This is a genomic window from Corynebacterium sp. HMSC034E11, assembly GCF_001835905.1.
GTDB lineage: Bacteria > Actinomycetota > Actinomycetes > Mycobacteriales > Mycobacteriaceae > Corynebacterium > Corynebacterium coyleae.
Window position 1 is genome coordinate 1 of sequence record NZ_KV826410.1, and the last position, 47,696, is coordinate 47,696.

38 protein-coding genes and 1 pseudogene are annotated in these 47,696 nt (G+C 62.3%); 17 read left to right on the top strand and 22 right to left on the bottom strand.

Going from position 1 to position 47,696, the window contains the following annotated elements:
- Both HMPREF2690_RS07935 and HMPREF2690_RS11960 read left to right on the top strand, forming a co-directional pair.
- Positions 1–713, top strand: a 713-nt coding sequence (locus HMPREF2690_RS07935; RefSeq protein ID WP_210401389.1) for an ATP-binding protein, incomplete at its 5' end; no start/stop codon positions are given.
- Between the two features lie 79 nt (positions 714–792).
- The gene (locus HMPREF2690_RS11960; protein ID WP_186806821.1) at positions 793–939 is read left to right on the top strand and encodes a hypothetical protein; all 147 of its coding nucleotides are present in this window, start codon (positions 793–795) and stop codon (positions 937–939) included.
- A 175-nt stretch (positions 940–1,114) separates the two neighbouring features.
- Here HMPREF2690_RS11960 and HMPREF2690_RS07940 read toward each other — a convergent pair whose 3' ends face one another.
- The 8 genes from HMPREF2690_RS07940 to groL form a co-directional block, all read right to left on the bottom strand.
- Entirely contained in the window at positions 1,115–4,774 is a 3,660-nt protein-coding gene (locus tag HMPREF2690_RS07940) for a DUF6923 family protein (RefSeq protein ID WP_070422458.1), read from the bottom strand.
- Between the two features lie 106 nt (positions 4,775–4,880).
- A complete protein-coding gene (locus tag HMPREF2690_RS07945) occupies positions 4,881–5,780 on the bottom strand; it encodes a prealbumin-like fold domain-containing protein (RefSeq protein ID WP_070422457.1) in 900 nt (299 codons plus the stop codon).
- Positions 5,780–6,688 carry a class C sortase gene (locus tag HMPREF2690_RS07950; protein WP_070422528.1) on the bottom strand — a complete coding sequence of 303 codons (909 nt, stop codon included), beginning with the start codon at positions 6,686–6,688 and terminating at the stop codon, positions 5,780–5,782. The genes HMPREF2690_RS07945 and HMPREF2690_RS07950 overlap by 1 nt, the downstream gene beginning before the upstream one ends.
- A 204-nt stretch (positions 6,689–6,892) precedes the next feature.
- Complete coding sequence (locus tag HMPREF2690_RS07955; RefSeq protein WP_070422456.1) at positions 6,893–8,545, bottom strand: SpaH/EbpB family LPXTG-anchored major pilin; 1,653 nt, start codon at positions 8,543–8,545, stop codon at positions 6,893–6,895.
- Between the two features lie 466 nt (positions 8,546–9,011).
- Positions 9,012–9,911: a polyphosphate kinase 2 gene (gene ppk2 / locus HMPREF2690_RS07960; protein ID WP_070422455.1), complete on the bottom strand. Its 900-nt coding sequence runs from the start codon at positions 9,909–9,911 to the stop codon at positions 9,012–9,014.
- 103 nt (positions 9,912–10,014) lie between these two features.
- Positions 10,015–10,182, bottom strand: coding sequence for a hypothetical protein (locus HMPREF2690_RS12195; RefSeq protein ID WP_167594467.1), 168 nt, complete (start codon positions 10,180–10,182; stop codon positions 10,015–10,017).
- A gap of 29 nt (positions 10,183–10,211) precedes the next feature.
- The gene (locus HMPREF2690_RS12200) at positions 10,212–10,376 is read right to left on the bottom strand and encodes a hypothetical protein (RefSeq protein WP_167617019.1); all 165 of its coding nucleotides are present in this window, start codon (positions 10,374–10,376) and stop codon (positions 10,212–10,214) included.
- Positions 10,377–10,776: 400 nt separating this feature from the next.
- A complete protein-coding gene (gene groL / locus HMPREF2690_RS07965; protein ID WP_070422454.1) occupies positions 10,777–12,414 on the bottom strand; it encodes a chaperonin GroEL in 1,638 nt (545 codons plus the stop codon).
- 225 nt (positions 12,415–12,639) lie between these two features.
- Between groL and HMPREF2690_RS07970 the strand changes: the two genes are divergently transcribed.
- From HMPREF2690_RS07970 to HMPREF2690_RS08000, 7 genes are all read left to right on the top strand, one after another.
- Positions 12,640–14,010 carry a dipeptidase gene (locus HMPREF2690_RS07970; RefSeq protein ID WP_070820609.1) on the top strand — a complete coding sequence of 457 codons (1,371 nt, stop codon included), beginning with the start codon at positions 12,640–12,642 and terminating at the stop codon, positions 14,008–14,010.
- Positions 14,011–14,170: 160 nt separating this feature from the next.
- Complete coding sequence (locus tag HMPREF2690_RS07975) at positions 14,171–17,149, top strand: Na+/H+ antiporter subunit A (RefSeq protein ID WP_070820610.1); 2,979 nt, start codon at positions 14,171–14,173, stop codon at positions 17,147–17,149.
- Positions 17,150–17,611 (top strand): Na(+)/H(+) antiporter subunit C, encoded by a 462-nt coding sequence (locus HMPREF2690_RS07980; protein ID WP_070816011.1) that lies wholly within the window; start codon positions 17,150–17,152, stop codon positions 17,609–17,611. It abuts the gene before it with no gap.
- 1 nt (position 17,612) lies between these two features.
- Positions 17,613–19,313 (top strand): Na+/H+ antiporter subunit D, encoded by a 1,701-nt coding sequence (locus HMPREF2690_RS07985; RefSeq protein WP_083320349.1) that lies wholly within the window; start codon positions 17,613–17,615, stop codon positions 19,311–19,313.
- Positions 19,313–19,834, top strand: a complete 522-nt coding sequence (locus tag HMPREF2690_RS07990; RefSeq protein WP_244268639.1) for a Na+/H+ antiporter subunit E — start codon at positions 19,313–19,315, stop codon at positions 19,832–19,834. Before HMPREF2690_RS07985 ends, HMPREF2690_RS07990 begins: the two co-directional genes overlap by 1 nt.
- A complete protein-coding gene (locus HMPREF2690_RS07995; RefSeq protein WP_070422450.1) occupies positions 19,831–20,109 on the top strand; it encodes a monovalent cation/H+ antiporter complex subunit F in 279 nt (92 codons plus the stop codon). Before HMPREF2690_RS07990 ends, HMPREF2690_RS07995 begins: the two co-directional genes overlap by 4 nt.
- On the top strand, positions 20,106–20,513 hold the full coding sequence (locus HMPREF2690_RS08000) for a monovalent cation/H(+) antiporter subunit G (protein WP_070820611.1): 408 nt from the start codon (positions 20,106–20,108) through the stop codon (positions 20,511–20,513). Before HMPREF2690_RS07995 ends, HMPREF2690_RS08000 begins: the two co-directional genes overlap by 4 nt.
- 26 nt (positions 20,514–20,539) lie before the next feature.
- Here the strand turns inward: HMPREF2690_RS08000 and HMPREF2690_RS08005 are convergent, their stop codons facing one another.
- The 3 genes from HMPREF2690_RS08005 to HMPREF2690_RS08015 form a co-directional block, all read right to left on the bottom strand.
- On the bottom strand, positions 20,540–21,670 hold the full coding sequence (locus HMPREF2690_RS08005) for a glutamate--cysteine ligase (RefSeq protein ID WP_070820612.1): 1,131 nt from the start codon (positions 21,668–21,670) through the stop codon (positions 20,540–20,542).
- 276 nt (positions 21,671–21,946) lie between these two features.
- Entirely contained in the window at positions 21,947–22,903 is a 957-nt protein-coding gene (locus tag HMPREF2690_RS08010; protein ID WP_168167294.1) for a LytR C-terminal domain-containing protein, read from the bottom strand.
- Positions 22,904–22,953: 50 nt separating this feature from the next.
- Entirely contained in the window at positions 22,954–23,160 is a 207-nt protein-coding gene (locus tag HMPREF2690_RS08015; RefSeq protein ID WP_070422446.1) for a DUF3263 domain-containing protein, read from the bottom strand.
- A gap of 15 nt (positions 23,161–23,175) precedes the next feature.
- Between HMPREF2690_RS08015 and HMPREF2690_RS08020 the strand changes: the two genes are divergently transcribed.
- The 5 genes from HMPREF2690_RS08020 to cls are packed head-to-tail and all read left to right on the top strand — an operon-like array spanning position 23,176 to position 27,707.
- A complete protein-coding gene (locus HMPREF2690_RS08020) occupies positions 23,176–23,748 on the top strand; it encodes a peptide deformylase (RefSeq protein WP_070452812.1) in 573 nt (190 codons plus the stop codon).
- A 43-nt stretch (positions 23,749–23,791) separates the two neighbouring features.
- On the top strand, positions 23,792–24,853 hold the full coding sequence (locus tag HMPREF2690_RS08025) for a hypothetical protein (RefSeq protein WP_070820614.1): 1,062 nt from the start codon (positions 23,792–23,794) through the stop codon (positions 24,851–24,853).
- A 4-nt stretch (positions 24,854–24,857) separates the two neighbouring features.
- On the top strand, positions 24,858–25,454 hold the full coding sequence (locus HMPREF2690_RS08030; protein WP_070820615.1) for a GNAT family N-acetyltransferase, cg3035/Rv0428c family: 597 nt from the start codon (positions 24,858–24,860) through the stop codon (positions 25,452–25,454).
- A gap of 4 nt (positions 25,455–25,458) precedes the next feature.
- Positions 25,459–26,250, top strand: a complete 792-nt coding sequence (locus tag HMPREF2690_RS08035) for an exodeoxyribonuclease III (protein WP_070820616.1) — start codon at positions 25,459–25,461, stop codon at positions 26,248–26,250.
- Positions 26,247–27,707, top strand: a complete 1,461-nt coding sequence (gene cls / locus HMPREF2690_RS08040) for a cardiolipin synthase (protein WP_070820617.1) — start codon at positions 26,247–26,249, stop codon at positions 27,705–27,707. Before HMPREF2690_RS08035 ends, cls begins: the two co-directional genes overlap by 4 nt.
- 156 nt (positions 27,708–27,863) lie before the next feature.
- Here the strand turns inward: cls and HMPREF2690_RS11715 are convergent, their stop codons facing one another.
- The 4 genes from HMPREF2690_RS11715 to HMPREF2690_RS08060 all read right to left on the bottom strand — a co-directional run bounded on the left by HMPREF2690_RS11715 (position 27,864) and on the right by HMPREF2690_RS08060 (position 31,135).
- The gene (locus HMPREF2690_RS11715) at positions 27,864–28,775 is read right to left on the bottom strand and encodes an endonuclease domain-containing protein (RefSeq protein ID WP_167594470.1); all 912 of its coding nucleotides are present in this window, start codon (positions 28,773–28,775) and stop codon (positions 27,864–27,866) included.
- A 240-nt stretch (positions 28,776–29,015) separates the two neighbouring features.
- Entirely contained in the window at positions 29,016–29,747 is a 732-nt protein-coding gene (locus HMPREF2690_RS08050; protein ID WP_070451094.1) for an ABC transporter permease, read from the bottom strand.
- Complete coding sequence (locus tag HMPREF2690_RS08055) at positions 29,740–30,663, bottom strand: ABC transporter ATP-binding protein (protein WP_070820618.1); 924 nt, start codon at positions 30,661–30,663, stop codon at positions 29,740–29,742. Before HMPREF2690_RS08055 ends, HMPREF2690_RS08050 begins: the two co-directional genes overlap by 8 nt.
- Positions 30,656–31,135 (bottom strand): NUDIX hydrolase, encoded by a 480-nt coding sequence (locus HMPREF2690_RS08060; RefSeq protein ID WP_070422437.1) that lies wholly within the window; start codon positions 31,133–31,135, stop codon positions 30,656–30,658. The genes HMPREF2690_RS08055 and HMPREF2690_RS08060 overlap by 8 nt, the downstream gene beginning before the upstream one ends.
- Positions 31,136–31,177: 42 nt before the next feature.
- Between HMPREF2690_RS08060 and HMPREF2690_RS08065 the strand changes: the two genes are divergently transcribed.
- Genes HMPREF2690_RS08065 through HMPREF2690_RS08075 form a run of 3 tightly spaced genes read left to right on the top strand, consistent with a single transcriptional unit; the run spans position 31,178 to position 36,034 of the window.
- On the top strand, positions 31,178–32,575 hold the full coding sequence (locus tag HMPREF2690_RS08065; protein ID WP_083320350.1) for a hypothetical protein: 1,398 nt from the start codon (positions 31,178–31,180) through the stop codon (positions 32,573–32,575).
- Positions 32,572–33,633: a glutamate ABC transporter substrate-binding protein gene (locus HMPREF2690_RS08070; protein ID WP_246819531.1), complete on the top strand. Its 1,062-nt coding sequence runs from the start codon at positions 32,572–32,574 to the stop codon at positions 33,631–33,633. The genes HMPREF2690_RS08065 and HMPREF2690_RS08070 overlap by 4 nt, the downstream gene beginning before the upstream one ends.
- Positions 33,626–36,034, top strand: a complete 2,409-nt coding sequence (locus HMPREF2690_RS08075) for a serine/threonine protein kinase (protein WP_070820620.1) — start codon at positions 33,626–33,628, stop codon at positions 36,032–36,034. Before HMPREF2690_RS08070 ends, HMPREF2690_RS08075 begins: the two co-directional genes overlap by 8 nt.
- A 160-nt stretch (positions 36,035–36,194) precedes the next feature.
- Here HMPREF2690_RS08075 and HMPREF2690_RS08080 read toward each other — a convergent pair whose 3' ends face one another.
- The 7 genes and pseudogenes from HMPREF2690_RS08080 to HMPREF2690_RS12205 all read right to left on the bottom strand — a co-directional run.
- Positions 36,195–38,636 (bottom strand): hypothetical protein, encoded by a 2,442-nt coding sequence (locus HMPREF2690_RS08080; protein WP_070820621.1) that lies wholly within the window; start codon positions 38,634–38,636, stop codon positions 36,195–36,197.
- Between the two features lie 6 nt (positions 38,637–38,642).
- Positions 38,643–41,894: a YPDG domain-containing protein gene (locus HMPREF2690_RS08085; protein WP_070820622.1), complete on the bottom strand. Its 3,252-nt coding sequence runs from the start codon at positions 41,892–41,894 to the stop codon at positions 38,643–38,645.
- A gap of 99 nt (positions 41,895–41,993) precedes the next feature.
- Positions 41,994–43,196, bottom strand: a complete 1,203-nt coding sequence (locus HMPREF2690_RS08090) for an acetate kinase (protein ID WP_070451088.1) — start codon at positions 43,194–43,196, stop codon at positions 41,994–41,996.
- A complete protein-coding gene (gene pta, locus HMPREF2690_RS08095) occupies positions 43,197–44,543 on the bottom strand; it encodes a phosphate acetyltransferase (protein ID WP_070820623.1) in 1,347 nt (448 codons plus the stop codon). It lies immediately after the preceding gene.
- Positions 44,544–44,622: 79 nt separating this feature from the next.
- Positions 44,623–45,690: an ATP-grasp domain-containing protein gene (locus HMPREF2690_RS08100; RefSeq protein WP_070820624.1), complete on the bottom strand. Its 1,068-nt coding sequence runs from the start codon at positions 45,688–45,690 to the stop codon at positions 44,623–44,625.
- 525 nt (positions 45,691–46,215) lie between these two features.
- Complete coding sequence (locus tag HMPREF2690_RS08110) at positions 46,216–46,656, bottom strand: helix-turn-helix domain-containing protein (RefSeq protein WP_070820626.1); 441 nt, start codon at positions 46,654–46,656, stop codon at positions 46,216–46,218.
- Positions 46,657–46,833: 177 nt separating this feature from the next.
- A pseudogene (locus tag HMPREF2690_RS12205) lies at positions 46,834–47,696 on the bottom strand (hypothetical protein); the annotation flags it as partial.

Genomic DNA, 47,696 nt, shown 5'->3' on the forward strand with positions numbered 1-47,696 from the left:
CGGATTGCCCCTACCAACTACACGGAAACGGCACCGTGATTGATATTGCAGCAGATCCTGTCTTCGACTCGTGGAGCTTTTCTGACAAAGTGCTCTACGCGCTCGATAAAGAAGTCGCGGCCAAGCGTGAACGACGAGTCAACAAATTACTCAAAGCATCCCGATCGCCAAATCTCGATGCGTGTATCGAAGACATCACCTACGCACCCGGCCGCAACCTCAACAAAGAGCAAATCACCAGACTCGCTCACTGCCAATGGTGTCAAAAAGCGCAAAGCATTGTCATCCTCGGCAAATCATCCGTCGGCAAAACATACCTGGCCCAAGCACTCCTTACCGCTGCGTGCAGAAACGACTACTCTGCCTGTTTCTTCCGCACAGACACCCTGGCCAACCAGCTAATGGTGCTACGCCATGATGACACAGCACGCATGGAGTTTCTTCAAGACTTACACCTGGCAGACGTACTCGTACTTGATGACTTCTTAACAACGCCGATTGATGCTGCCACAGCACACCAGCTGCTCAACATTCTTGCTGAGCGTGAACACCGGGGATCAACCATTGTCACCTCCCAGTTCACGCCCGATGAGTGGTACAAGTCCATCCCGGATGCTGTCATCGCCGAGTCGATACTGAATCGGCTTGTCGTTGGCGCTGAGATCATCACGCTGGAAGGCCCGAACATGCGCCTCGAAGCCAATACGCAGTAGCGGCTCATAGTCAACGCCCGGGTGTTACCCGATACTCACCCGGGCGTTACTGGATACTCACCACAGCGTTACTAAATCCGTGGTCCTAACATTCGCCCGCGCGGTTGCTAACCGCATCGCGTTTATGGACGCCGGCCACATCGTGGAGATCGCCCCACCCGAGGAGTTCTTCGCCGCCCCGAAGTCCGAACGCGCGCAACGCTTCCTGGACCAGTTGGTGTTTTAGAGGTTGGGTCGGGGCGGTTGGCTTGGCGAATCCATCCGGTCGTATATACTCGTGCTCATAGATCCCCCGTCCTCTTCGGAGGCGGGTTTCCTTTTACCCAGAACGGGCGTTGCACTGAACCTTGATGTTCAGTGCAACGCCCGTTCTGTTCGTTTACCCGCGAGGGGTGCCCCGGTTATACCTTACGACGTCCCACGAGCGCACCCGCAGCGATCAGCGCACCACCGAGCAGGATCGGCAGCTGGAGACCAGTTCCTCCTGTCTTCGGCAGATCGCCCTGGCGAACGTTGGCTACTGTCAAAACGGCATCTGTCGAGGTAAGACCCCAGGTAGATGGCGCAGATTCATTGTTCACCTGTTTCGCGATGACCTCCGAATCCTGGTCAATCACAACTGCTGCCTTGCCGTCTTTCATGGTAACCGAGAACAGAATCGGCTTAACCAGCAAACTATAGACATTTCCATCTACCACAGGAGACTTTGTCTCGATAAGTCGATAGTTACCGACTTCCAAATCATCCGCCCTGTAAAAGCCGAATTCCTCACTGAAGTCGAGCAGTTTTCGGTCCACGACATGTTCACCATCGCCAAGCTTTTCCAGAGTGAATTCGGCTCCCTCCAAACGGTTTTCAGGCTTTGGCAACTCTCCTTCAAAGTCTTCGGATGAAATCTTCACAAGACGTAAAGAAACCTTTTCATTTTTGCTTTCTGGAGGTGGAACACAGGCTGTGTCCTCGTTTGGTCCGACTTTAACTGTATTGAAGAGACCTTGATATGGCTTACATTCTTCTTCCGCCGAAAGCACTACGCCTGGGCGAACTGAGAAGACCATTTTGACGTTAAAGGAATGCATACCGTTGCTTGTAGCGTCGAATTGCTTTTCGCCTCTCGGTCGGATCTCGCCACCTTCTGAAAGGATAAACGGGCCATCTCCATTTTGGGAAGACTTTGAACGCTCACGTCCAAACTCATCAATGAAAGACCAACTTGTTCGTTCAAGCACGACACCCTCTGGCATCTGAGGTGTATCAACTACCCGCCGGTAACGCGCACTATTAGCCTTATCTTCGTTTTTAAGCAGCACCCGATAGTCAACCGTGTATGTTCCATCACCATTGTCGACCACTTGATCCTGAATGGCCTTTTTCTCGACCTTTGGGTCGACCCTGACGCTTGGACTCTCCGGCGCAGGGGCCGAAGCGGCATCCGTGTTATACGAGGTTGGAGCCCAGCCTGTCCCGACTACGGTAATCCCGAGGTCTTTAGCAGTCTTAGTCCCACTTAGCTTTTTCGTTGGATCATTAATCTTAAGCTTGATGATCTGCGCTTCATTCTGTCCGGCCGCGGACCCGCCACCAAGCCCGAACGCAATTGATCCGTCAGCCTCCACCCAAGCTTGTCCAAAGACAAGATAGCGGTTGTTCGAAGCGCCGAGAAATTGTCCCAACGTCTGGTTCGTATCTGGAACTAGAAGGTCAGTAACATCAAGCCGAAGTCCTTGCTGCTTTCCGCTCAGATCAACGCGCTCGAGATAGATCTTCCCTTGCCCTGCTGCCCAAGTACTTTGTAGTCCCCATACATAATCTGGGGCGGAATCAATGCTGACAAAGTCCTCGGACACTGAACGGAATTTATGCTCTTGGCGCCATGGTGTTTGTCGTGGTGTCCGATCTCCGAGAGAACTCTTCGATGTTGCTTTTACATTGGCTAGATCAATTTCATATAGCCTACCTGTGCCCCAGTTCGATGAGCCGGAGACCCAGTACCGCCCCTGCGAATCGAAGGTACCAGCGTTAATTCCACTACCAAGGTCGTTAGCTACCGCATCATAATTGTTGTGGTCCTCAGGTAGCTGGCCTTCAAAGCCATCCACTTTTCCAAGGTCGTAGATCTGTCCCGTGTAGGGGTTAATTTGGAGCAAATGACCTGCAGGAAAACAGGGGTCATCCTCGTAACCGTGTCCAGTGGAGTGCCGTGGCTGACTGATCGCATACAAGTAGTTGTCTTGACGATTGTATGCAAGTGCGTTGTACACCCATCCAGTCTTCGGACCAATCTTCATCTGTACGAATCGACCATCGTAATCTTCATCGTCGATTTCGAGATAAAGCTGCGAGGAGATACGGGATCCAGAACTATTCGGACTGGCCACAATGAATCGACGAAAACCGAATTCTTCCTCTGCAACAGTCAATGAGCGCGCGGGTTGACGAGTATCGACTTTACTAGGGTCACGGTAGGTACATTTTTCACCGGGCTTCGTAATTGGAGGGACATCATCCTCCGTAATCGGCGGCGCAATCGGCAATGGTGCCGTGGTTGTGCTTGACCCATCTGGATCTTCCGTTGCTTCCTTTTCGACTACCTTTCCGTGCAGTACGATTTCCTCATCCCGCGTCGGAGCCGACCGATATGTTGTCCTCAAAGTGACAGTTGAATCTGCAGGAATTATTACGGAGTCGATTTGCTTACCATCCTTTACCGGATACCAGGTAATAACAACACGGTCTCCGTATTTTTCGACCTTTCGCTGAATTGAAACGCCTTCCGCCTTTTCAATGGGGAGAGAGAAAAATACGTCTTCAGTATTTGCTGTAGGACTCAGCGTTACGGTCGCACTCGTAAACTCGGATCGCGACTTCACGTCAAAAGTCGTCTCGTATGGATTGTTTCCCAGAGTTTTGTGCTCGGACACTGGGATACCGTCACCAGACACTACAACCGTGTGATCCTGCGGCTGGCTATCGAGATTCTGTCCCCAAACTTGCACACGGTAAAAACCACTTGCAGGCGCAACGGGATTAAGAATGACCGTATCCCCGCCCTTGAGGTACAAGTCATCGACCTTGGGAAGAAGACGGAATTCCGTATCTTCAGATTTACCGTTAGCGTTCCACCCCCACTCTCTCTTCTGAATGTCAGCGAAGGTACGGTCAACAACGGTATTCCCCCCGCGGACAACCCGGACTCGAACCGGTCCATCAATAGCCTTAGTGGCTGCATTGTCTTTGTTCTTCTTGATGGCAAATCGCGTCATCCGCCAGTTTCCGGTTTCATTCACGCGAAACTGGAGTTGTGGGTTCCCATCTAGCCAATCTGCTTTCGGACTAGTCAGCGAAAACTCTTGATCGTAAACGCCTGGGAGATCGGGAAATTGCCCTGGCTGCGAGGCTCGAAGTTCACCAACGCCAAGCTCAATTCCCGCATTAAGCTCGGCGCCGATTGTCTGCCCAAAGCCTGACTCTGCAAGTTCATCCTTAGTCGGCACATCGTTGCTGTCCGCGATTGAGTAGACAGATTCCCCGGAAGTCACTACTTCGAACTCGACTCGCATTGGTGGGATCGTGTGGAGGCCCTGGATGTCAAATGCGAGGTAATCGGCATCTTCGCCGTTAACGAATCCATAGAACTCTGGTTCAATTACGCGATCATCGATTGTGACAGAACGAATCTCCTCAATATCACCTTCACCTACACGTTTGATAGCGAACACATCTTCCTTTGACGCTTTGCCGCCAAACTCCCAGACTTCACCTTCTGGGTCTTCTACGACGACGCGTTCGACGTCACCTTCACGGGTCCAGCTAATTGGAGATTGTGAAATCTGGGGTGTAGCGGGTCCAGATCCATTATCTTTCTCAAGCTTTTCCGAGTGGAACATATCACCCTCGGTTTTGACCGGCGCTACCGAGCTAGTTTCTACAGCCTCCGACGCCACCGTGTTCTCCGCCACAGCACTCTCCGCAGCACCTGCCGTAGTCGCAGAAGCAACCCCCTCCTGCGCGTCGACCGGGTAGGAGCCCAGTCCAGCGGCGAGCGCGAACGAGGCGACCACGGCAGCGACTCCACGAACGGAGCGACGGGTGCGCGAGCTCGCAGTGGCTGCAGGCTTCATAATGTTTCGCATAATCCTTGTTCCTAAATCCGCTTATCTACCGTGTTTACGATTCGTTTTTGCTTCGCCGGGCCAGCACGAACCCGATGAGGATGAGCAGTCCGCCGAGTCCTGCGGCCCACAACACGTTCGCGCCCGTGGAAGCCAGGTCGCCGCCGCGGGTGTTATCTGCTGGTTTGGTCACTGTGGTCACGGAGCTGGTTCGCGTGGTCACCACGGTGGTGGAGCCGTCGGGCCGGGTGGTGGTCAACGTGGTCTTGACCGGGGTGGTCACCGTGGTCACGGTGCTGCCCGACGGTGTTGTTGTCCGCGAGGTGGTCCCTGGCGAGGTCGGCGTTGTCGGTGTCGCGGGTGTCGACGACCCCGGCGTCGGGGTTGGCGTCGGCGACGGCGATGGGGACAGGCCTGGATCGGTGTCCCACTTGGTCACGATGACGTTGTCGTAGGTGAAGTGCTCACCCGACACGTCGCCAAGCGGCAAGATGATCAGCTGCGGGCTGGAGAGGTGGTACTCGTGGTCGTCGTCAGGCGCTTGCTCCTCGAGCAGGTACAGACCAGGCTTCAGGTAGCTGAACTGCACGCGGCCCTTCGCGTCGGTGGTCGCCCTATCGGCGTCCTCCAGTCCACGCTTCCGAACATCCTCCATCGTGAGGTTCTTGGCGCCCTCGCGGCCTTCCTCCGTGGTCACGTCGATGCCCTTCACGCGGGAAAGCACGAAGATGGAGCCTTCGATGGCTGGTGGTTTCGCGCCGGCAGGGATGTCGTCGTTAGGGTTCGGCTCGTTCTTCTTCACCACCAGGAAGATCGGCTTGGTGGCGTCCACGCTGTTGGCGGGGATGTTTTTGTCGTTGCCGGAGACCACGCGGGCATCAGCAAACGGCATGAATGCGCCGGTGGCCAGGATGGATGCCGCGCCAAGCGTGGCGACAGTCTTCGAAGCTCGCATTAGGACTGAACCTCCTTGTTCATAGCGTCCTTGCGGTCGCTCTTCTTCTTTTCGCGGATGATCCACCAGATCAGGGCCAGCAGTACCAGCAGGGAGACGCCGCCGAGGGCCCACATCCACCACTGGAAGGTGGACGTGGATTCGTCGAGAATCTGCGCTTCGTCCGGATCCATCGGCACGCGCTCGGCGTGGACCAGCAGGCGGTGCGTATTGATGCCGTACGGGGTGCACGTGATCAGCGTGAGCAGGTCGCGGCCGGGCTCGGCGCGCAGGCTGTCGGTCTCGTCGGGGAGGACGACCTCGATGTCGTACACCTTGTACTTCATGCGCTCACCGAACGTGGAGACGTAGATGGCGTCGCCGACTTCGACGTCTGACAGGTTGTCAAACAGGGTTGCAGTCGTGAGCCCCGTGTGGCCGGTGATCACGGAGTGGAAGCCCTTGCCGCCGGTCGGCAGTGCGGAGCCGTACAGGTGGCCGAGGCCTTTCTGCAGTGTGTTTTCGCTGGTGCCGTGGAAGACGGGCAGGCGGACGTCGATAGACGGGATCGCAATTTGCGACATCGCCGACACCCCCGCCAACTGCGCCTCATACGCCTTGTACTCAGCGTTGTCTTCACTGATGCGCGCAAGCCACGGGTCCAGAATCGGACCGTCGGTATGCGCGCGGTTGTACGCGACCGCCGCCTCGTACGCGCGGTTGACCTGCTCCGGCGGTGCCGCCTCGAGCTGGTCTTCGTACATCTTCGCCACCTGCTCCTGCACACGGTTGTTCCACTGGGTGGAGATCACCGGGTACATCAGCACCGTCAGGCCAACGAGGATGATGAGGACAGGCAGCGCGACACGCTGGAAGAACGACTTCTGCGCCGGCTGCTTCCGGTGCTTCGCCTTCACTGCTGTGGTCACGTTGTTGTCCTCTCTGGGGCCATCGCTTATCGACGACAACCCTTTCCTTCAAAACTGGAGCAGGAATTTAACGCCCTCCTGCTGGCGGGCGTGCGCCCCGGCGGGTCCGGTTGGGTCCGGCTCCGGGGCGCCTCCGGGGTTAGCGCTCTTTGGTGAGCACTAGCCCTGGAGTCCGCTTATGCGTTTGCGCTTATGCGTTCTTGCTTATGCGGACTGGGAGTTGCGACGTGCCGCGTAGACACCGCCACCGATGATCGCGAGGCCAGCCAATGCGATGATCAGCACACCCATGCCACCGGTGGCCGGGAGCAGAGGAACCTTGGTATCCGGAATGTTCTCAATATCCTTGCTGACCTGGCGGACCTTAACCCCGTCAGTCTCGACGATGTCTTCACGGGTAAGGGTCAACTTGGTGACAGCCTTGTCACCTTCCGGAAGGATGTAACCCTTCGGCGCTTCCGTCTCCTTGAGGCAGTACTCGAAGTTCTTCTTTGCCGGCTTTGCCTCATCCCCGTCAACCCAGTCAGTGACGTGAATACCGGTGAAGGAGAGTTCACCCTGGTCCGAAGTCACGCCTTCCTGGATGATCGTGCCTGGAACATCGCAGCGGTAAAGCTGGAACTTCGCACCCGCCAGCTTCTCTTCCTTGTTGTCCTTGTCAACCTTCACAACGTTGATGTTTCCGATGTAGGAAATCACCTTGTCGTGCGGGGTCTCGCCGTCCGGTTCGTCTCCTTCACCGACGTCCTCGCCTGGGTTTCTGAAGAAGAAGTGCTCGTTCACACTGTTTTCAATCTGCTGATCGTTCTCCTGCAGCAGCGTTGCCTTCACGGTTACGCGAAGCTTTTCGTTCGCCTTCAGCCCTGCACCTGCAGGATCATCAACGATGACCCGGAACGCTTGGTCAGCGCCAGCCGCAACGTTATCGGCACTAGGAACCGGCGCTTCCTTCACCACACGGAAGTTCGTGATAGGAGCAGTTTGCTCCTCACCCTGAGCATTCTTGTAGACGCGCTCAACCTTCTCAATGAGATTGTTGTTATCGAAGTCCCACTTCAGTTCGTCGGACTTCGAAGCATCCGTCAGCGTCAGGTTCTTCAGCACCTTACCCTCTGGCGCGGACGGAACAACACCTTCCAGGACGTACTTCACGGTGGAGTTAGCTTCTGCACGCTTCCCATCTTCAGCGTGAACGTTGTCGTCCTGAACTTCCTTGGTGACGCGAGCCATAGAGTTCTTTGGATAAACCTGAACGTTCTCGTTCCAGCCATCGCCCTTGCTGTTCGTCATTGGAACGAAAACAATAAACGGCTGCGCACCAACGTAGGTCTGCTTATCTTCGATCTTCGGCGTTTCCGTCTCCGTCACAAGGTAGGCACCCGGTGCAAGATTCTCGAAGACAGCCTGGCCTTGGCCTTTGGTCTCCTTTGTTTGCTTGGTGAACTTATTATCCTTGTTAGGCAGATCCGCATCTGCATGGCTCTTGTTGTACTTGTTCGCCTTTTCGACGAGATCGTTGTACACAGCCTGCTTGGTGATGTCGCCCTCGAGTTTCTCGATCTGGAAGGTGGCACCGTTGAGCGGCTCGCTGTACTTTCCGGCATCGGCGAATGCTTCGCCGTTAGAGTTGACCAGCTCGGTCGGGTTAACACGCTTGTTGATGGTCAGGGCGTACGTCGACTTATTATCAATCGTCGAAGCAGCGGGAGCTTTCTCTGCAAGCGCTGGCGCGACAACGGCGGGTGCTTCAGCTCCATCCTGAGCCAGCGCATCCTGCGCGGCGATGCCGGCGGAACCGGCGAAGGTCAGGCCTGCGGCGATTGCGATCGCAGCGGTCTTCTTCATGGCAATTGCCATAGTGGTGGTCCTTTCGGAGAAATGTTTGTCGCTGGGCCCTATTGGTCAGCGAGAGAAGTACTTCAACACGGTGGCGCGGTACATCCTCCGTGCGATTCTTCTGGGCCCAGCCTGGGCGCCACCGTAAAATCTATTTGGTTGCACAACTTAAGTAAAGCGCAAATATGAGCCGTTTTCCCTCGTTAAGGATGGTTTCAGGCAAGTTTCCAAACCTTTGCGTTAGCTGCGAAAAGCGAGCTGGCCTTACAGACAAATGACACCGAAAAACGGGTGACCGGCGTCACCTAATAGGTGGTGGGAGATGTTCGACACACTTTTTCGTGTGAGTTTTCAAGGGAATTCTTAGCAACCGCGCACGCCGCGCGGACACCTCCCCAACTGTGCGCTTATCCGCCGGTCGGGCACACAAAAAACGACCCCCTGCGCCGGAGATTCCGGGGCAGAGGGTCGTCGATAAGCAGGGGCTCTAGTCGCCGATCTGGTCGCGGCCGCGCTTCACAATCAACGGGTCGGGCTCGCCAACCACGTCGTGGTCCTTGTTCGTGTACTCAAACTTGGACAGAATGTAGCGCATCGCATTCAGGCGGGCGCGCTTCTTGTCATTGGACTTGATGGTGATCCAGGGGGACTCGTCAGTATCCGTGTAGCGGAACTGCTCCTCCTTCGCACGCGTGTAGTCCTCCCACTTATCCAGCGACGCCAAGTCCATCGGCGACAGCTTCCACTGACGCACCGGATCCACCTGGCGGATAGCAAAGCGGGTGCGCTGCTCCTTCTGGGTCACCGAGAACCAGAACTTGGTCAGCGAGATGCCGGAGCCGAGGATCATGTTCTCCAGCATCGGCACCTCACGCAGGAACTCGGCGTGCTGCGACTCGGTGCAGAAACCCATCACGCGCTCAACGCCGGAGCGGTTGTACCAGGAGCGGTCGAAGAACACGATCTCGCCCGCAGCCGGGAAGTGCTCGATGTAGCGCTGGAAGTACCACGACGTGCTCTCGCGTGGCGAAGGCTTCTCCAACGCAACGGTACGAGCACCACGGGGGTTGAGGTGCTCGTTAAAGCGCTTGATGGTGCCTCCCTTACCGGCGGCGTCGCGGCCCTCAAAGATAATGATGTGGCGCTGACCAGTATCCTTCGTCCAGTTCTGCCACTTCAGCAGCTCAATCTGGAGCGCGCGCTTCTCATGCTCATACTCATCGCGGGAGAGGCGCTCATCGTACGGGTAATTCTCGCGCCACGTCTGAATCGCAGTGCCGTCCGGCATCAGCAGCACCGGATCGTCTTCATCGGTGTCGTCCACAACCCAGCCTTCGGTCTGGGCGAGGTCGATCATCGGCAGTTCGTCATCCTTGTGGTCAGCCATACCACTCATTCTATTCCGCTTTGCCTCGCTGCGCTGGGAAAGCCCCCCACTAACAGAAAAATGCCCCGTCGCACGTAGCGACGAGGCACCTTACAGGTCGGTCTTATGCAACCAGACCAACGAGGTCGGCGAGAGCGCCTGCGAGGACGCCGAAGTTGCCAAGCAGCTCAACGAGAGCGCCCGGGATACGGGTGACCTCGGTAGCGGTGCCGTTCTCAACGCCGAGACCGGTGCCGGAGGAAAGTGCAACCCAGTTGTACAGTGCTTCCATGATGTTTTTCTCCTAGTTAAGAGGTGTGCTTACTTAGCTTCTGCAGCCGGCTTCGGGGTGACCTTCTTGCCGGTCGCCTTCTCAGCGAACGTCAGCAGAGACTCCGGGGTCTTGGTGAAGATCTTCTCGATCGCGGTTGCGAACGTCTTGAAGTCCTTGAGCGCCTTCTGGATGACCTTGAGATCTACAGGCATTACATGCTCCTAAAAGTTAGGTGCCAGTCTGTGTCTGGCTTTACTGACAGGTACTGACACCCATCGGGCGTCAGGGAGTTATTTTGCCATAGGTAACGATTACGTCAAGGGGAACTGCAGAATTGTTTTCAATGCTGACAGATATTTTTCAACACCTCACGTTTACCAAAACGTAACCATATTTCAGCTCTATCGACTACCTGCCCAAATTCAATAAAAGAAGTAAACGTCATATGAATTCGATGACGACTGTATAGACCATTCAGCGCCGAAACCCGCGACGGAAACTCCACAAACCGGAAGTGGATGTGGGGAACTACACCTATTCAGGGGGTCGTCGACAAGCAATTGCGCAAAAGAAAAACGCGCCCCGAAGGACGCGTCTCTCAACAAGCGGGCGTTACATCATGCCCATTGCTTCCGGGTCCATGCCCGGGTTTGCACCAGCCGGCTCCGGCTTGTCAGCCACAACCGCCTCAGTGGTCAGGAACAGCGCGGCGATGGACGCAGCGTTCTGCAGCGCGGAACGGGTCACCTTCGCCGGGTCCGCAATGCCGTTAGCCAGCATGTCGACGTACTCGCCGGTCGCAGCGTTCAGACCCTCGCCATCCGGGAGGTTGGCAACCTTGTCAGCCACCACGCCCGGCTCCAGGCCAGCGTTCAGCGCGATCTGCTTCAGCGGAGCGGACAGGGCCTCGCGGACGATCTTCACGCCCGTAGCCTCGTCGCCCTCAAGGCCGAGGTCGCCCTCGAGCTCGTTGGCAGCCTGCAGCAGAGCCACGCCGCCACCAGCGACGATGCCCTCCTCCACAGCAGCCTTAGCGTTACGCACAGCATCCTCAATGCGCAGCTTCTGCTCCTTGAGCTCCACCTCAGTAGCAGCGCCAACCTTGATCACCGCAACACCGCCGGCCAGCTTGGCCAGGCGCTCCTGCAGCTTCTCGCGGTCGTAATCGGAGTCGGAGTTCTCGATCTCAGCGCGGATCTGCTTCACGCGGCCGTCGATCTGCTCCTGCTGACCAGCACCCTGCACGATCGTGGTCTCATCCTTGGTCACCACAACCTTGCGAGCCTGACCCAGCAGCTCAACGCCAGCAGTCTCCAGGGACAGGCCGACCTCTTCGGAGATGACCTGGCCGCCGGTCAGGATCGCCAGATCCTGCAGCATTGCCTTGCGACGATCACCGAAGCCCGGAGCCTTCACAGCCACAGACTTGAAGGTGCCGCGGATCTTGTTCACAACCAGGGTGGACAGGGCTTCGCCCTCAACGTCCTCAGCGATGATCAGCAGCGGCTTGCCGGACTGCATGACCTGCTCCAGCACCGGCACAAGCTCCTTGACGTTGGAGATCTTGCCGGACACCAGCAGGATGTACGGGTCCTCGAGCACGGCCTCGCCGCGCTCCATGTCGGTAGCGAAGTAAGCGGAGATGAAGCCCTTGTCAAAGCGCATACCCTCCGTGACCTCGAGGTCCACACCAAACGTGTTGGACTCCTCGACCGTGATCACGGACTCCTTGTTCACCGCACCGTTGCCAACGGCGTACATTGCCTCGGCGATCTTCTTGCCGATCTCCGGGTCAGAAGCGGAGATACCAGCGGTGGAAGCGATCTCCTCCTGGGTCTCAACTTCCTTTGCCTGATCCAGCAGGTACTTGGATACCTTGTCGGTGGCAGCCTGGATGCCGCGCTTGATACCCATCGGGTTGGAACCAGCCGCAACGTTGCGCAGGCCCTCGCGCACGAGTGCCTGGGCGAGAACGGTAGCGGTGGTGGTGCCGTCACCGGCGACGTCATCGGTCTTCTTCGCGACTTCCTTGACCAGCTCAGCGCCGATCTTCTCGTACGGATCCTCAAGATCAATCTCGCGAGCGATGCTCACGCCGTCGTTGGTAATCATCGGAGCGCCCCAAGACTTCTCCAACACCACGTTGCGGCCCTTCGGGCCCAACGTGACCTTCACGGCATCAGCCAGGGTGTTCAGACCGGTCTCGAGGCCGCGACGTGCTTCCTCATCAAATGCAATCATCTTTGCCATGTGAGTGTGTCACTCCTTATATATAGGCGTACGTGGACGATCACTCAGTTCGTCGGTGCAAGCAGGCGCCCGCGACGGCACGGCTGACGAGTGGTCTCAGCCTCACCCGCTCTTCTTCGTTTATTTGGCACTCGGTTGAGATGAGTGCCAGCCACATTTTTAGCACTCTCGGGGGTTGAGTGCAAGAGACGCAGGGGCTGGCTCGGTTGCTGCTAGCGTAGTGCCATGACTGACGCACAGAACAGCACAAGCAACAGCACAGCAACCTACGCACCGCAGCGCGACCGGATCTTCGCGGATCTGTCCAAGCTGGTGTCCTTTAACTCCCCGCACTCCACCCCGGCCCTGAAGGACGAGCACGAGGCAGCGTGTGTGTGGACGGTCGAGGCGCTCAAGGATCTCGGCTTTGAGGTCACCCGCTACCCGACGGTGGACGACGCGGACACGATCGTCGCTACGAAGCCAGCGAAGAACGGCATGCCGACGGTGCTGCTGTACTCGCACTACGACGTCGTCCCGGCGAACGATCCAGAGGCTTGGACGAACAACCCGTTCGAACTCACCGAGCGTGACGGCCGCTGGTACGGGCGCGGCGCCGCGGACTGCAAGGGCAACCTGGCCATGCACCTGGAGGCACTGCGCCTCGTCGAGGAAAACGGCGGCACGGACCTGGGGCTGAAGGTTGTCGTCGAGGGCTCCGAGGAGCTCGGTGGGGATGACGGTCTGGGTAAGTTGATCGTCGACAAGCCTGAGGTGTTTGAGGCGGACGCGATCCTGATCGCGGACTCCGGCAACGTCGCTGTCGGTGTGCCAACGCTGACCACTTCCCTGCGCGGCGGCGCCCAGATCAACGTGACGGTGGAAACACTCAAGGGCGCGATCCACTCCGGCGGTTTCGGCGGCGCGGCTCCGGATGCGGCGCACGCACTGATGGTCATTGCAACGTCGCTTTTCGACGAGCACGGCCGCACCACCATCGACGGCGTGGACACCACCGCGAAGTGGGACGGCGACCCGTACGATCCGGAAACCTTCCGCGGCGACGCGACCGTCCTGGACGGCGTGGAACTGCTGGGCACCGCAGACGATAACCCGGCTGACCTGGTGTGGGCGCGCCCGGCCGTGACCATGATCGGCTTTACCTCCACCCCGGTTGCAGAGGCGATGAACGCGGTGAACCCGCGCGCGGAAGCACAGTTCAACCTGCGCGTCCCGGCTGGCCAGGATTCCGCCAAGGTGGCGGAGAAGATGGTGGAGCACATCAAGGCCCACACCCCGTGGGGCGCCAAGGTGGACGTACAGGTCAGTGGCGTGAATCAGCCGTTTTCTACGGATGTGGAAGCGGAGGCCGTCGCAAAGCTTGGGCAGTGCCTGAAGGACGCATACGGCGCAGACGAGCTGGCTGTCGTAGGCACCGGCGGCTCGATCCCACTGACCATCACCCTGCAGGAGCAGTTCCCCAACGCGGAGATCGCACTGTACGGCGTGGAGGAGCCGCTGTGTGGCATTCACGGTGTTGACGAGTCCGTCGACCCGACCGAGATCGAACATGTGGCCATCGCCGAGGCGATGTTCCTGCAGCAATACGGGAAGTAAGAAAAATTCGCTACAGTGGCAAAAAGACGGCCGCGCCACTGGTGTTGACGCGTTGTATCTTGTTGCCGCGATGAGCAAGTTATTTCTGTGTGAACTGGAAAGCCCCTGAGGTTAGGCGCGCCAACGGTACGACCGACCTCAAAGGAGGGCTGCCAGAAACGTGCTCACGTTACTTCTTGCGCTCACGGCTGCCAGCGCCATCGCCCCGGTGCTGCTGCGCAGCATCGGCCGCTCGGCGTTCGCCCTACTGGCGTTGGTGCCGCTCGGCGGCTTCCTGTGGGTGGTCAAACTCTTCGCCGACGGGGTGTTCCGCGACGGCGGGGAGATCGTTTCCACGTTCACGTGGATGCCATCGACCAACCTCAACTTAGAGTTTCGCCTCGATGCCCTAGCAGCGCTCTTTAGCCTGATCATCCTGGGTGTCGGGGCGCTTGTGTTGTTCTACTGCTGGGGCTACTTCGACTCGAACCCGCGCAGGCTGGCCAAGTTCGGGTTTGAGCTCAGCGCCTTCGCCATGGCCATGTACGGCTTGGTCATCTCGGACAACTTCCTGCTCATGTACGTGTTCTGGGAGTTGACCTCGATCCTGTCGTACATGCTGGTGTCGTATTACGGGGAGCGGGCGACCTCCAGACGCGCAGCCATGCAGGCGCTGATGGTCACCACGATGGGTGGCCTGGCCATGCTGGTGGGCATCAACCTCCTAGGCTTCAACGCCGGCATCTGGCGTCTGTCCGAGGTGTCCCAGATCGCCGACATCGAGGGCACCCCGGCGATCTCCGCGGCAATCGTGCTGATCATGTTGGGTGCGCTGACCAAGTCCGCCCAGGCCCCGTGGCACTTCTGGTTGCCCGGCGCGATGGCGGCGCCGACGCCGGTGTCGGCGTATCTGCACTCGGCGGCGATGGTCAAGGCGGGTATCTATCTCGTCGCTAGGCTTGCGCCCGACATGTCGGCGGTGACCACGTGGCACCTGCTGGTGCTGTCTACGGGTGGGTTCACCATGCTGCTGGGTGGCTGGATGGCGCTGAAGCAGCGCGACCTGAAGCTGGTGCTGGCGTACGGCACGGTGAGCCAGCTGGGCTTCATCATCACGGTGATCGGCGTGGGGTCGCGTGAGGCCGCGATGGCGGGGCTTGCGATCACGTTCGCGCACTCGCTGTTTAAGGCCGCGCTGTTCATGATTGTGGGCACGATCGACCACGCCACCGGCACGCGCGACATCCACGAACTGTCGGGGCTGGGCAAGAAGCAGCCGTTGTTGGCGGGGTTGGCCATTGTGTCAGCTGCGTCGATGGCTGGCATCCCGCCGCTGTTCGGGTTTGTGGCCAAGGAAGCCGCGCTGGAGATGATCCTGCACGAGGAGTTGCTCACCGGTATGCCGGGCAGGATCACGCTGGTAGTGATGGTCGCTGGTTCCATCCTGACCATGGCGTACTCGCTCTACTTCCTGCACGGTGCCTTTGCGACGAAACCAGAGCACGACCGCAAGCCTTCCGAAGCCGTGCGCGACATGCACCGGGTGGGCCCCACACTGTGGCTCTCCCCCGCCATCCTGACTGCCGGCACGATCGTGTTTGGCCTGGTGCCGGCGTTGCTGTCGGACCCGATCAACAACCACCTCGACGCGCGCTTCCCGGACGTGGAGGGCGAAACGCTCGCGCTGTGGCACGGCATCAACGTGCCGCTGATCCTGTCTGCGGTAATCATCACTGCGGGCGCGATCATGTTCTGGCAGCGCGACCTGGTGGCAAAGGCCCAGTTTGAACAGCCCGCGCTGGGTAACGCCAACAGCGTCTACGACACCATCCTGAGCAAGCTGCACCACTGGTCGATGCGCCTGACCGCGTCGACCCAGCGTGGTTCGTTGGCGATCAACCTGGGTGTCATCTTCGCCACCCTCATGGTTGTGCCGCTGGCGGCGCTGATCCTGGGGGCGTCGAACAACATCCGCATGATCGTGTGGGAAAACGTGTGGCAGGGCCTGATCGTGATCATCATGGCGGGCATGGCGTTCTTTGCCACCCTGCAGCGCAACCGCCTGTCTGCCGTGGTCATGGTCGGCATGACCGGCTACTGCCTGGCCATGATCTTCGCGCTGCACGGCGCACCGGACTTGGCGCTGACGCAGGCGCTGGTGGAGACCATTGTGATGGTTATCTTCATGCTGGTGCTGCGCAAGATGCCCACAGAGGTCGAGCCGCGTCACGACGACAACCGTCTCCGCGCCTGGCTCTCCATCGGCACCGGCGTATCAGTGGTGGTCGTGGCCATGACGGCGATGTCCGCACGCGTGGCCGAGCCGATCTCCACAACCATGCCGGAGCTGGCGTACGAAATCGGTCACGGCCGCAACACCGTCAACGTGCTGCTGGTGGACCTGCGTGCCGCCGATACGCTCGGTGAGATCACCGTGCTGGTCATCGCCGCAGTGGGTGTGGCCAGCCTGATCTTCGGCACCGGCAAGTTTGAAACCCAGTCACGCCGCCCGACCCTGCAGACCACAAAGGCCCGCTGGTTGGCCTCCGGCGTGAACGACGAAACCGCACAGAACCGCTCCCTGATGGTGGAGGTTGCCACCCGCATCCTGTTCCCATCGATGATGCTGCTGTCGGCGTACTTCTTCTTCTCCGGCCACAACGCCCCAGGCGGCGGGTTCGCAGGCGGCCTTGTCGCCGCACTCGCGCTCACGCTGCGCTACCTGGCGGGCGGCCGCAAGGAGATCGAAGCAACCCTGCCGGTGCACCCAAGCAAGGTGCTCGCCGCTGGCCTGCTGATGTCCGCCACTGCGGCGGTCGTGCCCATGTTCTTCGGCAACCCGCCACTGACCTCTGGGTACGCCACGTTCAGTCTGCCGCTCATCGGCGAGTTCGACGTCCCATCCGCCCTGCTTTTCGACGCCGGCGTCTACGCCATCGTCGTCGGCCTCATCATGCACGTGCTGGCCTCCATGGGCGCCCACATCGACCTCGAAGAAGAGTCCCGTAAGCAGCGCGCCCGCGACCGCGCCATCGAACTGCAAGAGAAGAACCGCAGGCGCCGCGAACAGCAAAAGCGTGATCGCCTGCAGCGGTTTGATGAGCGGGCGGCGGTGTCGTCGGCAGGGTCGTCGTCGATTAGCAAGAGCTCGGAGAAGTAAATGGAAGCGAACCTGTTCTTACTCATCGGCTCGGGCGTACTCATCGCGTGCGGTGTGTACCTCATGCTGGACAAAGTGATGACGCGCATGATCATGGGCGTGCTGCTCATCGGCAACGGCGCGAACCTGCTCCTGCTGCAGTCGGGCGGTCGCGCGGGCTCGCCGCCGATCCTCGGACGCGACTCCGTAGCAGCAGCCGACGCCGCCGATCCGCTCGCGCAGGCGATGATCCTGACCGCCATTGTCATCTCGATGGCGATGGTCGGATTCATGCTCGCGCTCGCCTACCGCCAGTACCGCTACCGCAGCGACGACGTGGTCGAACGCGACGAAGAGGACCGCGCAATTGCGGTGCGCCCAACCACGCCGACGGGCGACCGCGACGAAGAGGAAGCGGCCGGCAAGGCTGCTGCGTCGGCATCGTTCGAAGAGCCAGTAAAGGGGGCGGAGCGTGAGAAGTAGTATGTTAGCCCTCGCCGACTGGGCCCTGCCCGCAGTGCCGTACCTGACGGTGCTGATGATTCTGCTGCCGCTCATCTCCGCGGCGTTCATCCTGGTGTTCCGCGGCGTGAACCTGCAGCGCTTCATTGCCCTGCTGACCCTGGCCACACTGACGGTCATGTCGGCGGTGCTGATCATCGTCGCCGACATCCACGGCATCCAAACGGTGCAAATGGGCGGCTGGGAGGCGCCGATCGGGATTACGTTGGTGGCGGACAGGTTGTCGTCGATAATGTTGTTCGTCTCCTCGATCGTGCTGTTCGCGGTGATGTGGTACGGCATCTCCCAAGGTCTGCGCGATGGTGACGACGACGACCCAGTCGCCGTCTTCCTCCCCACCTACATGCTGCTGAGCATGGGCGTGAACCTATCATTCCTGGCAGGTGACCTGTTCAACCTGTACGTCGGGTTTGAGATCTTCCTCGTCGCCTCCTACGTGCTGCTCACCCTGGGCGCGTCGCCGCAGCGTGTGCGCGCCGGCATCGGTTACGTGATGGTGTCCATGGCGTCGTCGATGGTGTTCCTGTTTGCGCTTGCGCTCGTGTACGCGTCCGTGGGCACGGTGAACATGGCACAAGTCGGAATCCGCATGGCCGAACTACCCACCGGTACGCGCGCCGCAATCTTTGCGACGATCCTCGTCGCCTTCAGCATCAAAGCCGCCGTCTTCCCCCTCGACGCCTGGCTGCCGGACTCCTACCCCACCGCCGCCTCCATCGTGACCGCCGTGTTCGCAGGCCTCCTCACCAAAGTTGGCGTGTACGCGATCATCCGCATGCGCTCCACCGTGTTCACCGACGGCTCGCTCGACAACATGCTCATGTGGGTCGCCCTGTTGACCATGATCGTCGGCGTGATGGGCGCAATCGCCCAAAACGACATCAAACGTCTCATGTCGTTTACCCTGGTCAGCCACATCGGCTACATGATCTTCGGCGTGGCCCTCGGCTCCGTCGCAGGCCTATCCGGCGCGATCTTCTACGCCGTCCACCACATTCTGGTGCAGACGTCGCTGTTCCTGGTGATTGGGCTCGTCGAAAGGCAAGCAGGCTCCGCCCAACTGCGCCGCCTGGGCTCCCTGCTGTACACCGCACCCGTCATCGGCGTGCTGTACCTCATCCCGGCGCTCAACCTCGGCGGCATCCCACCCCTATCCGGCTTCCTGGGCAAAGTCATGCTCATCCAAGCCGGTGCCGAAGACGGCTCCTGGCTCGCTTGGACCCTCATCGGCGGCGCAGTGGTCACCTCGCTGCTCACCCTGTACGCCATGATGAACGTCTGGTCCAAAGGCTTCCTGCGAGATCGCGCCGACGCCCCCGAAGGCGACGTCGTCCTCGCCCGCCCCGCCAACCTTGCCGAGCGCGGCGAAACCGTCTCTGCCGGCGAACGCGACGACGTCGGCCGCATCCCCGTCGGCATGTTCCTCTCCACCGCACTGCTGGTACTCGCCTCCACGTCGATCACGTTCCTGGCCGGCCCGATCTCCAACATCACCGACCGCGCCGCCCAATCCGCCCAAGACGTCACCATCTACCGCAGCGCAGTGCTTATCGACGACCCCACCCAAGCCACCCGCAACCTCGACGCCTTCACCGAACCCACCGACTCCCACGGCGGGCACGACTCGCTGATGAACCGTCGCAACCAGGAGGTGCGTAACTGATGAGCCTGCTCACCGGTGTAAAAAACCGCATGCGCCCCGCCTCCGTCGCGTGGCTAACCTTCATGTGGGTCCTGCTCATGGGCGAAGTGTCCTGGGGTAACGTGGCCGCCGGCCTCGCCTTAGGCGTCGTCATCGTGCTGGCCCTGCCGCTGCCGCGCGTCCCCCGCAGCGGAAACCGCATCCACTGGCCACGCCTGATCGCCTTCGTCGGCATCTGGCTGTGGGACCTCATCGTCGCCTCCGCCAAAGTGGCCTGGCTCTCGCTGAGGCCCCAACCGCAACCCAAAAACGCGATCCTGCGCGTACCCATGCGCGTCAGCAACGAATTGGTGTTCTACCTGGCCACCTGCGCCTACAACCTGCAGCCCGGCGGCACCGTCACCGACATCGACCTGGCCAACCGCGAATGGACCATCCACGTCCTCGACGCGTCCACCCCGGCCGACATCGAACGCGAAATTGCCAACGTAGCCACCCTGGAACGCCAAATGATCGGGATCTTCGAAAGCAGGAGCAAATGAACGAAACGATCTACAACGTCTTCCTCGCCATAGCCGCCATCTTCATCTTCGCCGGCTTCTTCATCCTCGCCTGGCGAGTCATCGTCGGCCCCGACTCCCTCGACCGCGTCCTAGCCAACGACGGCATCACCGCCTCCCTCCAGTGCGCCCTCGCCCTCTACATCTGCTGGACCTTAGACACCACCGTGGTCAACGTGATGATCGTCATCGCACTCCTCGGCTTCATCGCCTCCCTGTCCGTCGCCCGCTTCCGCAAGAGGGATGGTTCCCTATGATCACCGACATCATCTCCCTGATCTTCATCCTGCCCGGCGCGTTCATGGTCTTCTCCGCCGCCGTCGGCACCGCACGCTTCAACTCCACCCTCGCGCGCGTCCACGCCATCACCAAACCCCAAACCACCGGGCTCGTGCTGTTCATGATCGGCACCATCATCCGAGTCACCACCGCCGAAGACTTCGGCGTCCACGAAAAAGGCGACATCGGCATCATGATCCTGCTGGTGCTGTTCGCCCTCATGACCAACCCCGTCACCGGCCAACGCCTCGGCCGCATCGCCCGACGCGAAGGCCTCTACGGCGAAGACGGCCAACTCACCCGCAACGACCGCCCCGCCAGCTACCACCCCAAGCGCATCAACCCCAACAAGCCCACCGAAACCGAACGGCCGGCGGGCTAAGGGCTGGCTGCTACGGCGCTACGGCGCTACGGCGTGAGTTCCCACATTTCGTCGCAGGTCGCGTCCACAACCGCCTTCCAATCACCCGTGCGCTGGTAAATCTCCCGCTGGCGCTGGTAGCCAGCGCCGCGCTCGACGATTTCGCTGACCAGCCGTAGCTCGTCGAGGCAGTTGAGGTCTTGGGCCGTGGGCGTGAGTTCGTCGATAAGCAATTGCAGCTCGTGCTTAATCCAGTCCTCGTCCGTATCGCGGCTAGTGATCACGAGCGCGTCCATGCCATAGCGAGCGCCGCGCCACTTATTCTCCGCGACGTGCCACTGCTGCAGGGTGGGCAGGGACTCGCCGCGATCGAGCATCCGGTCGTAGTGGACCACGAGACAGTGCGTGAGCGCCACGACCGCGGCAAGCTCGCGCAGGTTAGACGTGGCATCCGAAATGCGAACCTCGATCGTGCCCCACTTCGCGGCCGGGCGGACATCGAAATGCATCGAACCCGTGTGATTAATCACGCCCGAAGTCTGCTGATCGCGCATAAATGCAACCCACTCATCCCAATCCTGGAACTGATACGGCATACCCGCGGTGGGAAGCTGCTGGTAAAGCATCGTGCGGTTCGAAGCGTAACCCGTATCGATGCCGTCCCAACCCGGGCTCGAGGCGCTTATCGCGAGCAGGTGCGGGTACTTCGTCATCACCGCATTAATGATCGGCCACACCTTGTCCTCATGACTGATCCCAATGTGGCAGTGGATACCCCACAACAACATGTGCTGACCCCAATACTGGGTGCGATCCGCGATCTCCTGATACGTGTTCTTCGGACTCAGCGGATTCGTGCGGAAATCCGAAAACGGGTGGCCGCCGCTCGCCCACAGGCGGAGGTTCTTCTCATCCGCGACCTCCTTGATCGCTTTGAGGTCGCGCTGGAGGGCGTCGACCGCCTCCCTGGTATTCGTGCAGATCGGCGTGACAAGCTCGATCGTGTTCTGCAGAAACTCCGGCTCCAGGTGCACGTCCGGATTGCGCTTCTGCACCTCCTCGATCACCTCAGCCGCACGCGGCACAAGGTCGCGCGTTTCCGGGTCGACGAGACAAATCTCCCACTCGACACCGAGGGTAGGGGCGGCCGACCTGGCAAAATCGCGAAACGGATCCATAGTCAGCCAGCCTAACCGCTTCGGTTCCCGGGACTGGCATGGCGAAGCGGTTTATATGCGGGGCGGTGCTGTTGGGGTTCCGCCTTCCACACAGATGGTGAGGACGCAACGGAGAGCTTGCCGATTTTTGGCCATCTTCACCCTTGCATTCTCACCATGTGTTGGGGTGGTGCCGGGGTGGTGTCGTCGTAAAGCTAAACGGCGCCTCCTACACGGCATATTTCGCCAATTTTCGACGAAATGCACCGTGTAGGAGGCGCCGTTTGGAGGCTAAAACTAGCCGGCGAGGACGACCGCGACCGCACTGCGGTTATTCGCGGCCTGCTCCGGAAGGCCGACGGCGCCCTCCGGGATGTCATTCTTGGCGCGGGCGGTGCCACCGACGCGGCGGGCGATGTCGGCAGCGACCTGCTCAGCACCCGGGGTGGCCGGGTCGAAGAACACGTAGGTCTCCGGGAAGATACCGTACTGCTGCTCAGGCATGTTCATCGTCGCAGCGTCCTGGGACTGATTAGCGACGTTGAACTGACCCTTAAGCTGGTCCGCCGTGCGATTAGCCAGGTCAGCGATGCCGGAGTTGTTGTAGACGAAGACCTGCGCGCTCGCATTGTCGAGCTGCGCGCCCTGCGGGGCAGGAGCCGGAGCCGGTGCCGGGGTCTCGGCGTTCGGGTCTTGCGCGTTGGGGTCCTGGGCCTGGTCGCCTTCGCGCTGTTCGGCGTTCGGGTCCTGCGGCGCGTTCGGATCCTGGGAGGCGTTGGGATCCTGGGCGCCCTGGCCCTGGCCCTCGCCAGGCTGGGCCGCGGACGGGGCGGCCTCGGCGGTAGCGGAGGTGGAGGTTTCGGACGAGGCGGAGGATGCGGCGTTGTTGTCGTCGCCCTTCTGGGTCATCGCCCACAGGGCCCAGAGCAGCAGCAACGCGGCGACGGCGATAAGGATCATGGCGAGGCCACGGCGGGGCAGGCCGCCCTGGGCAGCGGCGCCCGCGCCAGCACCGGCACCAGCAGCGCCAGCGGTGACGGCGGTCGAGCCGGCACCGGCACCGGCGGCGTAGCCTGCGTACGCCTCGTCGTAGGCCTCGTCATAGTCATAGTCGGCGTCGTCGTCGCGACGGTGCGCGCCGCGGTATTCCTCGGCGGGTGCGTCGGTGGGGGTGTCGTCGATAATTTCGGCGTCGAGGGGCTCGTCGCCCACGTTGTCGTAGCGGGGGTCGTTGCCATACTGATCTTTAGTCACAGCAGCAACAATAGCCACACCTGGCGGGGGAAGGGAGGCAACACACCGGGTTAGGCGTCGCGAAGCCTTTGCAACCGCCGCACCAACTGAGGCTCCGCCGCGAGCGCCTCCGGATTATCCAAAAGAACGTTGAGGCGCTGGTAGTAGCGGATCGGCGTCATGCCAAGTTCAGCGCGGATGGCATCCTCGCGCTTGCCGAGGGACCGCGGGGCGCGCGCGGCGAAACGGAGCACGGCGAGGTCGGTGTCGGAAAGCATGCCTAATATATTGGCATGACCATCCGACCCATCGTTATCCACGGCGACCCTGTGCTGCACGAACCGACCAAACAGGTCACGCAGCCCGTTGAGGAACTGCAGGAACTCATCGCCGACATGCACGAAACCATGGACGCCGCCCACGGTGTGGGCCTGGCCGCCAACCAGATTGGTGTGCCGCTGCGCCTGTTCGTCTACCACTGCCCCGACGGCGACGAGATGCGCCGCGGCACCGTGATCAACCCGGTGCTGGAAACTTCCGAAATTCCGAAGACAATGCCTAGCGACGACGGCGAGGACGACGAAGGCTGTCTCTCCGTCCCGGGCTACTCCTGGCCGACCGGCCGCGCCGACTGGGCCAAAGTCACCGGCCTGGACGAGAACGGCAACGAGATCGAGGTGGAGGGCACCGGCTTCTTCGCCCGCTGCCTGCAGCACGAGGTCGGCCACCTGGACGGCTTCCTGTACACCGACGTGCTCACCGGCCGTTACAAGAAGGAAGCGAAGCGCGAAATCCGCGACAAGGGCTGGCGCGAGCCGGGCAACACGTGGCTTCCAGGCACCGACGAGGATCCGTTCGGCCACTAACGCGGTATGATGTGCGGGACTGTCTATTTTTCCGGAGGCACCCATGCGCATCCCCGCCGTCATCGCTGCGACTGCGATCACGCTGACCACTCCCGCTGCGCCCGAAACGCCGCTCGAGCAGCTGCTTAGCGACGTCACCGAGACCCGCACCACCTCCCTCACCGCACTTAAGGAAGCGGATGGGGAGGACGAGGTCCGCGAGATCCTCACCGATTGGCGCAAGAACCTCATCGAGGCCGCTGACGACCTCGAGGAGCTTCGCGAGGACGCCGGCGACCTGACCGACGAGGAAGAAGCCGAGTTCGACGAGGCAGCCGACGCCCTCAAGGCCGAGCGCGCCGGTGTGCGTAAGTTGCGCTCAGAGCTTTTGCTTAACGACGACACCGTTGTCCTCCCCTCCGCCCTCAAGGGCCTCGACGGCATCTTGGGCACCACCGCCTTCGACGCCTTCGAGCGCTCCGAGAACGGCGACGCCCGCATCATCTACGGCATCCCGGGCAGCAAGGAAGAGGCTGCCGCGTCGGAGGATACGACTGCGGAGAAGGCTGGCGAGAAGGCTTCGGAGAAGGCTGCTGTTCCGGCAACCACGGTGTCGACCACCCCGAAGACTACTGCGCCGAAAACCACTGCACCGGAGGTCAGCGAGTCGCTGAGCCTGCGCGCCGAGCGGATGCAGGACGAGACCACCACCTCGGAGACCACTGAGTCCACCACCAGCGAGACGACCACGACGAACACGTCGTCCGGCACCGAGACCACAACCACCACGACCGGTACGACTACCGGGCAAACCACAACCTCCGGCACTTCGTCGAGCACGACGTCCAGCGCGACCGCCACGACCTCGTCGTCTTCGTCTTCCTCTTCGTCGACGACGTCGGCGTCGGTGCTGCAGAACCGCACCACCTCTGCAACGTCGAGCACGACGCGCTCGACCACGTCCTCGTCGACCACGTCACGCACCACGACCAGCACCGAAGATGAGCGCGACGGCGACCTCGCCGACACCGGCACGCCGATGCGCGGGCTGATCGGCCTGGGTATGCTCGCGCTGCTGGCCGGTGTGGCGTTTATGTTGCCGGGTGCGGGTAGGGCTCGTCGATAAGAAAATGTCGCGTATTTTCCGCTCGGATGACGTCGTGGTGGGGGACCGCGTCGTGGTCAGGCAGCGGCGCGGCGAGCACGCCAGCGACATCATCGGGCACGTCGTGTCGCTCGACCCGCTGGTGGTGCGGCCGCAGGAGGTGGGTGGCTTCCCGTCCTCGAAGGAGGCGATCGAGGTGGCCAACGTGCACATCATTAAGAAACTGTCGGCGAGAACGGTGCGCAACTCCGAGATCCGCGCGCTGGAGCGCCGCATCGCCGAGGACATCCCCACCACCGAAGAAGCCTGGGCCGAAGGCTGGCTCATGCGCACCGGGGAGACCGACGAAGCGAACTCGGCCGTGCCGCTCGGGCCGTCCGCAGGCCTGCAACCAGTGCCTATCGACACCATCCGCGACTTCTACCGCGAACGCAACCTGCCAGTACGGCTTATGATCCCGGAGCGCATCGGGAAACCCGCGCTGAAACTCCTCACCGACGAATGGACACTTGCGGAGGAGCAGGTGGCGTGGGTTGACGGTGAGGGGTACGGGGTGTCGTCGATTAGCAATGTGCCCGAGGGGGCGCTCGAACATCACCGTCGGCGGCTGGCGCTAGGCTAGGCACATGCGAATCGCCACCTGGAACGTCAACTCCGTGCGCACCCGCGCGGAACGCATCGCCGCATTCCTCGAACGCAACGACGTGGACGTACTCGCGATGCAAGAAACCAAAACCGCAGACGCGACATTCCCCTACGCCACCTTCGAAGCCGCAGGCTACGAGGTCGCGCACGTGGGCGTGAACCAGTGGAACGGCGTGGCCATCGCCTCGCGGGTGGGGTTGGACAACGTGCGCGACCACTTCGACGGCCAACCCGCGTTTGCCAAGAAAGGCGAACCGAAGGTGGAAGCGCGCGCGGTCGGCGCCAACTGCGGCGGCGTGGAAGTGTGGAGCCTGTACGTGCCCAACGGCCGCGAGATCGGCGACCCGCACTACGACTACAAACTGCAATTCCTGTGGTCCCTGGCGGAATCGGTACGGCCCGGCGACCTGCAGGTATTCATGGGAGACTTCAACGTCGCACCCCGCGACGAAGACGTGTGGGACGTCGCCTGGTTCGAAGGCAAAACCCACGTCACCGAACCCGAACGCGCCGCGTTCCAGATGCTGCTGGAGGCGGGGTTGTACGAAATTCGTCACAACGAGCCCTACACCTTCTGGGACTACAAATCCATGCGGTTCCAGCACAACGAAGGCATGCTCATCGACTTCCAACTCGCCACCGCACCCATGCGCGACCTGGTCAAACGCGCCTGGGTGGACGTCGACGAACGCCGCGGCAAGGGTGCCTCCGACCACGCACCCGTAATCGTCGATTACGACACGCGCGGCCTCTCCTATGATGAGGTCCGATGAATATCGACCTCGGCTGGTGGCAATTCGCGGCGATGGTCCTCGACTACGCCATCAAATTCGTCATGATCGGTGTGGTGCCGGGCGGGCGCAAACCGTCGTCGGCAAACGCGTGGCTTTTGCTCATCCTGCTGCTGCCCGTCGTCGGGCTGCCGCTGTACCTCCTCATGGGCTCCACGTTCGTGTCGCGACGCCGCCACCGCATCCAAGTTGAAGCACGCCGACACATCGACGACACCAACCTCAACGTCGCCGACTTCCCCGCCGACGTACCCCTGCCCGACGTCACCACCTCCATCGTGCGCCTCAACCGCACCCTCACCGGCTACCCCGCCGTCCACGCCGACGTACGCGCACTCTGGACCGACTACCACAAAACGATGCACCGCATGGCATCGCTCATCGACGACGCCACCACCCACGTCAACATCGAAATCTACGCCGTAGCCTGGGACGACACCACCGACGTCGTCTTCCGCGCCATCGAACGAGCCGTCGTCCGCGGCGTCCACGTCCGCCTCCTCTTCGACCACATCGGCAGCCAAAAATACCCCGGGTTCCGGAAACTGAAACGCCGACTGACCGAAATCGGCGTCGACTGGCACATGATGCTGCCACTCGCCCCACTCCGCGGCCGCTGGCGCCGCCCCGACCTACGCAACCACCGCAAACTCCTCGTCGTCGACTCACGCGTAGCCATGCTCGGATCCTTCAACCTCATCGACCGCTCCTACCTCGTCCGCCAACACCGCCGCGCCGGCCGCCAATGGGTCGACGCGTTTGTCGAACTCGAAGGCCCCATCGTCGCGTCCGCCGACTCCATGTTCGCCACAGACTGGTACACAGAATCTGGTGAGGTGATTGAGCAGGCGCCGGTGAGGGAGTCGTCGACAAGCAATGGCGTGCTCCAACTCGTCCCCTCGGGACCCGGATACCTCACCGAGCCGAACCTGCGCATGTTCGTGTCCATGATCCACAACGCAAAAACGCACGTCACGCTGTGTTCGCCCTACTTCGTACCCGACGACTCGCTGCTGGAAGCCATCACCTCCGCCTGCTACCGCGGCGTACGCGTCGACCTCCTCGTCAGCGCCAAATCCGACCAATTCATGGTCCAACACGCCCAATCCGCCTACTACGAACAACTCCTCAAAGCCGGCGTGCGCATCTGGGAATTCCCCGCGCCATTCGTGCTCCACACCAAGTTCGTACTTATCGACGACGGCCTCCCCGGCTCCTCCGCCGTCGTCGGATCCTCCAACATGGACATTCGCTCCTTCAGCCTCAACTACGAATCCTCCCTCTTCGTCGCCTCCGGGACGCTGCTGCACATGCTGTCCGAACTCGGCGCGTGTTATCTAGCCGTGTCGCGGGAGCTTACTTTGGAGCGGTGGGATCAGCGGCCCTGGTACAGGCGCTACATCGACAACGTGATGAAACTGACCTCCGCCCTGCAGTAGGGGTGTGTGGGCTGGGTGGCTGGGCGGCTGGGTGGCCCTTGCGTCGCTTCCCCGCCCGGCCCCTTTAACGCAAACGGCACATCCTGCACGGTACATTTCGCTAATTTTCGACGAAATGCGCCGTGTTAGATGTGCCGTTTGGCTAAGTTTGGTGCCTCACCACGCGGGCAGAGCCTCAACCGACGCCGGGCCGATCTTCTCCGAACGACGCTTTGCCGCAACAATGCGGTGAAGCACCTTTTCCTCATCCGCCCATATTTCTTTAGGCGTGATGCGGATGATCCAGTAGCCGGCCTCCCGAAGCTGATTTTCACGATGAATGTGCTGTTGAGCGGCACGTGACGCATCCTCCTCAAACTTGATGGCACCGTCGACCTCAATGACCAGCTGGCCCCACAGCAAATCCACCCGGTATTTGCCGATGCGCATCTGCTCCTGCGCCACGACACCGACGCGCCGAAGCAGAAGGCGAACGAGCGTCTCATACGGAGACTCCGACAGCATCGACAATTGCCCAAACGCCTCTCGGGCCTGTTCAATGCCGCGGTTACCGCTAAGGCGGTGGATTGTTTCCTCCAGCTCAGTGTGGATGCCCCCCTTGAACGCGTCGAGTTTCCCGAAGAACAGGCTGTCCATCGCGACCACGCCTTCTTTCACGCCGTGCCACCGAGCAATGTCGACTGCCGTGCGCACCGGGGTCGTGAGTTTCACCTCGTCGTTCTGGCCTAACGCGGTGATGTCCATGCCTGGTACGACGATTCGTCGATAGGTAACGCCCGAAGGACGCTGCGAGTGTCGGGGAACGCGCCCCTTCGGGTTTGCCATCTCCACCTCAAACGTGCGGGGCAGAACCCACATTCCGTGCGCCGTCGCCGCAGCACGTCCCACCAGTATCGACGTGTGTGCCGCCGCCCCCGCTGCCCAGCACCGTAGGAACTGTTGTTCGTGGGGCTTCAGTTTTACCCATTCCGTGCGCGCGATAAACCTTGTCGACGACAGCTTCACACAAACTTGTTCAGCAGCCTTGCCGCGTCCAACTAGTTTCCCCACCAAATCTTGTCTAATCATGTTGCCCCCTCCCCGAGACGCGCTTGAGTGTAGCGCAGTAGGGTGCGGCGCGGGGTGTCTCAAAGCTAAACGGCGCATCCTGCACGGTACATTTCGCTAATTTTCGACGAAATGCGCCGTGTAGGATGCGCCGTTTGCGGGAGGTGGCGCGCCGGGGTGGCGGCACCAGCGCGGCACCAGGGTGGCGGCGCCAGCGCGGCGGCGCCAACGCGGCACCGGCGGCACCCGCCCCTCAAGCCCCTACGCGTCGCGGGACTCGAGCGCCACCAGGCCCGCGATCCAGAGCCCCACCGCCCACACGGCGAAGACCAGCAGCGATACGCCGAGGCCCCAGTGGCCGTTGGGCTGGTTGACCATGAAGGAGGTGAGGTTGCCGAAGGGCAGGAACTTGGCCACGTCGGCACCGAAGCGCGGGATGAAGCCGACGATGGTTTCTACCAGCAGCATCATGCTGATGCAGGCCACGATGGTGCCGGAGGTGTTGCGCACCAGCCAGCCGACGCCCTGGGTAAACATGGTGATCAGCGCCATGCCAAGCGGGACGGCCCAGAGGGCGCGTTGGGTGGCGGGGTTGGTGGTCCAGTTGGCGGGGACGGAGGCGGTGAGGTCGCCAAGAATGAAGGCGAGCACCAGCGCGACCAGCGCCACGATAGCGGCCAATACGGCCCCGAGCAGCACCTTCGCTACGGCGAGTTGCCAGCGTTGGGCGACGACGCGGAAGTTGGTGGCGGGGATGCCGTAGCGGTATTCGGTGGTGACGGTCATGGCGGCCTGCACGATCACGATGATGGCGATGGTGGTGGCCACGGATGCGATGACGGTCAGGGGCGCGTAGGGCATGCCGCTGGTGCGGGAGGCGTAGCCGAATAGGAGACCGTAGAGGGCGGAGATGACCAGGGTGATGCCGGTGGTCCAGAAGAAGGATGCGGTGGTGCGCAGTTTGGTCCACTCGGCTTGGATGAGGTTATGCATTGGGGGCCTCCGCGGATACGTACTGGGCTTGGTCTTGGGTGCTGTGCATGTAGGCCTCTTCGAGGGAGGCGCGGCGTTCGGTGAGTTCGGCGAGTTGGATGCCGGCGGCGAAGGCGAGGGCACCGATGTCGTCGGAGGTGCGGTCGGCGATTTCGAGTGTCGCGCGCCCTTCACTATCGACGACGCGCGTAAACGGCACCCCACCCAACGCCGCTTCGAGCGCCTGCGTGTCTGCGGCGCGCACCACGGTGGTCACGCCGGAGTTGTTACGGATGAATTCGGCGACGGAGGTGTCGGCGACGAGGCGGCCGCGGCCGATGATGATGAGGTTGTCGGCGGTTTGGGCCATCTCGGCGAGGAGGTGGGAGGACACGAGCACGGTGCGGCCCTCCGCTGCCAGGGACTTCAGTAGGCCGCGGACCCAGCGGATGCCGGCGGGGTCGAGGCCGTTGACGGGTTCGTCGAGGATGAGGTATTCGGGGTCGCCGAGCAGTGCGGCGGCGATGCCGAGGCGCTGGCCCATGCCGAGGGAGAATCCGCCGACGCGTTTGCCGGCGGCGTCGGTGAGGCCGACGAGGTCGAGGACCTCGTCGACACGCTTGCGCGCAATGCCGGCTGCCTGGGCTTGCCAGAGCAGGGTGGCGCGTGCGGAGCGGTTGGGGTGGACCCCTTTGGCGTCGAGGAGGGCGCCGACTTTGCGGGTGGGGTTGGGGATGTTGCGGTAGGGGGTGCCGTCGATAAGCGAATGGCCCGAGGTGGGTTTATCCAGCCCCAGGATCATGCGCATGGTGGTGGATTTGCCGGCGCCGTTGGGGCCGAGGAAGCCGGTGACCACACCGGGTTTGACCGTGAAGGTGAGGTCATCGACGGCTTGGACGGAGCCGTAGCGTTTCGTCAGTCCTTGGACTTCAATCATGCGGTTTAGTATGCACCATCGCGCGCGCAAGCACTGTGTCTAGGGAGGCGGCGAAGGCGGGGTGCAGCGGAAAATCGCGCAGGGTGTCCAGGGGGACCCAGCGCAGTTCTTCGGATTCTTCGTTGGGGGTGGTGGGCAGGGGCTCGTCGCAAAGCGCGAGCACTGTTGTGTAGGACCAGTTGGGGAACTCCGCAGTGCGCAGCGTATCGACGACCGCCACCTCCCCGGGGTCAATCGCACACTCCTCCACTGACTCGCGGATGGCGGCCTCGGCGGGGGTTTCGTGCGAATCGATCGCGCCGCCGGGGATACCCCACGTGTCGCCCTGGGCGGTCCAGGCGGCGCGGTGTTGCAGCAGCACACGCGCGTTTTCGCCGGTCCCCGCGATAAGGAAGAGGCCAGCGGCCCCGTGAAGACCCCAGAATTTTGTGCCGTTGGGTGCGGTGACCCAGCCGTTTCCGTCGCCAAGCATGCCCCCACTGTAGGTGGAAGCGGTTATTATTGCGGAATGGTAATGTGGGCGACGGCCTCGGCTGCGGGGCTGGAGGAGACGAGCGCGGACGCATGGCTCGATGAGCTGGAGCCGCGCCGTGAACGTGCCCGCTTCTTGCAGGGGCGGCTTGTGCGGCCGATGGCGATGGGGCGCCGGGGCAAGGCGTTTCTGCAGACCACGCCCGGCAAGTTGATCGTGGTGATGGTGGTGCTGACCACCTCGATGCTGGCGGCCGGGCTGTCCATGAGCCAGTCCATGTCGCTGCGCAACCAGTCGCTGGACACGGTGCTGAATGCCACGGAGCCGATGAGTGCGGCGGCGCACGTGCTGTCCACGTCGCTGCTGCGGGCGGACACCATTGCCGCGGGGTCCTACGTGCAGGCGGGGCCTATGTCGGAGGACGACATGCGCACGTATACGGCGGCGCTGGACCAGGCGGTCAGTTCCGCCTCCGAGATTTACAAGGGCGCGGTGGAGGCCGATTCTGCCTCGAGCCGGGAGATCGAGGACCTGGTGATTAACATCCAGCGCGACCTGCCCGTCTACAGCGGCCTGAACGCGCGGGCGCAGGTGAACCAGCGCATGGGCAACCCGGTGGGCGTGGCGTACATGTCGCAGGCCAGCGCGATTATGCGTACGCGGATGCTGTCGGCGGCACAAGAGATCAATACGCTCACCCGCCAGGACGTTGCCGACGAGATGCGCCGACTGTCCCAGCCGCAGTGGGTGACCCTGTCCGGCTTCCTGGCGGCGCTGGGGTTCCTGTTGCTGGCGCAGTGGTGGCTGTGGCTGACGTTCCGCCGCCGTTTCAACCGTGGCTTCCTTGCCGCCACGCTGGCGCTGCTCATCGCGATCAGTTGGGCCGGGGTGTCTAACTTCCAGTCCTGGCGCTCCGGTTCCGTGGCGTACGCGCGGGCGGCGCAGCCCTGGGAGGAACTCACGGCGGCGCGCATCGACGCCCTGGAGACCCGCACCGACGAAACCTTCGCGTTGCTGCGCCGCGAAACCGCCGCCCAGTCCGCCCGCGACTTCACCGAGACCTACTCGTCGGTCGCCGGCGCGGTGCATACGGCGGAGGATTACGGCATGAACAAGCAACTTATCGACGACTCCCGCTCCCACCTCAACGCTTGGTCCAACGAACACGCCGAACTGGTCGGGGCGCTGAACTCCGGCAGTTACGACCAGGCGGCGGCGCTTTTGAGCACGCGTGGCGACGCCGACGGGGAGGCCTCCTTCCGTGGCCTCGACGGGTCCCTGGCGGAACTGATTGCGTCCTCGAGGGAGAACACGCGGCTCTACATTGCGGAGTCGTTGGACGCGACCCGGCGCGTCTCCGCCGCCGTGGCGCTGCTGTCCGTGCTGGCAGTGGTGTGTATCTGGTGGGGCATCCGCCGCAGGTTGGGTGAGTACCTATGATGCGCGCTCGGTTCGGCTCGCGTGTGGTTGCGGCGTGTGCGGTGGCGACGCTTGCGGTGCCGTCGTTGGTGGCGTGCGCCGGCGGTGAGGGGCATGAGGGGAAGGTATCGGCGACGATCGAAACGCCGTCGCCGACCCGCGAGATGGTGCCGCTGCCGCCGGGCGCCCAGTTGGATCCGGCGGCCGGTCCCCCGGCGGATCCGTTCACGCCGGACGAGTTCGAGTGGGAGGGGTCGTTGGACCCGCGCGGGGGCGCTGGAAGTGAAGCGGACGGTGCCGAGGAGGAGGCCCCGAAGCCGAACGTGGAGCGCATCCGCCAGCGCGGCCGCATCATCGTCGGCATCGACCAGTCTTTGTACCTGCTGTCCTACCGCGACACGGACTCCGGCAAGTTGCGCGGGCTCGAGGTGGACCTGGCCCGGGCGATCGCCCACGACATCTTCGAGGATGACCAGGACCTGCGCGTCGATTTCCGCTTCGTCGATTCGGCGGCCCGCACGGAGGCGCTTAACTCGGGTGAGGTGGACATCATTATCCGGACGATGTCGATTACGCCCGAGCGGGCTGAGGTGATTGAGTTTTCTACGCCGTACCTGACGTCGTCGGTAAGAGTGCTCGTGCCCAAAGACCGCGACGTGAATAGCTTGGAGGACCTCGCCGGGCGCACCGCCTGCATCGTCGACGGGACAAACCTGCTGCGTATCGCCAAAACCTACGTGCCGGACTCGAACATTTTGCGCACCCGCTCCTGGTCGGATTGCCTGATGGCGGTGCAGCAGTTTAGGGCGGAGGCGATCGTGGCGGATGATGCGATCCTCGCCGGCCTGGCCGCGCAGGACCCGCACACGACCATTCTGGAAGGCGCGTTTGCCACCCAGTACTACGGCGTCGGCGTGGCCAAGGGGCAGGACGATCTGGTGCGCCAGGTCAACGCCACCCTGGAGCGGATGCGTAACGACGGCTCCTGGTACACCCTCTACAACACCTGGCTCGGCGGGTCTATAGCTGAATCCTCACCGCCGCCGCTGCGGTACCGGAAGGAGGACAACGATGGCTAAGCCACACGACCACGACGACGTCCAGCCCACCGAGGCGGTCGCCTTCGACCCCTTCGCGGATGATGAACCAGGCACCGAAGCCGTCGCCTTCGACCCGTTCGCCGACGATGATGATCTTGACGACGACTCCGACGCCGCATACGCCGGCCTCGGCGAAATGGCCGGGCTGCTCAAAGACCTGGACAAGTTGCGTAAGGGTTCGGGGCGCGAGGATACGTCGCAACGCTCGCGCCAAGCTGCGCTGGACACCTTCCGCGAACGCCGCGGCACCCGGCGCGCCAGCCGCATCATCGCCGACGGCATGGTGGAACTGCCGTGGGTGGAGCCAACCGAACCGCGCGAGGCGCTGATCGACCCGGAGCCAGCCGTGGTGAAGAAGGGCATCGCGCCGCCGGTGCTGCACCCCGGCGACATCGTGGCTGGCCAGTACGAGATCACCGGCGTGATCGCGCACGGCGGCATGGGCTGGATCTACCTCGCGCAGGACCACTACGTGGCCGGGCGCGTGGTGGTGCTCAAGGGCCTGCACTCCACCGACAACCCCGACGAGGCCGCAGCCGCCGAAGCAGAGCGCGAGTTCCTGGCGGACATCACCCACCCCGGGATCGTGAAAATCTTCAACTTTATCGACGACCCCCGCGTCCCCGGGGGCTTCACCGTCATGGAGTACGTGGGTGGGCCTTCGCTACGGGCGAGAAGGAATTCGTCGCTAAGCGGAGTGCTCGAACCCGACATCGCCATCGCCTACATCCTGGAAGTACTGCCCGCGCTGGACTATCTGCACTCGCGCGGGGTGGTGTACAACGACCTGAAACCCGACAACATCATTGTCACCGAAGACCAGGTGAAACTCATCGACATGGGCGCGGTGTCCGGCATCGGCGCGTATGGGTTTATTTACGGCACGAAGGGGTTCCAGGCGCCCGAGGTGGCCACGGAGGGCCCGTCGATCGCGTCCGATATTTACACGGTCGGGCGCACACTCGCCTCGCTCGTGGTGGACCTGCCGCAAACCGACGGCATCTACGACCCCGGCCTACCCACGCCCACCGACGAGCCACTCTTCCGCCAATACACCTCCCTGTACCGGCTGCTCGCGCGCTGCTGCAACGAAGACCCCGCCCGGCGGTTCGATAGCGTCTCCGAACTGGAAAGCCAGCTCCTCGGCGTACTACGCGAGGTCGTGGCGGTTCACGACGGCCGCACCTACCCCGCCCAACACTCCCTCTTCTCCCCGCAACGCCGCACCTTTGGCACCAAACACCTGGTGTTCCGCACCGACCAACTCATCGACGGCATCTCCCGCACCGTCGACATCACCCCACAAGAAGTCGTCGCTGCCCTGCCATCCCCGCTGATCAACCGTGACGACGTCGGCGCCGCCATGCTCCAAGGCTCCTCCTACGCCGAACCCCGCGAAACCCTGGAAACCCTGCGCCAAGCCATGACCACCCCGCAATACGAACACTCCGTGGAAATCCCGTTCGGCGTCGTGCGCACCATGATCGACCTCGGCCTCACCTCCCAAGCCCGCTCCTGGCTGCTCACCCTCCAGGACCGCTTCGGCGACACCTGGCGCTTCTCGTGGTACTCCGGCGTCGTAGAAATGCTGCTCGGCGACTTCCCCACCGCCACCCGCTCCTTCTCCGAAGTGCTCAACCAACTCCCCGGCGAGGCCGCCCCCAAACTCGCACTCGCCGCCGTTTCCGAGTTGTTGCTGCAAGAGCGAGGCCTCCAAGAGCAATCGCTTATCGACGACTCCCTCGCCCGCACCGCCACCAACCTCGAACACCCCCTCTCCAACGTCCCCACCACCGTGCTTCGCGCCATGGTGGAAAACGGCCAAATGGACCCCACCTGGACCGTCACCGCCCTCGAACCCGGCGCGCTACGCTTCCACGCGATCCGGCTGTACTCCCTGGTGTGGCTCACTAACCCCACCACCGTCTCCTCCGCCTTCGGACTCGCCCGCATGCTCATGCGCGAAGGGGAAACCGATTTGGCGTTGCGGGCCCTGGACAAGGTGCCCAACGCCTCGCGCCACTCCCGCATGGCCCAACTCACCGCCATCCTCTACCTGGTCCTGCCCGTCGCAGGCACCGGCGCCGACCCCACCGAAGCGCAAATCCGGGAGGCCGCCGCCCGCCTCGACCAGATCCCCACCACCGAGCCACGCTTCCTGCAGATCAAGACCGCCGTCCTCGACGCCGCCCTGCACTACCTGGTCACCGAAGGCTCCGCCAACACCCCCACCCTTTTCGAATACTCCTTCACCGAACGCGAAATCCGCCACGGCCTCGCCCAAACCCTGCGCGCCCAGGCCCGCGTCGCCCCCTACGCCCAGCACCGCTACGCGCTTGTGGACATGGCGAACAAGGTCCGCCCCGCCACCTGGTTCTGAGGGTGGTGGCTGGTGGGGCCGGTGGGCCGGTCAAAAGCTAAACGGCGCATCCTACACGGCATATTTCGCTGATTTTCGACGAAATGCACCGTGTAGGATGCGCCGTTTGGGTCCACGGGCCGGGGGCGCGAGGCCGGGGGCCGAGCGCCCCGGCGCGTGGCTAGCGGTTCATGTACGCGGCCGCGGCACCGCCGAGGCCCAGCACCGCCAGGACCGCGATGATGATGCCGACGATCGCACCCGGCGAGGAGCTAGAGCCGCTTCCGGAGCCGCTAGAGCTGCCAGAGCTGCCGGAGGCCTGCGGCTCGACGGTGGAGGTCGGTTTGGTCACGGTGGGGCCAGGGGTGGTGTAGACCGTCTTGGAAGGCTTGGTTGGCCGCGGCGTGGTCGGCTTCGGGCCCAGGGAGGTGATCGCCGGGTCGCGCTGGCCGGGCAGGACCGGCAGGTTGGTGGCAGTTGGGATCGGCGGGGCCTGGGTCAGGGTCGGCTTGGACGGGTCGGGCTTGGCCAGGATGTCGCGGACCTGGTCGGCCTTCTCTGGGTTGGTTTTCTCCAGGTCGGCGATGAGGTCTTGCATGTCCTTGGCGGAGTAGTTGAGGACGGAGAAGTTGACGGTTTGGTCCTCGACAAGCAGGCCTTCCTCGTTGAAGACGCGGAACTGGATCGGCATTTCGGCTTCGTCGTAGCCGATGGTGTTGGTGATCGGTACTTCGATGGGCAGGGCTGCGTTTTCGGTCAGGGCGCCTTCGACTGGGTATTCCCTGCGGAAGTCGCCGCCGGGGTAGTTCACCTGGAGGGTGAATTTGTGCAGGTCGATGCCGAGGTTGGAGAGTTCGACGTTGACGCGGGAGTCGTAACGATTAGCCACGATGTAGGACGGGTTGTCCTTCAGGCTGAGCATGCGCAGGCCCGCCTTGCCGTTGTTGCGTTCGGCGGACAGGGCGACGAGTTGGCTCACGGAGGGGTGGGTGTGGCCGGATTCGTCGGGGTCCTCGTCGGCGACGCCGGAGGTGCCGGTGGCCTTGCGGATTTCGCCGTTGACCAGGTCGAGGTTGTCCCAGTCGGGGGCGATGCTGTAGTTGCCCTTGAAGCATTCGACGGAGCCGTCGGTGCACTTGGCCGGCAGCGGCTTTGTGCTGTCGGGCGTGGCGGTTTCTTTGGAGTAGTTGAACACGCTGAACTGGTAGAGGTAGTTCATGACCGATTCGTAGTGCGGGACGTACTCGCTGTCGGGGCGCTTTACTTTCGACGAGCCCGAGTGGGTCAGGCCGAGGTTGTGGCCGAATTCGTGCAGGATGGTGTTGCGGAGTTGTTCCTGCGAGGTCATGCGTTCGTTTTTGGCGATGTAGAAGGCGCCGTCGGCAAGTAGGGCGTTGCCGGAGGACGGGTTGTCTGCGGCTTGGCTGTCGCCGATGACACCGACGCGGAAGATGTTTTTGCGGTCGCCGAGCAGGCGGTCGCGGTCCTTGATCATCCTGACTGCCGGGTTTTCGCCGGCGAAGTAGTACTCCGCGTAGTCCTCGGTTGGCCCGCCGTGGGGTTCGAGGCCGGGGATGTTGTTGTAGTAGACGCCGGCGTCGATGTGCAGGTTGTAGCCCTCTTTGTCGAAGAGGTCGACGAGGTCGTTCAGCGTTTGGCGTGAGGGGCGGTACACGTTGGTGTTCGCATTGGCGCATTCCTGGAACTTGTCAAAGTCTTCTTCGGTGGGCGCGTACTTGCGCTTGTCGGAGCAGCCCAGGGATTCCCATTCGGATTTCATCCAGTTGAGTTGGAGGAACAGGTCTGGGCGCGTGGGGTCGGCGCCCCAGCGGTGGAGCGGGAATTCTTTGCCGTCGGCGGAGGTGAAGCCGTTGCGTTCCCATTCGTCGGGGAAGCCGTCGCCGTCGGTGTCTTTTAGCGCTTCGCTGGCGGTGCCTTGGAAGGTGACGGTGGCTTCGAGGGTTTCGCCTGGTGCAACGGTGTTTTCCCATTTGCCGGTTTGGAAGCGGCTGGCGTTGTTGGCGCCGGAAAGCGCGTTGTTGAGGGTGTCGCCGGTTGCGGTGGTGGTGGGGTCGTCGAAAAGCGTGTGCACCTTGTAGCGTCCGCCGACGGAGACCTCGTACCCGTTGTTTTTGGGGGTGGCGGTGAGTTCGTAGTCGTAAGACATCATGCCTGCGGTGAGGTCGATGGCCAGGGGGCTCGGTGCGTCGGTGACGTTGCGTGCGACGACGTTGACGGTGACTTCTTTCGCCGTGACGGTGAAGGTGCGGGTGAGCTCGACGCCGTTTTTGGTGTGCGTGAGCGTGATGGTGTCTACGCCGTCTTTGCTGGAGGTTTTGACGTCGGTGTCGTTGCCGACGTATTGGACGCGGGTGCCGTCGTTAAACGCGTCGATGTAGAGGGCGGTGGGCAGGCTGCCGTAGGTGGGGTTGTTGTAGGTCAGCCAGCTGACGCGGCCCTTGTTGGCTTCGACGGTTTGGAAGCCTTCGAACGCACCGGTTTTCGCGTCGACGGAGAAGGGACGCGTCTGCTCAATGACGGCGCCTGCCTGTATTGGCACTACGAGCCCTGCACCGAGGCTCGCGGCAACCGCGGCGGCGGCGACTTTCTTGTGTACTCGCATGTTCTCCTACTTCCACCAGACTAGGAATTGTTGGTAAAACTCTCGGTTTTCGTACAGGGCGTAGTTGGTTGCCCCGATGAGGCCGAGGATGGCAAGCAGCCCGGCGATCCAGCCTATCGCGCGGGTGTCTACGGAGCTACTGCTTGTCGACGACTCCACCGCCCGTGTCGCCTCCACCGTCACCGTGAACTTGCCACGGGACCCGTCGAGGTATTCGACGAACACCGGCACGGCCTTCGCATGGCCCTCCGCACCTGCGGGGATGCTGGCGGTGAGTTCGCCGGTGGCGTGGTCGATGCCGAAGGTCCAGCCGTCGGATTCGGTTTGGCCGAGCGAGAACGGGTGGTCGATGGCGGTCTCCGGGCGCGTCAGGGCGAAGCGGGAGGTCTCGCCAGCGGTGCCTTTGACCAGCATGTTCTCCAGCTTCGCGTCCTTGGCCAGGGTGGTCGCGCCGTTGGCGGTGAGCACCTGGACGGGCGCGGAGGTGAACAGTTCCGAGCCGTCGCTGAAGCTAATACGCACGGGCACCTCGCGGATGCCGGGCAGGGTATCTGGGGTGGCCTTGACGGTGAGCACGCCGTTTTCCGGGTCGATGGCGGTGTGCAGCCCCTCCACCGGGGTGACCAGGGAGAAGGATCCCTTGTGCTTGGTGGGGGTCAGTACACGTTCCGCGCCTGCGCGGACGTTGCCGCCGAGGTATTCGATGCCGGTGAGGGCGGCCTCGCCACGCACGGCGGTGGCCGGGACCTCGACGATGCGTTGGGAGCCGTCGGTGAACGTGACCACGATCGGGATCAGGGTGGCCAGCGCGTTGCTCCTCGCCGCCTTGCCGCCGTCGATGGCGGCGGTGATGGCGCCGGTGGTTTCGTCGACATGGACGCGCCAGCCGGGCTCGCTAAACGACGCCGCCAGCCCGTACCGCGCCCCCTCCGGTGCAGCGGTGGGCAGTTTGGTGGTCGGGTCGCCGCCCTCGGTGAGTTTCAGCGGCGCCCACGACACGGCCTTGCCTTTGGCTTCGGAGCGGGTGGTCACCGGTACGACGACCTCCTGGGTGGAGCCGTCCGGCAGTGTCAGTTTGATCGGTACGTCGAAGGGTGCGTCGGCCGGTGCGTCGGTTGGCACCTTGATCGTGATCTCACCGGTGTTCTCGTCAAGCTCTACCGGCAGGGTGGTCAGGCCGTCTGCCTCGAACTTCGTGCCTTCCGGCACCGAGCCGGTGGGGGTGATCCTGATGTTGCCTTCGGCGTCGAATACCGGCTTGTACTCCAGGCTGCGGACGCCGTCGGCGAGGGTGTCGCCGGTGAGGGCGTCGATACGCACGGTGGCAGCCTCGCCGTCTTCGCGGTTGGCGCTGGGCTCGCCTTCGCTCGGCGGCACGTCGTCGATGGTGCCGTCCGAGTACAGCGCGCGGACCTGCACCTCGATCGGCTTGGCGTTGTCCTTCGGCGCGGTCGCGCGGATCAGGCCGGAGTCTAGATCGACGGCAACATCCCAGCCCTCGAGTTCGGTGTGCGGGGTGGCCAGCACGTACTCCGCATCCTCAGGCATCTTGCCAATCTGGCGGATGAGCACCGTCTTACCCGGCTGCGCGCCCTTGTTCTGCTCGTAGGCGGGTTGGTAGGTGACGTTGTGCGGAGCGGGGTCCACGATGAACTTCGCATAACGCTCCGCGATGGTGTCATCCGGGAATGTGATCCGCACGCGGACGTCGAAGTTCTCGGTGCGTGGCTTTGTCACCGTGATCACGCCGGTGGACTTGTCCATTTCAAGGCCCGTGGAATCACCCAGAATCTCGAACTTCGTGCCGGCAGGCAGCGGCTGGTTGCGGTAGCTGCGGCCGCCCTCGGTCAGCGTCGCGGTCGGCGCGCTGTTGTTGCCGGTCTCGCCGTAGCGCAGGTAGCCCGGGCGGTACTCGGGCCAGTAGCGGGAGGCGTCGGTGTTGGGAGGTTGGACGTCGATGGTGACGGTGCTGCGCGTGCCGTCGTCGGTAATCACGCCAAACTTGTACTCCCCTGGTTTCAGGTCGCGCGGCGGGACCGCCTTGATCACGCCGTCGACGCCAACGGTGACCCACTCGGGCGCATCGTCGGCGGCGCGGATGCCCATGCTTGTCGACGGCACCCTCGACGGCGCAGCCTCTACATCCTCACCAGCGCGCACCGTGATTGGATGCCACGCGAAGCCGTCGGCCACGGACACCGAGATCTCAAGGTGCTCCTCCAACAACCTGTCGTCTTCGGTGATGACCTCCACGACCACGTCGTAGTCGCCCGGCTCCTTGGGGGTACCGGTGATGACGCTGTTTTCCTCGTCGTAAATCACACCGTCCGGCAGGCCCTGGACGTCCACGGAGGAGGCGTTTTCGGTGTCGACGGGGATCTCCAACTTCTCACCGGGCCGGACGGTGCCGTCCGGCGGGGTGGTCAGCTTCTCTCGGACAGGCTCAGGAAGCTCCGAGGTGTCCTTGACGGTGATGGTGAACATGGAGGTGACGACGTTGCCTGCGGTATCGACGAGCGGGCTGCCATCTTCGCCCAGCACACGCGCAGTGACGTTGTAGGTGCCCGGGGTGGTCGGGGCGCCCTTGAGGTAGACATGCTGGAAACGGCCCTTGGCGCGGGAGGTGTCGGCGGTGATGCCTTCGGGGAGGGTGGAGGCGTCGATAGTCAATGTGGCGCCATCGGGAACCCGCAGTGCGCGAACGGGGACCGGCTTGATGCGCTTGTGCGCCCAGAAGGTGCGGTCCTCGACCCGCATGAAGTACGGGTCCGCGGAAAGCACGATGTCGAACGGCACGATCTTGTGGTCGCCGTCCTTGTACACCGCCATGATGTTGATGGTCTCTTCATCCGGCAGCTCTTCGGCCTTGGACGGATCCGGGGTGATGGTCACGGTGCCCGAATCGCCGTCGATCTCAGCACCCCAGGCCGGGTTTACTGCCTCGGGTTTTGCAAAGCGGTAGTGCACCGGCTTGTTGATGTACGACTCGAGGAAACCGAGCACCACCTCCGTGGAGGTGGTTTGGCCAAGGCGCACCTTAGCCGCCGGGTAGGAGACGCCGGACCAGCCCTCGTCGACCTCGGGGGGATTCGCCGGGTCTGCAACCGGATCCGGTGCGGGTTCTGTGGCTTCCATGGTTTCTTCGGCCGCCTGCACCGGTTGCACCGCGCCTGCGATGAGCGACAGGCCGATGGCACATGCTGCGATTGAGGTTCCACGTCGGCGCACACTGGAAACGTTGCGGTGCTGCTCGGCCATCTGCCCATCCCCTTTGACGGTATGTTCAGCCCGCAATGCGGGCGTTGTTACTACACGTCAATATATCGGCTTAGGGTAAGTTGTTACAACATTTTGCTTTTATACCCGTGCGGCGACGGCGGCGGCCTTCTGCGCGATGGCCAACTCCTCGTTGGTAGGCACGACGAGAACCTTCACGGTGGAGTCGTCGGTGGAGATGATACGTGGGCCGTCGTTAGGCAAATCGTTCTTCGCCGGATCGATCTCGATGCCGTAGTGCTTCAGGTTGTCCAGCGAATCCATGCGAACAAACTTATCGTTCTCGCCAACGCCGGCGGTGAACGTAATGGCGTCCACGCGGCCGAGCGCGATCATGTAGGAACCGATGAAGCGGCGCAGCTGGTTGAGGTACACGTTGTAGGCCAGCCAGGCGTTTTCGTCCTCGTTTTCGATCATGGCGCGCAGTTCGCGGAAGTCATTGACGCCCGACAGGCCCTTGACGCCAGATTGGCGGTTGAGGAGGTTGTCGATCTCGTCGATAGTCATGCCGCTTTGACGCACCAGGTGGAAGATGATGCCCGGGTCGATGTCGCCGGAGCGGGTACCCATGACCAGGCCGGCCAGCGGCGTCATGCCCATGGAGGTGTCGATCGGGTGGCCGTTGGCAACCGCGGAAGCGGAAGCGCCGTTGCCCAGGTGGAGCACGATCTGGCGGGTGTGCGCCGGGTCGCGGCCGATGAGTTCCGGCACCTGGGAGGACACGAACTCGTGCGAGGTGCCGTGGAAGCCGTAGCGGCGGATCAGGTTGCGCTCGGAGACCTCAGCGTTGATGGCATACAGCGCTGCGGCCGGGGGCAGGTCGCGGAAGAAGCCGGTGTCGAACACGGCGACGTGCGGGATGTCCGGCAGCAACTCGCGGGCGACCTCGATGCCGTCGATGTTGGCCGGGTTGTGCAGCGGCGCCAGTGGGATGAGGTCCCGGATCATGTCCACGACCGGGTCCAGGATCAGCTCTGGCTCGGAGAACACCATGCCGCCGTGGACAACACGGTGGCCTGCGGCGACGATGTCGAGTTGGGTCGGGCCGACGCCTTTGGCGTCGAGAAGCTTGAACGTCTCCTGCAAACCGGACGCGTGAGAGGGCACGGCCTTTTGCACGACGTGCTTCTGGCCGTCGTACTTGATGGTGATGCGGCCCTGGGGCTCACCGATCTGCTCGACAAGACCCGAGACGAACGGGTCTGCCGATGCGTCGGAAGTTGGGTCGACGATCTGGAACTTGATCGAGGACGAGCCGGAGTTGATAACCAGTACGTATGACATTTACTTCGCCCCTGCCTGAATCGCGGTGATAGCTACGGTGTTCACGATATCTGGCACGGTGGCGCCGCGGGACAAATCGTTGACCGGTTTATTCAGACCCTGCAGCACCGGGCCGACGGCGAGGGCGCCTGCGGTGCGCTGGGCGATCTTGTAGCCCGCGTTGCCGGCCTCCAGGTCGGGGAAGATGAACACGTTGGCCTGGCCCGCTACCGGGGAGTCGGGGGCCTTCTTCGCGCCCACGCCCGGGTCGCAGGCGGCGTCGAACTGCAGCGGGCCGTCGATGGCAACGTCCGGGGCGAGTTCCTTCGCCTTCGCAGTCGCCTCGACCGCGCGCTCCACGTCCGGGCCCGCACCGGAGGAGCCGGTGGAGTACGACAGGATGGCCACCTTCGGGTCGATGCCGAACTGGGCGGCGGTCTTGGCGGACACGGCTGCGATCTCGCCGATCTGCTCTGCGGTCGGGTTCGGGTTCACGGCACAGTCGCCGAACGCCCAGAGGCGGTCCTGCATGACCATGAGGAAGATCGAGGACACCACGGACGCACCCGGGGCGGTTTTGATGATCTGGAACGAAGGCTTAATCGTGTGCGCGGTGGTGTGCGCGGCACCGGAGACCATGCCGTCTGCCAGGCCCTTGTGCACCATCATGGTGCCAAAGTAGGAGACGTCCTTCATGGTCTCGCGGGCCTCCTCGAGCGTCACGCCCTTCTTCTTGCGCAGCTCCGCAAAGTCGGCGGCGAACTCCTCAAGCAGATCGGATTCGAGGTGGTTGAGCAGGTGTGCACCGCTTAAGTCCAGGCCGAGGTCGGTGGCGCGGCGGTTCATGTCGGCGACATCGCCAAGAATCGTGATCTGTGCAATCCCCTGGCGCAGCAGCTGATCCGCCGCCTGCAGAATACGGTCGTCTTCACCCTCCGGCAGCACCACATGGGAGTCTGCGGCCTTGGCCTGCTCCAGCAGCTGATGCTCGAACACGATGGGGCTCATGACCTGCTTGGCCTCGACAGCAGCGGGTTCGAAGGTGTCCACTTCGCCACCGCTAATCGACGACACCACAACCGCCCCGAACTCCTCCACGCGGCGCTTGGCCAGGGTGGCGGTGGTGTCGTCGCCAGTAATCAGCACCACGGGCACACCAAGCGCTGCGGCGAGCTCGGCGTCAAAGTTGTAGTCACCAGTGCCCTGGATCAGCTTCGCATCGCCGAACAGTGCGCCGGAGTTGAAGATCTCGGCCACACTGTCGCCTTCGGCGCGCACCAGCTCCAGGCCGAGACGGCCGGCGAGCTGCTTTAGATCCACACCGTCAAAGGTGCGGTTCGCAAGGGTTACAAGCAAGGACTGGGACATTGTCTCACCTTTCGTTGTGGGGCAAACATTCCATAGTTTACCGACACTGCCGACACGGCGAGACACTATATGGTGTGACCTACATCTTCTTCATGGCGCGCGCCGCGTCATCGGTACGCACACGCGCCTCTGCGGCCGAATCTGCGGTGGAAAGAATCAACACATCCGGGCCGAACATGCGCACTGTGGTCTCCTCCACCTCCATCGCGGCGGCGATAGCCCCCAACGAGGGGGTTACGCCCGGCAGGAAGCGCACGGCACCGGGGCTGACCAGCGTCGAATCGATGGGCAACTCCTGCGTCGCACGCGCCTGCAGATCAAACTGATTGACGCGCTGCGTGGCAAGCGTGACCAACCCATCACGGCTCGGGCGTGGGGTGACTTGGGAGAAGTAGACATCGTCGCCAGAGACAAACAGCTCAATGGAGTACACGCCGCAACTTGCAAGCCCACCCATGATGCGCGCGGCAATCGAGCGCGCGTTGTCCATCGCAGCTTCCGGCATCGGCGCAGGCTGCCACGCCTCCACCAGTTTGCCGTCGCGGTGGCGGGTGCCAATCGGCTCGCAGAACCACGTAGCCAACTCGCCCGTGTTCGGGTCTATGGAGCGCGCCGCGAGGATCGTGGCCTCGAAATCAAAGTCGATGTAGCGCTCCACCACCACACCGTCGCCCTCCCCTTCCGAGGCGATACTCCAGGCCTCCGCAAGGTCGGCGTTGCTGTGCACCGTGGAAAATCCCTGCCCGTCGCGGGATGTCGGCGACTTCACCACACACGGAAACCCGAGGCGCTCCACCGCGTCCTGCATTTCCTGCGGCGTGGCCACAAACTCACAATCCAGCGTGGGCAAGCCCAGTTCCTCGCTCGCCTGGGTGCGCACCGCCATGCGGTCCGCAGTACGGCGGCATGCGCTTGTCGACGGCGCCACCGCCGCCCCGGCAGCCTCCGCCGCCACCTCAACCTCTTCGAGCGTGTCCGGCGAATCCCCCGTGGTCACAATGATGTCCGGGTGGAACTGATCAGCCAGCGACACAGCACCAATCTGAGTCTCAAACCCGAGGCGCTGGTAAGCCTGCTCAAGCTCGCGGGCCATCGGCGACGTGCCAAGGATCAGCGCGCGACGCTGTGCAGAAGATGGAACAGTCATAACGCCAGATTGTCCCACACTTATATGTCGCGCAGGTAGCCAAGAGTCTCGGCTATGCTCAGAGACAGAGGCGGCGCCCTCGCCAGATTATCTGGGGACAGCGACGCGCCCGGTCCCCGTCGTGCTGCTGGCCGGCGGGGCTTTCATAACCCCTCATTACACTCAAGGTCCAGCCGAGGGAATCGCCATACAGGCGCAACCGCGAGAGCTCTCCGAACAACCCGATGCCCACGTAGGCGATGTAGTCTTCATCCAAGGTATATTCATCGAGGACACAGGTGCAGACTTGGAAGTCCAGGCGGATGAAATCACCCCAGCCGAAACAGCCTCTTAATCGTTGCGACTATGCGACGTGAAGAATCATCTAGCTTGGAATGAGTCCACAACAGCACATACATCCCACTGTTGCACCCACGCAAATGAATAGCCAGTCCGTCAACATTCGACTGGCTCCAACATTCGCATCCACTAAAACACGCTGAACCACAAGGGTATTGCTATCGCCTTAGATTCCAAGCCTGGAGATCAGTCATCAATCGGACCGAACTCCCGGACCTCGAAGGAACGAAGTTCTTCAAATGCGTCATTCCGCTTCTTCTCCAAACCTCGTTTGAAATCGAGAACATCATCCCGGTTAAACCGAGTGTGCGTGCCGACTTTAAAACTATCGACCTTGCCCTCCTTCGCCCACTTCATCAGGGTTGGCCGAGATACACCGAGGATTTCCGCTGCTGACGTGCTGGTGAGCTCCGCAGGCATTCGCATGATTGCGACCTCACCGTTTTCAATTATGGATTGCAGCGCGGCAAGCACGGTCTTCTGGACATCCTTCGGCAGATCAACCTCGTCACCGTCCGGACCATGGATTGCAATGTCTGCCCCATCCGGGATCTGCAGCGCCCCGAACGACGCCGTCTCCTCGGCAGTGAGAACTATGGAGTTCGACGACGAAAGTGCGGTAGCCATTTGAGCCTCCTTTTGAGTATGCACTGCACAATATCGCCTTTCACTTATAAGTGCAATGCGGCTAGTTCGCTCCAGGCAAACTCGAGACAAAACGCCGTTGCCCCGCCCACCGGGTTGGTGAGCGGGGCAACGGCGTTTCGAGGAAGGTGCCTTCAAAGAAGGCGTGTGGCTACCGAATTAGTTCTTCGGTTCTGCCTTCTGCGTCGTAGCAGGTGCCTTCTCCTCCTTGGAAGAGCCGGCGTAGGTCTTGCCGGAAGAACCCTTCAGTTCCAGGTCCTTCACGGAAGAGCCACCACCTGGGGTGCAGTTGTCGTAGATGATCGTGCCGGCGAGGATGCCAGCGGCGATCAGAGCCAGACCACCGGCGACCGTCGCAATGTCGGTGCCGTACTGCCCCAGCTGCTTGTTCAGACCCTCAACCTGTGCAGCGAGCTGCGGGTTGAAGATGCCCAGCTGCTGCTGCAGCTGCGTGTTGGCGTTCTGGATCTGTGCGTTCGCCTGTGCGGCGAAATCGGACAGACCCGGGATCTCGATCTGGGTTGCCAGACCAAGCGGCAGCAGTGCGATCAGCGGCAGACCGAACCCGACAGAGGTTGCGACACACTTGCCGGTGTCGATGGTTTCACCGATCTGGATCTTGAAGCGGTGGATCTCCTTGCCGTCTTCCTTAACGACGACCCAAGCCTCGCCGGCCGGGGTGCCCTTCGGGACGGAGACAATGATGTTGCCATCCTTGTCAATGGTGACCTTGGCGCCCTTGATCAGGTTGCCATCCTTATCGACGAGCTCACCCGTCAGTTCACCCTTCTTGTCAGAGTTACCCTGATCAACCTTGCCAACGTTCTGGCCCTTGCCGTTCGGCGTGACCGTGCTCTTGCCCGGGGAGACAGTGGTCTTGTCGTCGGACGCGCCGGAACCGTTGTCGTCGCGACCCTTCTTGTGGCCGTTGACGTCGATTTCGACCTCGGTCTTGCCGCCGTCCAGGTCCGGATCCTCGATGGTTACCGTGATCGGACCATCAACATCCTCACCCGGAGTGA

What these genes read in the sequence shown, in the direction of transcription:
- HMPREF2690_RS07945 (WP_070422457.1), bottom strand. Translation starts at nt 5,780, where the DNA reads ATGCGAGCTTCGAAGACTGTCGCCACGCTTGGCGCGGCATCCATCCTG.
- HMPREF2690_RS07955 (WP_070422456.1), bottom strand. Translation starts at nt 8,545, where the DNA reads ATGGCAATTGCCATGAAGAAGACCGCTGCGATCGCAATCGCCGCAGGC.
- ppk2 (WP_070422455.1), bottom strand. Translation starts at nt 9,911, where the DNA reads ATGGCTGACCACAAGGATGACGAACTGCCGATGATCGACCTCGCCCAG.
- HMPREF2690_RS12195 (WP_167594467.1), bottom strand. Translation starts at nt 10,182, where the DNA reads ATGGAAGCACTGTACAACTGGGTTGCACTTTCCTCCGGCACCGGTCTC.
- HMPREF2690_RS12200 (WP_167617019.1), bottom strand. Translation starts at nt 10,376, where the DNA reads ATGCCTGTAGATCTCAAGGTCATCCAGAAGGCGCTCAAGGACTTCAAG.
- groL (WP_070422454.1), bottom strand. Translation starts at nt 12,414, where the DNA reads ATGGCAAAGATGATTGCATTTGATGAGGAAGCACGTCGCGGCCTCGAG.
- HMPREF2690_RS07970 (WP_070820609.1), top strand. Translation starts at nt 12,640, where the DNA reads ATGACTGACGCACAGAACAGCACAAGCAACAGCACAGCAACCTACGCA.
- HMPREF2690_RS07980 (WP_070816011.1), top strand. Translation starts at nt 17,150, where the DNA reads ATGGAAGCGAACCTGTTCTTACTCATCGGCTCGGGCGTACTCATCGCG.
- HMPREF2690_RS07985 (WP_083320349.1), top strand. Translation starts at nt 17,613, where the DNA reads ATGTTAGCCCTCGCCGACTGGGCCCTGCCCGCAGTGCCGTACCTGACG.
- HMPREF2690_RS07990 (WP_244268639.1), top strand. Translation starts at nt 19,313, where the DNA reads ATGAGCCTGCTCACCGGTGTAAAAAACCGCATGCGCCCCGCCTCCGTC.
- HMPREF2690_RS07995 (WP_070422450.1), top strand. Translation starts at nt 19,831, where the DNA reads ATGAACGAAACGATCTACAACGTCTTCCTCGCCATAGCCGCCATCTTC.
- HMPREF2690_RS08000 (WP_070820611.1), top strand. Translation starts at nt 20,106, where the DNA reads ATGATCACCGACATCATCTCCCTGATCTTCATCCTGCCCGGCGCGTTC.
- HMPREF2690_RS08005 (WP_070820612.1), bottom strand. Translation starts at nt 21,670, where the DNA reads ATGGATCCGTTTCGCGATTTTGCCAGGTCGGCCGCCCCTACCCTCGGT.
- HMPREF2690_RS08015 (WP_070422446.1), bottom strand. Translation starts at nt 23,160, where the DNA reads ATGCTTTCCGACACCGACCTCGCCGTGCTCCGTTTCGCCGCGCGCGCC.
- HMPREF2690_RS08020 (WP_070452812.1), top strand. Translation starts at nt 23,176, where the DNA reads ATGACCATCCGACCCATCGTTATCCACGGCGACCCTGTGCTGCACGAA.
- HMPREF2690_RS08025 (WP_070820614.1), top strand. Translation starts at nt 23,792, where the DNA reads ATGCGCATCCCCGCCGTCATCGCTGCGACTGCGATCACGCTGACCACT.
- HMPREF2690_RS08030 (WP_070820615.1), top strand. Translation starts at nt 24,858, where the DNA reads ATGTCGCGTATTTTCCGCTCGGATGACGTCGTGGTGGGGGACCGCGTC.
- HMPREF2690_RS08035 (WP_070820616.1), top strand. Translation starts at nt 25,459, where the DNA reads ATGCGAATCGCCACCTGGAACGTCAACTCCGTGCGCACCCGCGCGGAA.
- cls (WP_070820617.1), top strand. Translation starts at nt 26,247, where the DNA reads ATGAATATCGACCTCGGCTGGTGGCAATTCGCGGCGATGGTCCTCGAC.
- HMPREF2690_RS11715 (WP_167594470.1), bottom strand. Translation starts at nt 28,775, where the DNA reads ATGATTAGACAAGATTTGGTGGGGAAACTAGTTGGACGCGGCAAGGCT.
- HMPREF2690_RS08050 (WP_070451094.1), bottom strand. Translation starts at nt 29,747, where the DNA reads ATGCATAACCTCATCCAAGCCGAGTGGACCAAACTGCGCACCACCGCA.
- HMPREF2690_RS08055 (WP_070820618.1), bottom strand. Translation starts at nt 30,663, where the DNA reads ATGATTGAAGTCCAAGGACTGACGAAACGCTACGGCTCCGTCCAAGCC.
- HMPREF2690_RS08060 (WP_070422437.1), bottom strand. Translation starts at nt 31,135, where the DNA reads ATGCTTGGCGACGGAAACGGCTGGGTCACCGCACCCAACGGCACAAAA.
- HMPREF2690_RS08065 (WP_083320350.1), top strand. Translation starts at nt 31,178, where the DNA reads ATGTGGGCGACGGCCTCGGCTGCGGGGCTGGAGGAGACGAGCGCGGAC.
- HMPREF2690_RS08070 (WP_246819531.1), top strand. Translation starts at nt 32,572, where the DNA reads ATGATGCGCGCTCGGTTCGGCTCGCGTGTGGTTGCGGCGTGTGCGGTG.
- HMPREF2690_RS08075 (WP_070820620.1), top strand. Translation starts at nt 33,626, where the DNA reads ATGGCTAAGCCACACGACCACGACGACGTCCAGCCCACCGAGGCGGTC.
- HMPREF2690_RS08080 (WP_070820621.1), bottom strand. Translation starts at nt 38,636, where the DNA reads ATGCGAGTACACAAGAAAGTCGCCGCCGCCGCGGTTGCCGCGAGCCTC.
- HMPREF2690_RS08085 (WP_070820622.1), bottom strand. Translation starts at nt 41,894, where the DNA reads ATGGCCGAGCAGCACCGCAACGTTTCCAGTGTGCGCCGACGTGGAACC.
- HMPREF2690_RS08090 (WP_070451088.1), bottom strand. Translation starts at nt 43,196, where the DNA reads ATGTCATACGTACTGGTTATCAACTCCGGCTCGTCCTCGATCAAGTTC.
- pta (WP_070820623.1), bottom strand. Translation starts at nt 44,543, where the DNA reads ATGTCCCAGTCCTTGCTTGTAACCCTTGCGAACCGCACCTTTGACGGT.
- HMPREF2690_RS08100 (WP_070820624.1), bottom strand. Translation starts at nt 45,690, where the DNA reads ATGACTGTTCCATCTTCTGCACAGCGTCGCGCGCTGATCCTTGGCACG.
- HMPREF2690_RS08110 (WP_070820626.1), bottom strand. Translation starts at nt 46,656, where the DNA reads ATGGCTACCGCACTTTCGTCGTCGAACTCCATAGTTCTCACTGCCGAG.